Source organism: Streptomyces otsuchiensis (genome assembly GCF_004305975.1).
Lineage (GTDB): Bacteria > Actinomycetota > Actinomycetes > Streptomycetales > Streptomycetaceae > Streptomyces > Streptomyces otsuchiensis.
Map to the genome: position 1 here is coordinate 1 of NZ_BHZI01000014.1, position 42,829 is coordinate 42,829.

At 74.1% G+C, this 42,829-nt stretch carries 30 protein-coding genes and 1 pseudogene; 21 read left to right on the forward strand and 10 right to left on the reverse strand.

Annotated elements, in window-relative coordinates:
• Positions 1–186 precede the first annotated feature (186 nt).
• The 9 genes from E0D90_RS02780 (at position 187) to E0D90_RS02820 (ending at position 13,105) form a co-directional block, all read left to right on the forward strand.
• Positions 187–741: an MSMEG_1061 family FMN-dependent PPOX-type flavoprotein gene (locus E0D90_RS02780; protein ID WP_103502293.1), complete on the forward strand. Its 555-nt coding sequence runs from the start codon at positions 187–189 to the stop codon at positions 739–741.
• 669 nt (positions 742–1,410) lie between these two features.
• Positions 1,411–2,541 (forward strand): multiple monosaccharide ABC transporter substrate-binding protein, encoded by a 1,131-nt coding sequence (chvE, locus tag E0D90_RS27450; protein WP_130796460.1) that lies wholly within the window; start codon positions 1,411–1,413, stop codon positions 2,539–2,541.
• A gap of 8 nt (positions 2,542–2,549) precedes the next feature.
• The gene (gene mmsA, locus E0D90_RS27455; protein ID WP_438827363.1) at positions 2,550–4,094 is read left to right on the forward strand and encodes a multiple monosaccharide ABC transporter ATP-binding protein; all 1,545 of its coding nucleotides are present in this window, start codon (positions 2,550–2,552) and stop codon (positions 4,092–4,094) included.
• A gap of 8 nt (positions 4,095–4,102) precedes the next feature.
• Positions 4,103–5,326 (forward strand): multiple monosaccharide ABC transporter permease, encoded by a 1,224-nt coding sequence (gene mmsB / locus E0D90_RS02795; protein ID WP_227869947.1) that lies wholly within the window; start codon positions 4,103–4,105, stop codon positions 5,324–5,326.
• A 213-nt stretch (positions 5,327–5,539) separates the two neighbouring features.
• A complete protein-coding gene (locus tag E0D90_RS02800) occupies positions 5,540–6,526 on the forward strand; it encodes a LacI family DNA-binding transcriptional regulator (protein WP_130796479.1) in 987 nt (328 codons plus the stop codon).
• A 177-nt stretch (positions 6,527–6,703) separates the two neighbouring features.
• Entirely contained in the window at positions 6,704–8,380 is a 1,677-nt protein-coding gene (gene araB, locus E0D90_RS02805) for a ribulokinase (RefSeq protein ID WP_130796461.1), read from the forward strand.
• Complete coding sequence (locus tag E0D90_RS02810; RefSeq protein ID WP_103502276.1) at positions 8,381–9,043, forward strand: L-ribulose-5-phosphate 4-epimerase; 663 nt, start codon at positions 8,381–8,383, stop codon at positions 9,041–9,043.
• Between the two features lie 17 nt (positions 9,044–9,060).
• Positions 9,061–10,554: an L-arabinose isomerase gene (gene araA, locus E0D90_RS02815; protein WP_130796462.1), complete on the forward strand. Its 1,494-nt coding sequence runs from the start codon at positions 9,061–9,063 to the stop codon at positions 10,552–10,554.
• Between the two features lie 208 nt (positions 10,555–10,762).
• On the forward strand, positions 10,763–13,105 hold the full coding sequence (locus E0D90_RS02820) for an ATP-binding protein (protein ID WP_130796463.1): 2,343 nt from the start codon (positions 10,763–10,765) through the stop codon (positions 13,103–13,105).
• On the opposite strand, the gene E0D90_RS02825 is transcribed toward E0D90_RS02820, so the two are convergent.
• Together E0D90_RS02825 and E0D90_RS02830 are read right to left on the reverse strand one after the other, a co-directional pair.
• On the reverse strand, positions 13,075–13,527 hold the full coding sequence (locus E0D90_RS02825) for a response regulator (RefSeq protein WP_130796480.1): 453 nt from the start codon (positions 13,525–13,527) through the stop codon (positions 13,075–13,077). The two genes, E0D90_RS02820 and E0D90_RS02825, sit on opposite strands and share 31 nt — an antisense overlap.
• A gap of 47 nt (positions 13,528–13,574) precedes the next feature.
• Positions 13,575–15,362: a PP2C family protein-serine/threonine phosphatase gene (locus E0D90_RS02830; protein ID WP_227869948.1), complete on the reverse strand. Its 1,788-nt coding sequence runs from the start codon at positions 15,360–15,362 to the stop codon at positions 13,575–13,577.
• Positions 15,363–15,697: 335 nt separating this feature from the next.
• Here E0D90_RS02830 and E0D90_RS02835 point away from each other — a divergent pair, with 335 nt between their 5' ends.
• From E0D90_RS02835 to E0D90_RS28540, 4 genes and pseudogenes are all read left to right on the forward strand, one after another.
• A complete protein-coding gene (locus E0D90_RS02835) occupies positions 15,698–16,699 on the forward strand; it encodes an NAD-dependent epimerase/dehydratase family protein (protein ID WP_130796465.1) in 1,002 nt (333 codons plus the stop codon).
• A gap of 71 nt (positions 16,700–16,770) precedes the next feature.
• The gene (locus tag E0D90_RS02840) at positions 16,771–17,499 is read left to right on the forward strand and encodes a glycosyltransferase family 2 protein (RefSeq protein ID WP_130796466.1); all 729 of its coding nucleotides are present in this window, start codon (positions 16,771–16,773) and stop codon (positions 17,497–17,499) included.
• Positions 17,496–18,119: a TIGR04282 family arsenosugar biosynthesis glycosyltransferase gene (locus E0D90_RS02845; RefSeq protein WP_130796467.1), complete on the forward strand. Its 624-nt coding sequence runs from the start codon at positions 17,496–17,498 to the stop codon at positions 18,117–18,119. Before E0D90_RS02840 ends, E0D90_RS02845 begins: the two co-directional genes overlap by 4 nt.
• 35 nt (positions 18,120–18,154) lie before the next feature.
• Positions 18,155–18,619, forward strand: a pseudogene (locus E0D90_RS28540) (class I SAM-dependent methyltransferase); the annotation flags it as partial.
• Between the two features lie 131 nt (positions 18,620–18,750).
• On the opposite strand, the gene E0D90_RS28545 reads toward E0D90_RS28540, so the two are convergent.
• Together E0D90_RS28545 and E0D90_RS02860 are read right to left on the reverse strand one after the other, a co-directional pair.
• Positions 18,751–19,224 carry a hypothetical protein gene (locus E0D90_RS28545; protein WP_374754108.1) on the reverse strand — a complete coding sequence of 158 codons (474 nt, stop codon included), beginning with the start codon at positions 19,222–19,224 and terminating at the stop codon, positions 18,751–18,753.
• The gene (locus tag E0D90_RS02860) at positions 19,221–20,489 is read right to left on the reverse strand and encodes a molybdopterin-dependent oxidoreductase (RefSeq protein ID WP_103501237.1); all 1,269 of its coding nucleotides are present in this window, start codon (positions 20,487–20,489) and stop codon (positions 19,221–19,223) included. Before E0D90_RS02860 ends, E0D90_RS28545 begins: the two co-directional genes overlap by 4 nt.
• 103 nt (positions 20,490–20,592) lie before the next feature.
• On the opposite strand from E0D90_RS02860, the gene E0D90_RS02865 reads away from it, so the two are divergent.
• Complete coding sequence (locus E0D90_RS02865; RefSeq protein WP_130796468.1) at positions 20,593–21,954, forward strand: hypothetical protein; 1,362 nt, start codon at positions 20,593–20,595, stop codon at positions 21,952–21,954.
• 51 nt (positions 21,955–22,005) lie between these two features.
• On the opposite strand, the gene E0D90_RS02870 is transcribed toward E0D90_RS02865, so the two are convergent.
• The gene (locus E0D90_RS02870; protein WP_130796469.1) at positions 22,006–23,565 is read right to left on the reverse strand and encodes a PepSY-associated TM helix domain-containing protein; all 1,560 of its coding nucleotides are present in this window, start codon (positions 23,563–23,565) and stop codon (positions 22,006–22,008) included.
• Between the two features lie 637 nt (positions 23,566–24,202).
• Here E0D90_RS02870 and lanKC point away from each other — a divergent pair.
• From lanKC to E0D90_RS02890, 4 genes are all read left to right on the forward strand, one after another.
• A complete protein-coding gene (gene lanKC, locus E0D90_RS02875) occupies positions 24,203–26,842 on the forward strand; it encodes a class III lanthionine synthetase LanKC (protein WP_130796470.1) in 2,640 nt (879 codons plus the stop codon).
• Between the two features lie 12 nt (positions 26,843–26,854).
• A complete protein-coding gene (locus E0D90_RS02880; RefSeq protein WP_103501241.1) occupies positions 26,855–26,992 on the forward strand; it encodes a SapB/AmfS family lanthipeptide in 138 nt (45 codons plus the stop codon).
• 349 nt (positions 26,993–27,341) lie between these two features.
• Entirely contained in the window at positions 27,342–29,066 is a 1,725-nt protein-coding gene (locus E0D90_RS02885) for an ABC transporter ATP-binding protein (protein ID WP_130796481.1), read from the forward strand.
• On the forward strand, positions 29,063–30,952 hold the full coding sequence (locus E0D90_RS02890) for an ATP-binding cassette domain-containing protein (RefSeq protein WP_130796471.1): 1,890 nt from the start codon (positions 29,063–29,065) through the stop codon (positions 30,950–30,952). Before E0D90_RS02885 ends, E0D90_RS02890 begins: the two co-directional genes overlap by 4 nt.
• Before the next feature lie 43 nt (positions 30,953–30,995).
• On the opposite strand, the gene E0D90_RS02895 is transcribed toward E0D90_RS02890, so the two are convergent.
• The gene (locus tag E0D90_RS02895) at positions 30,996–31,604 is read right to left on the reverse strand and encodes a response regulator transcription factor (RefSeq protein WP_174856133.1); all 609 of its coding nucleotides are present in this window, start codon (positions 31,602–31,604) and stop codon (positions 30,996–30,998) included.
• Positions 31,605–31,953: 349 nt separating this feature from the next.
• On the opposite strand from E0D90_RS02895, the gene E0D90_RS02900 reads away from it, so the two are divergent.
• The 3 genes from E0D90_RS02900 to helR all read left to right on the forward strand — a co-directional run bounded on the left by E0D90_RS02900 (position 31,954) and on the right by helR (position 37,446).
• Entirely contained in the window at positions 31,954–33,687 is a 1,734-nt protein-coding gene (locus E0D90_RS02900; protein WP_130796472.1) for a cellulase family glycosylhydrolase, read from the forward strand.
• A gap of 290 nt (positions 33,688–33,977) precedes the next feature.
• Entirely contained in the window at positions 33,978–34,859 is an 882-nt protein-coding gene (locus tag E0D90_RS02905) for a glycoside hydrolase family 19 protein (RefSeq protein ID WP_174856135.1), read from the forward strand.
• Between the two features lie 436 nt (positions 34,860–35,295).
• Positions 35,296–37,446, forward strand: coding sequence for an RNA polymerase recycling motor ATPase HelR (gene helR / locus E0D90_RS02910; protein ID WP_130796473.1), 2,151 nt, complete (start codon positions 35,296–35,298; stop codon positions 37,444–37,446).
• A gap of 59 nt (positions 37,447–37,505) precedes the next feature.
• Here the strand turns inward: helR and E0D90_RS02915 are convergent, their stop codons facing one another.
• The 4 genes from E0D90_RS02915 to E0D90_RS02930 form a co-directional block, all read right to left on the reverse strand.
• Positions 37,506–38,852 (reverse strand): lysine N(6)-hydroxylase/L-ornithine N(5)-oxygenase family protein, encoded by a 1,347-nt coding sequence (locus E0D90_RS02915; RefSeq protein ID WP_130796474.1) that lies wholly within the window; start codon positions 38,850–38,852, stop codon positions 37,506–37,508.
• Complete coding sequence (locus E0D90_RS02920) at positions 38,849–39,445, reverse strand: GNAT family N-acetyltransferase (RefSeq protein WP_130796475.1); 597 nt, start codon at positions 39,443–39,445, stop codon at positions 38,849–38,851. The genes E0D90_RS02915 and E0D90_RS02920 overlap by 4 nt, the downstream gene beginning before the upstream one ends.
• A complete protein-coding gene (locus E0D90_RS02925; protein ID WP_130796476.1) occupies positions 39,442–41,283 on the reverse strand; it encodes an IucA/IucC family protein in 1,842 nt (613 codons plus the stop codon). The genes E0D90_RS02920 and E0D90_RS02925 overlap by 4 nt, the downstream gene beginning before the upstream one ends.
• Positions 41,280–42,829 (reverse strand): pyridoxal phosphate-dependent decarboxylase family protein (locus E0D90_RS02930; protein WP_130796477.1); only part of this gene is annotated, 1,550 nt, incomplete at its 5' end. The genes E0D90_RS02930 and E0D90_RS02925, both read right to left, overlap by 4 nt.

Below are 42,829 nucleotides of genomic sequence, written 5' to 3' on the forward strand. Positions count from 1 at the left end.
GGGTGGGGCCGGCGGGGCGACCCCGGTGCTCTCCGCATTCACCAGATGTCCGTACAATGGGTGCCGCGTCGACCCGGAAAGGCCCAGGTGGACACGGGTACGCGCAGCGATCAACCTGACTTGGGCTAGCCTGACCACTGCCTGGCGCCGGGCGAACCGCGGGATGAGGAGTACGACGTGCACGACGTGACCGAAGCCCCCGGAACCGCCGAGCCGACGGCGGCGGAGCAGGGCCTGGTGTCGCTGCGTGACTCCGCTCAGCTGGACGAGATCCTCGGCGAGCCGCACCCGATCGTGATCGAGAAGGTGCACCGCGAACTGGTCGGCGACGACCTCAAGATCCTCGCCCGGTCCCCGTTCTGCGTCATCTCCACCGCCGACGCCCTCGGCAACTGCGACGCCTCGCCGCGGGGCGACGCCCCCGGCTTCGTCCACGTGGTCGACGCCAACACCATCGCCATCCCCGACCGGCCGGGCAACCGGCGGGGCGACAGCTTCCGCAACATGCTGGAGAACCCGCGGGTCGGCACACTGCACCTGGTGCCGGGCAGCAGCGACGTGCTGCGGATCAACGGGCGGGTCACCATCCTCACCGACGCGCCGTTCTTCGAGGCGATGGCGGCTCGGGGCCGCAAGCCCAAGTTGGCACTGCTGGTGCGGATCGACGAGATCTACCGGCACTGCCCCCAGTCGCTGCGACGCGCCGGGCTCTGGGAGACCGCCGACTGGCCGTACGACTGACGGTCCGCCCGCGGCACGACCGACGGCCACCGCCACACCAACGGCCACCGCCACACCGGCGGCGGGCCGCTCGGCGCTGAGCGACCCCCGCAGGACCCGGCCCGCGATACGCGCCCGCGCTCTCCGCGCACGCGCCCCACGCGCCACCGCTCGCCCTTCGGCGACGACCGGCCGCGAGCCGTCGCTCCGCCAGAACGCCTCGCGCGTCCCGGAGTTGCGTCATCACCGAACCGGATCAGGATTACCCGCTCCTCGGCATTGAGCCTCACCACAGTCGCTGTTAGCGTTCACATCCGATCGGAGTGACCGAGGTCACTCCGTCGAGCGTCGCCGCGGCGTCCCGTCCGGTGGCGAGCGTCCCCGCACGCACCGGGGAGGAACCGTGACCGTTGCCGCAGCACGCGCGGAACGACGCACCACCGCCGGCCCGCGCGCCCCGCCCACCGCCGACGCCCGTTCGCAGCACCCGGATCCAGCCGGGGTCCGAGCCCCAGCCTTCTCACGGCCCCAGCGCCGGACGCCGCGCGCCGAGCACCGCCCGACAGCGTCGGGCCGCGACCGAGATGCCCTCCCCCGGCCCACACCGTCCGGGAACGGCCGCGCCCCGCACCGCCGTCGTGGCCGGAGGCCGGGCGCCGCGCCTGCCGCTGCCGGAAAGGAACGGAACAGATGCGCACCCGCACCCACCTCACACCGGCGGTAGCCGCCGTCACCGCCACGCTGCTCGTCGGGTTACTGACGGCCTGCGGGCAGGAGGCACGCGGCGGCAGCCGCTACCAGCCCGACGCCGGGAAGGGCTCGACCGTCGGCATCGCGATGCCGACCAAGTCCTCCGAGCGGTGGATCACCGACGGCCAGAACATGGCCGAGCAGTTCGAGGCGGCCGGTTACCGGACCGACCTCCAGTACGGCGACAACAAGGTGGAGAACCAGGTCGCCCAGATCGAGAACATGATCACCAAGGGCCACCGGCTCCTGGTGGTCGCGCCGATCGACGGCTCCGCGCTCACGGACGTGCTGCGCCGGGCCCACGAGTCGGGCGCCAAGGTCATCTCCTACGACCGTCTCGTGCTCGGCACCGAACACGTCGACGCCTACGCCTCCTTCGACAACGAGCGCGTGGGGGAGCTCCAGGGCGGCTACCTGGTGGAGGCGCTCGGCCTCGACGAGGAGAGCGGGGAGAGCGGGGAGAGCGGGGAGACCTACTCCGTGGAGCTGTTCGCCGGCTCCCCCGACGACAACAACACCCGCTACTTCTGGGACGGCGCCATGAACGTCCTGGAGCCCCACATCGAGGCCGGGCACCTGGTCGTCGGCAGCGGCCAGACACGGATGAGCCAGGCCACCACCCTGCGCTGGGACGGCGGTACCGCGCAGAAGCGGATGGACGACCTGATCAGCCGCCACTACGGCTCCACCACCGTGGACGGGGTCCTCTCCCCCTACGACGGGATCTCCATCGGCGTCATCTCGGCTCTGCGCAGCGCCGGTTACGGCACCGAGGCCCGGCCCTACCCGGTGGTGACGGGGCAGGACGCGGAGCTCGCCTCCATCAAGTCGATCCTCGCCGAGGGCCAGACCCAGACCGTCTTCAAGGACACCCGCAAACTCGCCGAGCAGGCCGTCCTCATGGGCGACGCCCTGCTGAACGACGAGGAGCCGGAGTTCAACAACACCACCGACTACGACAACGGCGAGAAGGTGGTCCCCGCCTACCTGCTGGAGCCGGTGAGTGTCGACGCCTCCAACGTGGACCTTCTGGTCGAGGAGGGCTACTACAGCGCGGAGCAGCTCTCGTGACCCGCCCGGTGCTGGAGATGCGGGGCATCACCAAGTCCTTCGCCGGGGTCAGGGCACTGGACGGTGTGGACCTGACGGTGCGGCCGGGCGAGATCCACGCCGTCTGCGGGGAGAACGGCGCCGGCAAGTCGACGCTGATGAAGATCCTCAGCGGCGTTCACCCGCACGGCGGTTACGAGGGCAGCATCCTGCTGGACGGCGAGGAGGTCGCCTTCCGCGACATCCGGGCCAGCGAGCGGCGCGGCATCGTGATCATCCATCAGGAACTCGCGCTGGTGCCGCACCTGTCGATCGCGGAGAACATCTTCCTCGGCAACGAGCACGCCACCCGCGGCATCATCGACTGGGACCGGACGATGCGCGAGGCGGCCCGGCTCCTGAAGCGGGTGGGGCTGCCGGACCGCCCGCAGACGCGCGTCGCCGACATCGGGGTCGGCCGGCAGCAGCTGGTGGAGATCGCCAAGGCCCTGTCGAAGGAGGTCCGCCTCCTGATCCTGGACGAGCCGACGGCAGCGCTCAACGACGAGGACAGCGGCCACCTCCTGGAACTGATCCTGGAGCTGCGGCGGCAGGGCATCTCCTGCATCGTGATCTCCCACAAGCTCGACGAGATCCGCCGCGTCGCGGACACCGTGACGATCCTGCGCGACGGCCGCAGCGTGGAGACCCTGCCGTTGCGGACATCGCCCGACGCCGCCCCCGACCTGCCGGAGGACCGGATCATCCGGGCCATGGTCGGCCGCGCCCTGGACAGCCGCTTCCCCGAACGGACGCCCTACACGGGCCCGGACGCCGGGCGTACCGCGCTGGAGATCTCGGGCTGGACGGTGCGCCATCCCATCGACCACCAGCGCAAGGTCGTGGACGACGTCTCGCTGGAGGTGCGCCACGGCGAGATCGTCGGTATCGCCGGCCTGATGGGCGCCGGCCGCACCGAGCTGGCGATGAGCGTGTTCGGGCGCAGCTACGGCGTCCACGACGGTGGCAGCGTGCGGGTCAACGGCCGGGAGGTGCGGACCAGGACGGTGCCGGAGGCCGTCGCGCACGGCATCGCCTATGTCACCGAGGACCGCAAGACCTACGGGCTCAACCTGATCGACACAGTGCACCGCAACATCTCGCTGACCTCGCTGCGTTCCCTCGCCCGGCACGGGGTGGTGGACGAGCACCAGGAGCGGCGGGTGGCCGAGGGCTACCGGAGGTCGATGGGGATCAAGACGCCCACCGTGCACGAGCCGGTGGAGCGGCTGAGCGGCGGCAACCAGCAGAAGGTCGTGCTCGCCAAGTGGATCGAGGCCGATCCACAGGTGCTGATCCTCGACGAGCCCACCCGCGGTGTGGATGTCGGGGCGAAGTTCGAGATCTACACCGTGGTGGAGCGGCTGGCCGCTCAGGGCCGGGCCGTCCTGCTGATCTCCTCCGAGCTGCCCGAACTGCTCGGCATGTGCGACCGCGTCTACACGATGGCGGCGGGACGGCTGACCGGTGAGGTGCGCCGCGAGGACGCCACGCAGGAAGTGCTCATGCGCCACATGACCCAGGACAGGAACTGAGGCACGCGATGACCACACCCGCCCCCACGAAACCGTCCCCCGCGGCGGCCGGCCGCCGCTCCTCGCTGGAGATCCTCCGGGACGCCGCCCGCAACAACATGCGCCAGTACGGGATGCTGATCGCCCTGGCGCTGATCGTGCTGCTGTTCCAGGTCTGGACGGGCGGCACCCTGCTGCTGCCGAACAACGTCTCCAACCTGATCCAGCAGAACGGCTACATCCTCATCCTGGCCATCGGCATGATGATGGTGATCATCGCCGGTCACATCGACCTCTCGGTCGGCTCGCTCGCGGCCTTCGTCGGGGCGATGACGGCGGTGATGATGGTCCGGCACGACATGCCCTGGGTGCTCGCCCTGGTCCTGGGGCTGCTGATCGGCGCTGCCGCCGGCGCCTGGCAGGGCTTCTGGATCGCCTATGTCGGCATCCCGTCCTTCATCGTCACCCTGGCGGGAATGCTGCTCTTCCGCGGCGCGACCCAGATCGTGCTGGAGGGGCAGTCGGTGAGCCCGTTCCCGCAGGGCTACCAGCAGCTGGCGCAGGGGTTCATCCCGGAGATGGGCCCGTACACGCAGTACCACAACCCGACGCTGGTGCTGGGCGCGGTGGTCCTCGTGGTGGTGCTGCTCCAGCAGTGGCGGGACCGGCGGCGTCAGCTGGCGTACGAGCTGGAGCCGCTGCCGTTCAACCTGTGGGTGCTGAAGTGCGCGGCGTTCGCGGTGGCGATCGTCGCGGTCACCATGACCCTGGCCAGCTACCGGGGTGTGCCGCTGGTGCTGCTGATCCTGTGCGCGTTGCTGCTGACGCTGGGCTACATCATGCGCAACGCGGTCTTCGGCCGGCATGTCTACGCCCTCGGCGGCAACAAGGCGGCGGCGAAGCTCTCCGGCGTGCGTGACCGGCGGGTCACCTTCCTGGTGTTCGTCAACATGGGTGTGCTGGCGGCGCTGGCAGGCTGCCTCTACGCGGCGCGTCTGAACGCGGCGACCCCGCAGGCGGGGCTGATGTTCGAGCTGGAGGCCATCGCGGCGGCGTTCATCGGCGGGGCGTCCATGAGCGGTGGCGTCGGCCGGGTGCTGGGTGCCGTCATCGGCGGCCTGGTGCTCGGGGTGCTCAACAACGGCATGTCGCTGGTCGGCATCGGTACCGACTACCAGCAGGTCATCAAGGGGCTGGTGCTGCTGGCCGCCGTCGGCTTCGACGTCTGGAACAAGCGACGAGCGGGCTCCTGAGACCGGCAGGCGGCGGGAGGGCGGACCGGGACGGCCCGGGTCGCGCCCTCCCGCCGGGGCCGCCGTGGGCGGGCGACCGAGTAGCCTGGTGGCCGCCCGGCGGGCCGTGTGGACCCGCGGCGGTCACAGGTGACGGTCGCCGGGTACGGGGACGGCAGGGAGAGCACGGTGGAGGAGAGCTCGGCGACGGTGCGGCCGGGACGCGAGCCCGCGATGAACGACGTGGCCCGGCTCGCCGGGGTGTCGCACCAGACGGTCTCCCGCGTCCTCAACGGTCACCCCAACGTCCGTCACCAGACGCGGCTGCGGGTGCGCGCCGCCATCGAGGAACTGGGTTACCGCCCGAACCGGGCGGCGCGCGCGCTGGTGACCGGCCGGTCCCAGCTGATCGGGGTGGTGGCGCAGAACTCGACGCTGTACGGCCCGTCCTCCCTGCTGGGGGCGTTCGAACTCGCCGCGACCGCGCGGGGGTTCGTGGTCAGCGTGCGGCGGGTGCGGGAGCTGGACGGCGCCTCGATCGCCGCCGCCGTGGAGCACCACCGCGACCAGCGGGTGGACGGGATCGTCGCCATCACCCCGACCGCCGCGGCCGACGCGGCGCTGGCGCGCGTACCGGCGGGTGTCCCGCTGGTCACGGTCGACGGCGATCCGTCCCGGGACGCCGCCCTGGTCACCGTCGACCAGGAGGCGGGCGCCCGTGCCGCGACCCGGCACCTGCTGGACGCCGGCCACCGGACGGTGTGGCACGTGTCCGGCCCCCCGGACTGGTTCGACGCGGCGGGCCGGGTCCGGGGGTGGCGGCGCGCGCTGGAGGAGGCGGGCGCGGAGGTGCCGCCGGTGAGCCCCGGGGACTGGAGCGCGGAGGCGGGTTACCGGGCCGGGCAGCTGCTGGCGCGGATGCCCGAGGTGACGGCCGTGTTCGCCGCCAACGACCACCAGGCGCTGGGCATCCTGCGCGCCATGGCCGAACGGGGGCGTTCGGTACCAGGAGAGGTGAGCATCGTCGGGTTCGACGACGTGCCGGAGGCGGCGTTCTTCACCCCGCCGCTCACCACCGTGCGGCCCGACTTCGACGCGGTGGCCGCGCGGACGCTGGAGCTGCTGCTGGACCGGATCTCCGGGGAGCCGGCCGGGCCGGCCACCCGCACGGTCACTCCGCTGCTGGTGCCGCGCGCCAGCGTGGCGGCGCCGCACGCCTGATCCACCCGGCGCACGGTGAACTGACGCGCCGTCGTACGTACCGGTGCTCACCTCACGCACGCGTCCACGCTCACACCCGCGCTACGGCGCGAGTTGACGCGCGCCGTCTTGACGCACCGATTGTTAGCGCTAACAATCGCCGGAACGCTCGATCCGCGTCATCACGGAGGTGGGCTCATGACCGACACATCGGACGCGCTCGTGGTGGGCGTCGACTTCGGGACACTCTCCGGACGGGCCGTGGTGGTGCGGGTGCGTGACGGCGCCGAACTGGGCTCCGGCGTGCACGACTACCGGCACGGTGTCCTCGACACGGAGCTGCCGGGCGGCGGAGCCGCACTGCCGCCCGACTGGGCGCTGCAGGTGCCCTCCGACTACCTGGACGTCCTGCGCACCGCCGTACCCGCCGCACTGGCGGACGCCGGGGCCGATCCGCGGCAGGTGGTCGGCCTGGGCACCGACTTCACCGCCTGCACCATGGTGCCGACCACGGCGGACGGCACCCCGCTGTGCGACCTGCCCGCCTTCACCGGCGAACCGCACGCCTACGTCAAGCTCTGGAAACACCACGCGGCTCAGCCCCAGGCCGACCGGATCAACGAACTGGCGCGGCGGCGGGGCGAGGAGTGGCTCGCCCGGTACGGCGGGCTGATCTCCTGCGAGTGGGAGTTCGCCAAGGCGCTGCAACTGCTGGAGGAGGCCCCCGAGCTCTACGCGGCGACCGAACGCTGGGTGGAGGCGGCGGACTGGATCGTCTGGCGGCTCACCGGCAACTACGTCCGCAACACCTGCAGCGCGGGTTACAAGGGCATCCGGCAGGAGGGCGGTTACCCCTCGCCGGAGTTCCTGGAGCAGCTGCACCCGGACTTCGCCGGTTTCGTGGCGGAGAAGCTGGACCAGCCGGTGGGCGCGCTGGGAGAGCGGGCCGGAGGGCTGACCGCCGAGGCGGCGGCCTGGACCGGGTTGCCGGCGGGGATCGCGGTGGCCGTCGGCAACGTCGACGCCCATGTGACGGCGCCCGCGGCGGGCGCGGTGGAGCCGGGCCGGCTGGTGGCGATCATGGGCACCTCCACCTGCCATGTCCTCAGCAGCGACGTGCTGCGCGAGGTCCCCGGCATGTGCGGGGTCGTCGACGGCGGGATCGTCCCCGGGCTGTGGGGCTACGAGGCCGGACAGAGCGGCGTCGGCGACATCTTCGCCTGGTACGTCGAGAACCAGGTGCCCGAGCGCTACCACCGGCTGGCCGACGAACGGGGTGTGTCCGTGCACGAGGTGCTCTCGGAGCTGGCGGCCGGGCAGCGCGTCGGCGAGCACGGGCTTCTGGCGCTCGACTGGCACAGCGGGAACCGCTCGGTGCTGGTGGACCACGAGCTGTCCGGCCTGATCGTGGGCCAGACGCTCTCCACCCGTGCCGAGGACGGCTACCGGGCGCTGCTGGAGGCGACCGCGTTCGGGACCCGGATGATCGTCGAGGCGTTCGCGGCGGCCGGTGTTCCGGTGACCGAGGTGATCGTCGCCGGGGGCCTGGTCCGCAATCCGCTGCTGATGCGGATCTACAGCGACGTGCTCAACCTGCCGCTGTCGGTGGTCGGTTCCGCGCAGGGCCCGGCGCTCGGCGCGGCGCTGCACGCGGCGGTGGCCGCCGGGGCGCACCCCGACATCCGCGCGGCCGCGGCCGCGATGGCCTCGGTGGAACGGGCGGTCCACCGGCCGGACCCCGGGAACGCCGCCGCCTACGACGTGCTGTTCGCCCAGTACGCGGCGCTGCACGACGCGTTCGGGCGGGGCGGCGACGGCGTGATGCACACCCTGCGCGCGATCCGGCGCGCCGCGGTCGAGGCGAGGGAGAGGTAGATGACGCACACCGAGGCGGTGGCCGCCCTGCGCAGCACGGTGGCCGGTCTCCACCGTGAGCTGACCCGGTACGAGCTGGTGATCTGGACCGCCGGCAATGTCTCGGCGCGGGTCCCGGGCGCCGACCTGATGGTGATCAAGCCCTCGGGAGTCTCCTACGACGAGCTGTCGCCGGAGACGATGGTGGTGACGGATCTGCACGGGGAGCTGGTCGAGGGGGACTTCACGCCCTCCTCGGACACCGCCGCGCACGCCCATGTCTACCGGAACATGCCGGAGGTCGGCGGTGTGGTGCACACGCACTCGCCGTACGCGACGGCCTGGGCGGCGCGCGGCGAGCCGATCCCGTGTGTGCTGACGATGATCGCCGACGAGTTCGGCGGCGACATCCCGGTCGGCCCCTTCGCGATGATCGGTGACGACTCGATCGGGCGGGGGATCGTGGAGACGCTGCGCGGCAGCCGCTCCCCCGCCGTCCTGATGCGCGGCCACGGCCCGTTCACCGTGGGCCGGGACGCCCGCGCCGCGGTGAAGGCGGCGGTGATGCTGGAGGACGTCGCCCGCACGGTGCACTTCGCCCGTCAGCTGGGCACCCCGGACCCCATCGAGGCGTCCGCGGTCGACCGGCTGTACGCGCGCTACCAGAACGTCTACGGGCAGTGAGCCCACGAGGGAGACGCATGAGCCCGGAGACCGCGGCACGGATCTGGTTCCTGACCGGCAGCCAGCACCTCTACGGCGCCGAGCTGCTGGAGCAGGTGGCGGAGCAGTCCCGTGCGATACCCGGGATGCTGGCCGCCTCCGGCCGGATCGGCACCGAGATCCTCTGGCGGCCGGTGCTGACCGACAGCGTGGCTATCCGGCGGGAGCTGGAGGCGGCCAACGCCGATCCCACGTGCGTGGGGGTGATCGCGTGGATGCACACCTTCTCCCCCGCGAAGATGTGGATCTCCGGTCTGGACGTGCTGCGCAAGCCGCTGCTCCATCTGCACACCCAGCTCAACCGGGAACTGCCGTGGGCGACGATCGACATGGACTTCATGAACCTCAACCAGGCCGCCCACGGCGACCGGGAGTTCGGACATGTCCAGACCCGGGTCGGGGTCGCCCGCAAGACGGTGGCGGGCCACGCCTCCGATCCACGGGTCGCGGAGCGGGTCGGCGACTGGGCGCGGGCGGCGCTCGGTCACCAGCGGCTGAACGGGCTGCGGCTGGCGCGGTTCGGCGACAACATGCGGGATGTCGCCGTGACCGAGGGCGACAAGGTCGAGGCCGAACTGCGGTTCGGTGTCAGCGTGAACACCTATCCGGTCACGGAGCTGGCCGAGCTGGTGGACGCGGCCTCCGACGCCGAGGTGGACCGTCTGGTCGGCGAGTACGCCGACGGCTACCGGCTGGCACCGGAGCTGGCGCCCGGCGGCGAGCGCCACGCCTCGCTCCGCTACGCCGCGCGGATCGAGGCGGGGCTGCGGCTGTTCCTGACCGACGGCGGTTTCGGCGCCTTCACCACCAACTTCGAGGATCTGGGCGCGCTGCGTCAGCTCCCCGGGCTGGCGGTCCAGCGGCTGATGACCGACGGCTACGGCTTCGGCGGGGAGGGCGACTGGAAGACGGCGGCGCTGCTCGCGGCGGCGAAGGCGATGGGCCCGCGCGCGTCGTTCATGGAGGACTACACCTACCACTTCGGCCCGGGCGAGCCGAAGGTGCTGGGCGCGCACATGCTGGAGGTGTGTCCTTCGATCGCGGCGGGTGTGCCCCGCTGTGAGGTCCATCCGCTTTCCATCGGCGGCCGGGAGGACCCGGTGCGGCTGGTCTTCGACGCGGCGCCCGGCCCGGCCACCGTCGTCGGGCTGACCGACCTGGGCGACCGCTTCCGGCTGGTCGCCAACGAGATCGAGGTCGTCGAGCCGGACGCGCCGCTGCCGTGCCTCCCGGTCGCGCGCGCGGTGTGGCAGCCGCGTCCGTCGCTTCCGGTGTCGGCGGAGTGCTGGCTGATGGCGGGCGGCCCCCACCACACGGTGCTCACCACGGCCGGGGCCGGGGCGCTGCGGGACTTCGCCGGGATCAGCGGCACCGAGTTCGTACTGATCGACGACCGGACGGTGAGCGACGACTTCGCCGACCGCCTGCGCTGGAACGGCGCCTACCACCGGCTGGCGCGCGGTCTCGTCTGAACGCGGCGCGCCGGTGCGCGCGGGAGGCACGGTTCCCTCCGGTCACGGGCGCTGTCGGTGCCTGGGGCGCGAACCGGGCGGAATGTGCCAGACGGGCGCGGGAGCGCACCGGCGTGCGCGCCGTCTGGTGGGGCGCGCGGATGGAAGGATGGCGCCCGTACCGGCGAGGCTCGGAGTTTCCGGCAGGCCCGGTGGAGGCTGGGAGGCGATGGTGGACCGATGGCTGTCGGAACGGGCGCGGGCCGCCGAGGCGGTGGTCGAGGGCGGCTTCGACCTCACCGAGTGTGTGCGTGAGCCGATCCACCTGCTGGGCGGCGTCCAGTCCCACGGGGCGCTGGTCGCTGTCGACCCGGCGTCCGGGCTGGTCGTCGTGGCCGCGGAGAACACCGGCGAGATCCTCGGCGTGGAGGCGGCGGAGCTGGTCGGCGCACCGGTGACCCGGGTCCTGCCCGAGGAGGACTACGCCGAGGCGGTGACGGGCACAGCGGGCACCGACGCGGTCCCGGTGACGCTCCCGGTCCTCGTCGACTTCGGTGGGGCGGGCCGCTCGGTCGATGTCTCGGCCCACCGCCGCGACGGCCTGCTGATCCTGGAGTTCGAGCCGCGCGAGTCGGACGCCCTCGCCTTCGGCACCTTCTACACCGGCATCCGCCGGGCGCTCGCCCGGCTGCGGGCCGCCGGCAGCGTCGCGGACTGCTGCGGGATCGCGGTGCGCGAGATGCGGTCCCTGACCGGCTTCGACCGGGTGGTGGCCTACCGGTTCGACGGGGAGGACGGCCCCGGCGAGGTGGTGGGCGAGGACGTCGCTCCGGGCTGGGAGCCGTGGCTGGGGCTGTGGTTCCCCGCCACCGACATCCCGCCGCAGGCCAGGCGTCTGTACCGCGAGAACTGGATCCGGGTGATCGGCGACGTCGACGACGTCACGGTCGGCCTGCGTCCCTCCCGGCGCCCGGACACCGGTGAGCCGCTGGACCTCTCGCTGGCCGCGCTGCGGACCGTGTCCGGCTTCCATCTGGAGTATCTGCGCAACATCGGGGTGCGCTCCTCGATGTCGGTGTCGGTGATGCGGGAGGGGAAGCTGTGGGGGCTGATCGCCTGCCACGGGGCGCTGCCGCTGCGCCCGGCGCCCGAGGTGCGGTCGGCCTGCGAGATGTTCGGGGTGGCGTTCTCGCTCCAGCTCTCCGCGATCGAGGAGCGTGAACGCGCCGACGCCCTGACGGACTCCGGGCAGCGCGCGGCGTCGGTCGCCCGGCTGCTGGAGGACGGGCTGGAACGGCGTTTCGCGGAGCGCGGCGGTGAGGTGACCGAACTGCTGGACGCCGACGGCGTGCTGCTCAGCCGCGGCGGGCGGACGGTCGGCAGTGGGGATGCCCTGCCCGCGGAGCTGGTCCGGGAACTGGGCCGGCGGGCCGCGGCGCTGGCGCCCGGAGAGGTGTGGGACACCGACCGGCTCTCCGAACTCCCCGAGGACGAGCTGCCGTACACACCGGCGAGCCCGGAGGAGGGTCCGGCCGGGATCCTGATGGTGCCGCTCAGCCGGTCGGGCGACTTCCTCGCCTGGGCCCGGCGTGAACGTCCCGCGCCCAGACGCTGGGCCGCCGACCCGTGGGCCCCGGTGCGGGTGGGGCCGCGCGGCGAGCGGCTCACCCCGCGCGGGTCCGGCGAGGTGTTCCGCGCGACGATGCGCGGCCGGAGCCTGCCGTGGACGACTCGCGACCGGACGGCGGCCCGCGAACTGTGGCGGCTGCTCACCGAACTGGTGCTCCGCCACGCGGACGCGGTCGAGACGCTCAACGACGAGCTGCGGATGACCAATCTCGACCTCGACGGCTTCGCCCACGCCGCCGCGCACGACCTCAAGGAACCGCTGCGCGGCATCTCCAACGCGGCGACCTTCGCGATCGAGGACGCCCCGGCCGGTCTGGACGGCACGACGGTCCGGCGGCTGCTCACCATGCAGCGGCTCGCGGGGCGGATGGACGAGCTCCTCAACTCACTGCTCCACTACGCCCGGTTGGGACGCTCGGGGCTGCGGCTGCGCGAACTGGAGCTGTCCCACGTCCTGGACACCGCGCTGGAGGTGGCCGGGCCCCGGCTGGCCGAGGAGGGGGTCCGCCTGGTCCGCGGGGAGCTTCCACCGGTCAGGGCCGATGCCGACCGGTTGTACGAGATCCTCGTCAACCTGCTGGTCAACGCCGCCAAGTACGCCCGCGAGGGGGACGCCGACCGCTGGGTGGAGGTGTCCGCGCGGGTGGCGCCCGCCGAGGACGCGGCGGGCCAGCCGGACGGTGCCGGGCAGGTGGTGGTCGTGGTGCGGGACAACGGGATCGGTATCGCGCCGGAGCGGCAGCACGAGGTCTTCGACCTCTTCCGACGGCTCCACGGGCCCACCGAACGCGGCGGGGGAACCGGGGTCGGACTGGCCGTGGTCAAGCGGATCGTGGAGCGGCACGGCGGCCGGCTGTGGGTGGAGAGCGTCCCGGGCCGGGGCAGCGCCTTCTGCTTCACCCTGGAGGGGAGTCAGCCCTCCGCCTCACCCGCGGACGGCTGAGAGCCGGAGGGACCGGACGAGCCGGTGTGGGACTCCTGCCAGTAGTCGACCGCGCCCTTGAGGACGGTCCGGAACAGCGTGAAGTTGACCGGCTTGTAGACGTAGCTGTCCGCCCCCGCGGCGTAGCAGGCGTCGACCTCGGCGGGCGCGGTGGAGGAGGTGAAGACCACCACGGCGACGCCGGCGAGCTCCGGCCGGGCGCGGATCGCGGCCAGGACGGCGTGGCCGCTCAGCCCGGGCATGTTCAGGTCCAGCAGGATCAGGCCGGGAAGTTCCTCACGGGTGAGGAGCATGTCCACCACACCGGTGCCCCGCGTGGTGAACTCCGTCCGGACCTCGGGGTGGGTGTGCCGCAGGGCCCGTTCGATGGCCTCGGCGTCCTCGAGGTTGTCCTCCACGACCAGGATGCTGGAGCGGTCGATCCGGCGGGCGCCGGGCTCCGTGTCGGCCTCGGGATTCACCGTGGATCTCACCGCGTTCCTTTCACATGTGCGATCAGCACGGCGGTGTCGTCGCTGCCGGTCGCACGGAACTCCGACATCCGGGCCACCAGGTCCGCGGCCGGCCCGCCGGGGTCCGCCGCGTAGTCGCGGACCGCGTCCCGCAGCAGTTCCTCGAAGAACACGCCGCTGGCGGAGCGGGCCTCGGTCAGGCCGTCGGTGAACATCACCAGCGAGTCGCCCGGCGCCAGGACCAGCGAGGTGGGCTCCAGTTCGTTCTCGGCGACCACACCGAGGAAGAGCCCGGCCACCTGGACCTCCTCCACCCGTCCGTCGGCCCGCCGGACCAGTGGGGGCGGATGGCCGGCGGCGGAGACCTGGACGGCGCATCCGCCGCCGGTCTCGGGGGCGAGGACGGCGGCGATCGCGGTGACGAACCGGGACGTCGACTGGCCGATGAGGATGGTGTTCAGCCGCTCAAGGGCCCGGGCGGGCGGAGTCCCGTCCTCCAGCAGGGTGCGCAGGGTGTGACGGGCCAGCCCGGTGACGGCGGCCGCTTCGGCGCCGCGGCCGCACACGTCGCCGATCACCACGGCGAGGCGGCCGTCGTGGTCGATGACGGCGTCGTAGAAGTCGCCGCCGACCTCCAGCGAGGAGTCGGCCACCTCGTAGGCGGCGCAGAGTTCGGCGGCCGGCCACTCGGGCAGCGCGGTGGGCAGCAGATGGCGCTGCAGCTGCTCGACGTGGCGGCGCCGCTGTTCGTAGGAGGTGGTGGTGTCGATCGCCAGGGCCGCCCGGCGGGCGAGGTCGTCGAGGAGGCGCGGGCTGGCGACCGCCTCCTCGCCCCGGTGGTAGACGAAGGTCAGGGTGCCGAGCGCGCGGCCGCGCGCCCGCAGGGGGCTGACGCTGACGGCCAGGACGGCGCGGCCCAGGCCCTCGGTGCCCGGCCCGAACGGGGAGCCGGCGAGGTCCTCACCGGTGAGGACCGTTCCCTCCCGCCCGCGGACCACCTCGTGGAGGCGTTCGGCGAACCAGAGGTCGTCGCGGGCGAGGCCGGCGAGCCAGGGCTGCGCGGCGGCGGCGACATGGGCGGAGGCGACGGGCGTGAGCGCGCCGTCGTCCCCGAAGAGGTGCACGGCGCAGCCCTCCGCGACGGCCGGTACGGCCAGCCGGGCCACCCGGGCGAGAGTCTCCTGTGCGTCGAGGCTGGCGTCCATCTGCAGGGACGCCTCGGCGAGGAAGGCGTCCTCGACCTGGCGCTGTTCGTGTGCGCGGGACTCGGTGATGCGCCGGTTGCTGGCGACGAGAACCTCGGAGAGCTGGGTCAGCCGGGCGGCCAGATCCTCGGCTCCGTCGGGCCGGCGGGCCAGTCCGACGGAGAAGGCGCCCCAGTCGCTCTCCCCCAGCCGGAACCGGGACTCCATCGCGTACCGGGCGCCCGCCTCTCGCAGCACCGCGGCCTCGGGCTCGAACTCGGGGGTGGGTTCGGCCAGGTCGTGCACATGGACGACCGGCCGTCCGCCCGCTCGCCCCCGGTCGGCGGCCGGCGGCTCGCGGCGCGTGGCGGCGGCGCGCTGCGAGGCGGTGGTCGTGACGCTCTGGCTCTCGCGCGTCGCCCGGCGCAGGTAGCGCAGTTCCCTGCCGTTCCAGCGGGTCCCGGTGACGGCCGTGACGCCGTCCTCGCCGAGCATCGCGCCGTACACGTGCAGCGCCATGTCCTCGACGTTCCGCACGTCCTGGGCGGCCAGCCACAGGCTGTGCAGCCGGGCGGGCCAGGAGGCGCCCGCCTCGTCGCGGTGGTCATCGGTGTCTGTCACTGCGCTCCCGTCCCTCCGAGCCGGCCCGTCGCCCTCCGTGGGCGAGAAGCCGCGGCACCTCGGACAGGTCGTGGACACGCGGCGGGACCCAGCGTACGCGTACCGCCCAGCAAGGGACGAGTGGCACATCGTCTCCCGCACTTCCGCACGCCGGTGGTCGCGCGCCACGGTGCCCGGGGCCGCCGTGCGCACCGGCCGCCGGGGGCGCCCGGATCGGCGTGCGCACGCTCCCGCGCGCCGTCGCGCTGCTGCGGCCGGGCGACGGCGCCCGCCGGAGCGGTGGCGCCCGGCGCGGCCCGGTCCGCCGGCCGGGGCCCGGCCCTAGCGTGACGGGCATGCGAGTTCTGGTCACCGGCGGTGCCGGGTTCATCGGGTCCCATGTCGTCGAGGCGCTGGCGGAGCGCGGGCACGATCCCGTCGTCTTCGACCTGCGCGAGGACCCCGGGTCGGATGTGCGGGATTCCGGCGCCGTCGTCCGGGCGCTGGCCGGGGTGGAGGCCGTCTGTCACCAGGCGGCGATGGTCGGGCTCAGCACGCGCTTCGCCGACGCGCCCGCCTACGTGTCCCACAACGACCTGGGGACGGCGGTGCTGCTGGCCGCGATGGAGCAGGCGGGGGTCGGCCGGCTCGTCCTGGCCGGGTCGATGGTGGTCTACGGCGAGGGGCGGTACCTGTGCCCGGCGCACGGGGTCGTGCGGCCGGGCCCTCGTGAGGTCGCCGCCCTGGAGGACGGGCGTTTCGAGCCCCCGTGCCCGGAGTGCGGCACGGAGCTGTCCCCGGGGCTGGTCGGGGAGGACGCGCCCGCCGATCCCCGGAACGTGTACGCGGCGACGAAGCTCGCGCAGGAGCAGCTGAGCGCCTCCTGGGCGCGGGCCACCGGCGGTTCGGCCGTCTCGCTGCGGTACCACAACGTGTACGGCCCCGGGATGCCGCGCGACACGCCGTACGCGGGCGTGGCCTCCTTCTTCCGCTCGGCGCTGGAACGCGGCGAGCCACCACGGGTGTTCGAGGACGGCGGCCAGCGCCGGGACTTCGTGCACGTGCGGGACGTGGCCGGCGCCAACGTGGCGGCGCTGGAGGCGGACCCGGTGGCGGGGCGGCTGCGGGTGTACAACGCGGGCAGCGGCGAGCCGCACACCATCGGCGAGATGGCGGGGGTCCTCGCCTCCGCCTACGGCGGCCCTGACCCGGTGGTCACCGGCGAGTTCCGGCTCGGCGACGTGCGGCACATCACCGCCGACTCCTCCCGGCTGCGCGAGGAATTGGGCTGGCGGCCGCAGGTCGAGTACGAGGCCGGGGTCAAGGAGTTCGCCGCCTCCCCGCTGCGCGGCGGCTGACAGCGCGTCGGAGAGGCGCGTGACGCCGCCACAGCGTGCCCACGCCGAACCATTGCCCGTAATGTCACGATATGCACCGTAGGGTGAGCTGCGTGACCAGTCATCCCACACCTCCGCCGGCCGATGTCGTACTCCCGTGCCTCAACGAGGCGGGCGCCCTGCCCTGGGTCATGGCCCGCATCCCGACCGGGTGGCGCGCGATCGTCGTGGACAACGGCTCCAGCGACGGCTCCGCCGACCTCGCCCGCGACCTCGGCGCGACCGTGGTGCACGAGTCGCGACGAGGCTTCGGCGCCGCCTGTCACGCGGGACTGCTGGCGGCCACCGCCGACATCGTGTGTTTCTGCGACTGCGACGCCTCCCTCGACCCCGGCCTCCTCGTCCCCTTCGCCCGCGAAGTGCGTGACGGGGAGGCCGACCTCGTTCTCGGCCGCCGGCTCCCGCAGTCCCGCGGCGCCTGGCCGGCCCACGCCAGAGCGGGCAACGCGGCCCTCGCCAGAATGCTGCGCCGCCGCACCGGCCTGCGGCTGCGCGATCTGGGACCGCTGCGCGCCGCGCGCCGGGAACCGCTGCTGGACCTGGGACTCACCGACCGCCGCAGCGGCTACCCGCTCCAGATGGTCGTGCGCGCCGCCGACGCCGGCTGGCGGGTCCGCGAGCACGCGGTCCCCTATCTGCCGCGCACCGGCGCCTCGAAGGTGACCGGCACCTGGCGCGGCACCTGGCAGGCGGTCCGGGACATGCGACGCGTCCTGGCCGAACCACCGGCGCCGAGCACGGAAGGACGACTGCGCCTGTGACCACACTGCTCGTCATCGCCAAGGAGCCGCGCCCGGGCCGGGTGAAGACCCGGCTGACGCCTCCCTTCACCCCCGCCGAGGCGGCGCTGCTCGCCGAGGCCGCCCTCGCCGACACACTGGAGGCCGTGGCCGCGACCCCCGCCGAACGGCGGGTGCTGGTCCTGGACGGCGCACCCGGCCCCTGGCTGCCCCCCGGGTTCGAGGTCGTCCCGCAGCGCGCGGGCGGCCTGGACGAACGGCTGGCCGGCGCCTTCGCCGCCTGCGAAGGCCCCGCGCTGCTGGTCGGGATGGACACGCCGCAGATCACCCCCGAGCTGCTGACCGTGAGCTTCGACCACTGCGACGCCTGGATCGGCCCGGCGCTGGACGGCGGGTTCTGGGCTCTCGGCCTCACCCGGCCCGACCCCGAACTGCTGCGCGGGGTACCCATGTCGACACCCCGTACCGGCGCCGCCCAGCGCGCCCGGCTGCGCGACGCCGGCCTGCGGGTGCGCGAACTGCCCGCGCTGCGTGACGTCGACACCGCGGACGACGCCGAGGAGGTCGCGGCGGCCTGCGCGGGACGGTTCGCGGCCGAACTGGACCGGCTGAACCGCCTGAAGGAGACGACCCCGCGATGAACGCCTTCTCCGGCCCGGCCGCCCGCACGGCCGAGATGCGACCGTGGGCCTGTGAGCCCTACGCCGACGCGCTGCGCAGCGGTCGCGGACCGCTCTTCCTGCGCCGGGGCGACGGCTGGCTGCTCCACCTGGACGTGGAGCGGTGGTGCGCGCGCCCCGACAGCGCCGACCTCGCGGTACTGGAGCGGTGCGAGGGGCCCGTGCTCGACGTCGGCTGCGGCCCGGGCCGGCTGATCGCCGAGCTGGCCGCCCGCGGCCGGCGTGCGCTGGGCATCGACATCAGCGAGGCGGCCGTCGCCCACGCGACGGAGCTGGGCGGCTGGGCCATGCGCCGTTCGGTCTTCGAACCGCTGCCGTCGGAGGGCGAGTGGGGCACCGCCCTGGTGGTGGACGGCAATCTGGGGATCGGCGGCGACCCGGAGGCGCTGCTCTCCCGGATGTCCCGTCTGCTGGTGCCCGGCGGGCTGCTGATCGCGGAGACGGCACCCGTGGACGTCGACGAGCGGGCCGACGTGCACCTGGTCAGCGACCCCGACGCCCGGCCGGGGGCGGGCTCGGCCTTCCCGTGGGCACGGCTCGGCATGCCCGCGCTGCTGCGCCTCGCCACGCCCCTGGGCTGGCACCCGCTCGATCAGTGGTCGGCCGGTGGGCGGTCCTTCGCCGCCCTGCGCAACCGCACCACGAACACCAGCGCCGAACCGGCGAAGAGCACCGCCGTGATGAGGAGCCACCGGGCCGCGAAGCCGTCCCCCGGCAGTCCGGTGGCCGCCTCGTAGCGGTCGGCCACCCGTCCGCTGATGAGCGGGAACCACACCAGGAGCAACAGCCCGGAGAAGGCGGCCGGAACCCGCACGTACAGGACGGCCTCCCGGTGGCCGAGCGCCCCCAGCGCGCGGGTCAGCGCCCGGTCCGCCACCGTGTACAGCGGAAGCAGCACCAGGTCGTGGACGAGGGCGGCGCCCACGAACCACACCGCGATCAGCAGGGTCCTGCCTTCCAGGAGGCGGACCCCGGCGTACCCGGCCAGGGCGAAGGAGGCGGCGAGCAGCACCAGGACCAGCGGGCTGCCCGCCGCCTCCCGCAGCCGGGCCGGGCGCGACGTCATGAATCCCCCCGGCCGGTACGGGAGAGGTCGCCGAAGGTCATTCGCTCCACCCACTTGGTGTTGAGCACGCCGGGCGCGGCGGGCACGATGACGCGTGCGGGGTAGCCGTGGTCGGCGGTCAGCGGCGCCCCGTTGACCGCGAGGGCGAGCAGTGAACGGTGGTCGGCCACCTGGTTGCCGCGCAGCGCGGCGCTGCGGAACGCGCCACCGCGCTGCAGCGACTCCACGAGCACGTCGGGCGGCGGGCCCGTCGTGTGGCCCGCCAGCGCCGCCAGGTCGCGCAGCCGCACCCCCCGCCAGCGCTGGTTCGAGGTGGACCAGCCCTCCACGCAGGCGATCGGCAGCTCCGCGGTGTGCTGCTCCATGGCGAGCAGCTCCGCGCGGGTGAGGCGGCGGGTGCCCGCCGGGCCGGTGAGGGTCAGCCGCCACACCTCGTCCCGGGTCTCGGCGGGACGGATGCCGACTTCGGCGGCGGTCTTGTTGATCTGGAAGCCACCCGGTCCGTCACCGGGTTCGGCGTGACCGTGGGGGGCGAGCAGCGCCGTGGGGCGCAGGCTGTCGAAGTTCCGTCCCACGGTGGTCAGGAACAGCAGCAGGGAGCCGCCTCCGACGAACCACAGCGCGCCGCGGCGCGAGGCCGTGGGCGGGTCCGGCGAGGGGGCGACGGTGTCGCCCTCCTCCGGCTCGTCCGGTCGGTCGCGTCGCCGGCGCAGCGCACGCACCGCGGCGGGGGCCCGCAGGACGACGTGCAGGACGAACGCGCTCATGAACACCCAGGCGCCGTAGAAGTGGAGCCGGTAGAAGTCGCCGGGGAAGAGGTAGTCGAGCTGGATGTTCAGGATGCCGGTGAGGAAGACGAACAGCGCGCCGCCCACCAGCAGGAGCACGGACAACCGCTCCAGCGCGCGGCTGAGGGTGCGCGCGGGCGGTGTCTCGAACAGCTTCGGGACGACCGACCACAGCTTGGCGAGGAGGACGGGGACGAGCACGATGCCGAGCGTGACGTGGACGCCCTGGGTGAGCCGGTACAGCCACGGCGGGTCGGTCGGCCAGGAGAACAGGTAGAAGCCGAGCAGTCCCTTGTCCGGCGTCTGGTCGTTCACCGGGGCCAGGTCCGGGTTGTAGGCGGCGTAGGAGAGCAGCCCCGTCACGAACATCACGGTGATCCCGACGAGCAGCACCGTGCCCAGCACCGAGGTCAGCCAGGGCCCGCGCAGCGGACTGCGCCAGAAGGCCGGCGTGGTGGGGAGCCTGTGGTCGCGCATGGCACGAACCGTAGGGGGGAGGGACCACGCACACCGGCGCGCAACCCGCCACAGAAGGGCGATATCAACCACATGAGGGCATGTCGGGCCTAGCGTTCCGTGGGTGACCCGTTCCTGCAAGCGCGACCTGGCCGCCGCCGGGGTCGCCGTCCTCCTCGTCGCCGCGGCCGTTCTGGTCGGTCACCACATCCAGCGCACCGCCGGGACGCTCTTCGTCGACTGGCCGCCGCTGATGGCCGACTGGGACCCGCACTGGGGGCCGGGCACCCCCGCCGCCGCCCTCGTGGCCGCGGCGGTCGTCGGCTACGGGCCGGTCCTGGCCGCCCGCCTGTCCTGGCGGGCGCTGCTGCCCGCCGCCTGGCTCGCCGCCATGGCGTGGACCTGGTCACTGGCCCTGATCGACGGGTGGCGGGACGGGGTGGTGGCACGCCTGGACAACCGCCACGAGTACCTGGCCGCCATCGACCGCTTCGACGACATCCCGGCCGCTCTCAGCGGATTCACCGGCCACATCCTGATCGACTCCCCGGACAACTGGCCCACGCACGTGGCCGGGCACCCGCCGGGGGCGACGCTGACCTTCGTGCTGCTGGACCGGATCGGGCTGAGCGGCGCCGGCTGGGCCGGTGCCTTCTGCATCACGGTGGGCGCGTCGGCGTGTGTCGCGGTGCTGGTGGCGGTGCGCGCGCTCTGCGGCGGGACGCAGGCCCGGCGGGCGGCGCCGTTCCTCGTCCTGGCTCCGGCCGCGGTGTGGATGGGCACCTCGGCGGACGCCTACTTCGCGGCGGTGGCGGCCTGGGCGGTGGCGCTGTTCGCCCTGGCGGTCGTCGGCCGCTCACGGTGGTGGGCGGCGGCCGGTGGCGTGCTGTTCGGTCTGGCGGTCAACCTCTCCTACGGGCTCACCCTGCTGGCGGTGATCGGCGCCGGTGTGCTGCTGCTCGGCCGCCGTGGCGTCCTGCGCCGGCCGTCGCTGCTGCTGTTCCTGCTCGCCGGGATCGCGGTGGTCCCCCTGGTCTTCACGCTGGCCGGGTTCCACTGGTGGGAGGCGTACCACCTGCTGGTCGACCGCTACCACCAGGGAGCGGGCGGTGTCCGGCCCTACGGGTACTGGGTGTGGGCCAACCTCGCCTGCGCGGTGCTGGCCGTCGGCCTCGCGACCGTGGCGGGGCTGCGCCGGGCCGGTGCCGCCCTGATCGAGCGGCCCCGGAACGCTCTCGGCGAGCCGGAGCCCGGCGGCGCGTCCGGACGCTGGGCGCGGCTGGCCGTCCTCGTCGGCTTCGCCCTGCTGGCGATCCTGATCGCCGACCTGTCGGGGATGAGCAAGGCCGAGACCGAGCGGATCTGGCTGCCGTTCCTGCTGTGGCTGCTGCCCGCGTGCGCGTTCCTGCCCCGTGCCCGCGCGTGGCTCACTGCGCAGGCGGTACTGGCCCTGCTGGTCAACCATCTGCTGCTGACCAGCTGGTGAGCGTTCCGGGCGTTCCTGGGTGTTCCGCGTGGCCGGGGAACGCCGTGCGGTTCAGCGGCCCGGCGGCGCGCCCCGCTGTCGCGCGTTCTCGCGGTCCGGCACGTGGTCGTGGTCGTGGTCGATGGCCGCCGGCCGGCGTCGTCGGGCGACCGCTCCGAGAACGGCGTCCACGGCGAGGAAGGCCAGCAGGGAGATGCCGAGCAGCGGGACGAAGTACCCCACCAGGACGGCGAGGGCCACCAGCGGCAGCACCACCGCCCACGGCGCGCGCCGCCAGGCCCCGCGCCGGGGCGGCCGCCCCCAGGCGAGGGCGCTTGCTCGGCCCCGCGTGGGCCGGCGCTGCCACCACATGCGGTAGCCCAGCACGATGACCGCCATCAGCGCGCCGGCCAGCGCGATCAGGGCGAGCTGGTTGGGCAGTCCGAAGAGCAGGCCCATGTGCCCGTCCACACCCCAGCGGGCGAGCTTGGCCGCCACCGGCCAGTCCTCGAAGCGGACGGTGTCGGTGACGACGGCGGTCGCCGGGTCCACCGCGACCGCGTCGTGCCGCGTCGGCCAGTCGGCCTTGATCTCCTTGACGACGTACTGGCCGTCGGGGCCGGACGGGAAACCGATCTCCACCGGGCCGCGGAGCCCCTGCCCCTGGGCGGCCAGCAGCGCGAGTTCGGGGCCGATGTCCGCGGCCTCGCCGCCCGCGTCGCCTTCGTGGCCTTCGTGCTCGGCGTGGCCTTCGTGCTCGCCGTGGCCGCCGTGGTCCGCGTGTTCGTCGACGGTTCCGCCGCCGGAGCTGACGACGGTCGGCGTCTGCCAGGACATCGACGCGCGCAGTTCGGTGATGTTGGACCCGGCGTGCTGCGACCACGTCAGCCCGGTGGCCGCCAGGAACGCCAGCCCCAGCGCGATCCACACACCCAGTGCGCCGTGCCACGACAGCGACGAACGACGCCCGCCGAGCCCGCGTTCGGGAAGCAGCGTGCGGCTCACCCGGCGTTGGCCACGGCGGCGCCCGACCCACAGCGCCACGCCCGCGACCGCCACCACCGCCAGCCAGCTCGCCGCCAGTTCGCTGTAGTGGCGTCCGAAGTCCCCCAGATGCAGGTTGCGGTGGAGTTCGTCGATCCACCAGCGGGCCGGCAGCGCCCCGGAACTGCCGTACGCCTCCAGCGCTCCCCGTACCTCGGCGGTGTAGGGGTCGACGAAGACCGCGAGCCGGTGACTGGGCCCGAGTTCCGGGAGGTCCAGCAGCACCCGGGTGGTGGCACCCGGCTCGGCACCGGGCCGGACCGCGCTGATGGCGCCGTCCGGGTACTCGGCCCTGGCCGCCGCCACCTGCTCGTCCACCGGGAGCACCTGCTCGCCCACCGGCACCCGCAACTCGTCCGCGTAGACGGCCTTCTCCGCCTGTACGGAGGCCGCGTACAGCAGCCCGGAGAACGCCGCCACGAAGATGAACGGGGCGATGAGCACCCCCGCGTAGAAGTGCAGACGCAGTACCAGCGCCTTCGCCCCCGCTCGTGACCGGGGCGCGGAGCCCGGCGGCCCGCCGGTGCCGGAGGGCGATGGCTCGGGATCGGTGCCGGCGTCCGAAGGCGCCGTCGGAGTAGCCGTCATGGTGTCTCCTCCGCCTCGGGCGCGCCGCGTGGGCGTCGTCCCGACGGCCGGTCGTGGGGGCCGCCGTCCTCCCTCGCGTCGTGCGGGCCGGCCGGCCTCCGGAGGAGGCGGCGTCGCGGCGGGTGGGGCGCCGACCGGGCACGCGGACGGCGTCATTGCCGCCCACGAGGGGGCGCACGCCGTGGTGGAGAGCGTACGCCGGGCGTGACGATGATCCGCGTGCGACGGCCGGGAGCACAAGAGGGCGTCACGCATGACCTGCCGGGATCGTGACGGGTGAGGCTCGGGCCACGACTTGGCGCGGTGCCGCGCCGGGCGCCGCATCCAGCGTCCGTGCGTTACGCACCGCCGGTTGTACCTGCCGACCCGACCGGGCGAACGCCGGGCGCACGGTGTCTTCCTGCGGCGACAGGCGCGGCTCGGACCGGCGTTCGAGCACCCGGAACCCACCGTCCGTCCGCGCTCCGCGGACCGCATCGCACCCCCGGGCCGTACCGCTGGGCCGTCGAACCACACCTGCGGAAGGCAGGCCGCACTGATGACATCCGCGACTGTCGCCGCCCGTTACCGGAATGACACCGTTCGGGCTGCCGCCCCACCAGGGGTGAACCGTCGAACGACCGAGCGGGGAGGGTGTGTGAACCCGGAGTACGGCGCCTACTGCGGCAGCGATCCGCACTTCTACGACGTGCCCCACCGCCGTCCGGCGACCGCCCCGGCCACCGAGCAGGCCACCGACTGGTACGCCACCGCCCGCGGCACGGTGCCACCCGGGTGGGAGCGGCACCGGCACGGCGACTGGCTCTCCTGGAGTCCGCTCGGGCTCAGCCTCCCTCCGCAGGGCTGGAAGATCCATGTCTCGGCGGCGCTCGGCAACGCCGAGCGGGTGCTGGCGGAGGTCGCCCGGATCTGCCTGGCACGCCGCGTGCCCTTCAAGTGCGTCCCCTCTCCGGCACTGCTGCTGCGCCGCAACGCCAAGTACGCCGACCGGGCGGGCAGTGGCAAGTTCGTCACCGTCTACCCGCCGAGCGCGGACCGGCTGCGGCCGCTGTGCGAGGAGCTGGCCCGCACCCTGGACGGGGAGGACGGACCGGATGTGCTCAGCGACCTGCGGGTCGGCTCCGCGCCCGTCCATGTGCGCTACGGCGCCTTCGCGGGCCGCTACTGCGCCGCGCCCGACGGCCGCCTGGTGCCGGCGATCGCCGACCCGGACGGCCGGCTCGTGCCCGACCCGCGCGGTCCCGCACTGAGGATCCCGGAGTGGGTCACGGTTCCCGGCTTCCTCCGCCCGCACCTGGAGGCGCGCGGGGCGGTCGGGCTGGGTGACCTGCCGTACACCGTCGAAGGAGCGCTGCACTTCTCCAACGGCGGCGGGGTCTACGCCGCCCGCGACACCCGCACCGGTGAGCGGGTGGTGCTCAAGGAGGCCCGGCCGAACGCGGGGCTGGCCGCCGACGGCGCAGACGCGGTCGAGCGGCTGCGGCGCGAACGGGAGGCGCTGGAGCGGCTCGACGGCCTCGCCTGCGTTCCCGCCGTCCGCGACGCCTTCACGGTCGGCTCCCACCACTTCCTGGTGCTGGACTTCGTGCCGGGCACCCCGCTGAACACCGCCTTCGCACGGCGCTTCCCGCTGACCTCGCCCGCCCCCGGCGAGCGCGCCCTGGCGGAGCACACGGAGTGGGCCAACCGCGTGTACGCCCTGGTGGCGGAGGCGGTGGCCGCCGTCCACGCACGCGGCACCGCGATCGGCGACCTCCACATGGCGAACGTCATGGTGGAACACGCGCAGGACGCCGACGGCGCCGCCGTCCCGGCCCGGGTGGTGCTGCTGGACTTCGAGGCCGCCTCACCCGCCGCGGAGCGACGCCGACAGGTGGTGGCCAACCCCGCCTTCGTCGCTCCCGCCGACCGCCGGGGCACGGCGGTCGACCGTTACGCGCTGGCCTGCCTGCGGCTGGCGCTCTTCCTGCCGCTCACCACCCTGTTCACCCTCCAGCGCCGCACGGCGGGCCACCTGGCGAGCGCGATCACCGAGCGCTTCCCTGTCCCGGCCGACGAACTGGCCGACGCGGTAAGGGAGATCGAGGACGGCGCACCGGCCGTGGAGTCCGGGCAGCCCGCCGTGGCCGCCTGGCCACAGAGCCGGGAGTCGCTGATCAGCGGGATACTGGCCGCACGTTCCGCCGACCGTGACGACCGGTGTTTCCCCGGCGACATCGCCCAGTTCGCCACCCCGGTCGGCGGGCAGTGCTTCGCGTACGGCGCGGCCGGAGTGCTGTACGCGCTGCGTGCCGTCGGCGCGCGGCGCTGCCCCGAGGCGGAGGAGTGGCTGCTGCGCCGCGCCAAGGAACCGGCGTCCGGCAGCCCGTCGGGATTCCATGACGGCCTCGCGGGCATCGCGTGGACCGTGGACCGGCTCGGACACCCCTCGCAGGGACGCGCGCTGGCGCTGCGGGTGGCGGAGGAGCCGCTGTCGGCCATGGCGCCCGGCCTGTTCGGCGGTCAGGCCGGCGTCGCGCTCGCGCTCGACGACCTGGCGGCCGTCGCCGACGGGGCGGACGCCCGGCGCCTGTCCACCGCGGCGGACAGCTGTGTGCGCGGGGTGCTGGGCGCGGTGCGCGAGGACGCCCCGCTGCCGCGTGCGGGTCTGCTCCACGGCGGCGCCGGGCTGGCCCTCGCACTGATCCGGCGCTACGAGCGCGACGGCGGGGAGGAGCTGCTGGACGCGGCGGCCACCGCGCTGCGGCGCGACCTGGCTCGCTGCCGTCCCGGCGGCGACGGTGGAACGGCGCTGATGGTCCAGGAGGGCAAGCGGGCCATGCCCTACCTCGGGGCGGGCAGCGCCGGAGTGGCGATGGTGCTGGACGACTACGTCCGCCACCGTCCGGACGAGGCACTGGCCACCGCCCGCGACGCGCTGCTGCGCGCCACCCTGTCCTCCTTCTACATCCAGCCGGGCCTGGACCGGGGCGTCGCGGGCCTGCTGCTGTTCCTGGCCCGCACCACCGCGGGTGACCCGGCCGAACGACGGGCGGTGATCGAACGCCATGTAGAGCTGCTGGAACTCCAGTCGGTGCCCTGGCGCGGCGATCTCGCCTTCCCCGGCGAGCAGTTGATGCGGCTCTCGGTGGACCTTTCCACCGGCTCCGCGGGCTGCCTGCTCGCACTCGGCGCTGCGCTGGGCGGTCTGCCCACCGCGCACCTGCCGTTCCTGCCGCCGCTGGGCGGCCCACAGACCGGCCCCGGACCAGGGGTCGAAACCGAACAACAAGAGTGAGAGGAAACAGCCATGGCGCTGCTCGACCTTCAGATGATGGAGACCCCCGCTGCCGAGGAGGAGGCTTTCGGTGAGCTCGCGACCGGCAGCCAGGTCAGCCTCCTGATCTGCGAGCACAGCTCGCTCAGCGTCACCCTCTGCACCCCGTGACGCGGGCGCACCACCGCGGTGCGCCGACCCACCGGGTGCGGCGGCCCGGCCGCTGTGCGGCCTCGGCCGACCGTCCGCGCGGGCCCGGGACTCCCCGGGCCCGCGCCCCGGAACCACCGCTCCCGGGCGGGCGCTCCCCTGTCGGAGCGTCCCGCCCGGGAGCGCCCGCGTTGCCGCCTCCGGGCGGGCGCGGCACGGCCCGTTCCGCCGTCGGGCGGCCCGAAGGAGAGGCAGGCGAGTGAGCGGCGAACCACGTCGCAAAGACCGGCGGGCCGAGCAGGAGGAGCGGGCCGCGCAGGAACGGCGGGCCGAGGGCGGAGACGGCGCCCCGCCCGACGAGCGGCGGGGTCTGCTGGCGGCGCTGCTCCGCCGGCGCCCGTGGCCCGCCGCCGGTGTGCTGCTCTGCGGCGCCGGGGCCGCGCTGGCCGCGCTGGCGCTGCCGGCCGCGCTGGGAGTGACCGTCGACCGGCTGCTGAGCGGCGGCGCGGTGCCGTGGCAGTGGATCGCGCTGTGCGCCGCGCTCACGCTCACGGAAGTGGCGCTGGACGCAGCGGTGGCGCTGCTCGGCGGGGTGAACTCCGCCCGCCTCACGCGCTGGCTGCGGGAACGCGCCCTCGCCGGGGTCCTGCGCACGGAACCTCACCGCGCGGCCGCGTTCACCCCCGGGGATCTGACCACCCGGCTGACGGCCACCACGACCGCCGCGGCGGACGCGCCCGTCGCGGCGGCGAGCACGGTCTGCGCCGTGCTGCTGCCGGTCGGCGGGCTGGTCGGCATCCTGCTCACCGATGTCTGGACCGCTCTCGCGCTGCTGGCCGGGATCCCGCCGCTGATCCTGCTGCTGCGGGTCTTCACCCGCGACACCACGGCCGCGACGGCCGACTACCAGCGCGCCCAGGCCACGGTCGCCACCCGGCTCAGCGAGGCGGTCGACGGCGCGGCGACGGTCCGGGCCGCGGGCACGGCCCGGTACGAACACGCCCGCGTGACAGCGCCGTTGGCGGAGCTGGATGTCCACGGCCGCCGCACCTGGCGGGTGTACGGGCACGCGGTGGGTCTCAGCTCGGTGCTGCTGCCGGTGCTGACGGCGCTGGTGCTGGCGGTCGGCGGGCTGCGGCTGGCGGCGGGCGCGCTCAGCGTCGGCGAGCTGGTCGCCGTCAGCCGGTACGCGACGCTGGCGGTCGGCGTCGGGGCGGTGACCGGCGCGCTCGGTTCGCTGGCTCGCAGCCGTGCGGCCGGCGCGCGGCTGGGCCCGGTGCTGACGCTGCCGCCGTTCACCCACCGGGGGGCCGCGCCGCCCCCGGGGGGCCCGGGCACGCTGGAGCTGCGCGGTGTCGCGGTCGTGCGCGAGGGTGTGCACGTCCTGCGGGACGTCCGGCTGACGGTGCCCGCGGGCAGCTCGCTGGCGGTGGTGGGCCGCTCGGGGGCCGGCAAGTCCACGCTGGCGGCGGTGGCCGGCAGGCTCCTGGATCCGGACGCGGGCGACGTGCGGCTGGACGGCGTCCGGCTCGCCGATGTCGATCCGGTCGTGCTGCGTTCCGAGATCGGCTACGCCTTCGGCCGCCCGGCGCTCTTCGGCCCGACGGTCGCGGACGCGATCGCCTTCGGCACGCGGCGGCCGGACCCCGGCGAGGTGAGGGACGCGGCGCACGCCGCGGCGGCCGACCCGTTCGTGCGGCTGCTGCCGCACGGTTACGACACCCCGCTGGAGGACGCGCCGATGTCCGGGGGCGAGCGTCAACGGCTGGGCCTGGCTCGGGCGTTCGCCCATCCGGGCCGGCTCCTGATCCTGGACGACGCCACCTCCGGCCTGGACACCGCGACCGAGCGGAGGGTCCAGCGGGCGCTGGACCGGCACTCGACCCGGCGCACCCGGCTGATCGTCGCGCACCGGGTCGCCACGGCGGCGCGCGCCGACCGCGTCGCGTGGCTGGAGGACGGCGCCGTGCGTGCGGTCGGTCCGCACACCCGGCTGTGGCGCGACCCGGAGTACCGCGCCGTGTTCCACGGTGAGAGCGTCCCGGAGCAGAGCGGCGTGCCGGCCGTCGAAGACCGGACGGAGGCCGCGCGATGACGGCGGACACCGTCACGGAGACGACCGCTTCCGGCGGCGGCACGCTCCGGCCCGGCTCCCGGCGCGGCGCGTTCGGCCGGGTGTGGCGGGAGGGCCGGCCCTTCCTGTGGCGGCGCCGGGGGGCCGTGGCGCGGCTCGGCGCCTGGTCGCTGGTGGAGTTCACGCAGACGTTCCTCACCGGCTTCGGCGTCGCGCAGGCCCTCGACCGGGGCTTCCTCGCGGGTCGCCCGGGGGTGGGCCTGGCGTGGCTGGCGCTGGCGGCCGTCGCGGCCCTGCCCGCGGCGGTCACCTCTCGGGCGCTGTTCTCCCGGCTCGCCGACCTGGTCGAGCCGCTGCGGGACGGGCTGGTGCGGCGGGCCTCGGCAGGAGCGCTGCACGAGGCGCTGACCCGCCCGGAGCGGGCGCACACCGGCGCCGTCTCGCGGACCTCGCACCAGAGCGAGATCGCCCGCGACGGCTGGGCGGGGCTGGTGATGGCGCTGCGCTCCTGTGTCTTCGCCGGCGCCGGGGCACTGGTGGGACTGGCGGTCCTCGCCCCGCCGTTGCTGCTGGTGGTGCTTCCTCCGCTGGTGGCGGGCTGGGTTCTGTTCGCGGCCACGCTGGCGCCGATGGCCGCCCGCCAGCACGCCTACCTGGAGGCGGACGAGCGTCTCGCGGCCTACGCGGGGGCGCTGGCCGGTGGCCTGCGGGACGTGGCGGCGACGGGCGGCGGGGAGCGGCTGGCCGGGGAGTACACGGCGCTCACCCGCGCGCAGTGCGACGCGGCGCGGGCCCTCGCCCGCTGGTCGGCCGTGCGGGTACTGGCCCTGGCGCTGTGCGGCCGCGTTCCGCCGCTGGCGTTGCTCGCCGCGACGCCCTGGCTGCTGGGTACCGGGATGACGCCGGGCGCGCTGGTCGGCGCGCTGACCTACCTGACCGTCTCGCTCGCCCCGGCGGTGCAGGCGCTGATGACCGCGCTGGGGACGGCGGGCGGGCGGCTGCTGGTGGTCCTCGACCGTTTCACCGGCCGGGTGCCCGAACTGCCCCCCGCACGGGCCGCTTCGGCGGACGCGGGTGCCGACCCGGCGGAGCCCGGAGCCACTTCGGCGGATGCCGGGGCGACCTCGGTGGCCGCCGTGCCTCGGCGTCCCGGGGCCGGCGTCCGCGCGGAGGGCGCACCCGGGCACGCTCCCTGCGGTGTGGAGCTGACGGGGGTGAGCTTCGCCTACGGTCCCGGCGCCCGCCCGGTTCTGGACGGGCTGGACCTGACCGTGCGGCCGGGGGAACATCTGGCGGTCCTCGGCCCCAGCGGCACGGGGAAGTCCACCCTCGCCACGCTGCTCGCCGGTGACCTCTCCCCCGGCGGCGGGCTCGTCCGCTGGCGGCCGGGCGAGGCGGGGGCGGGGGCGAGGCCCGGCCCGCCGGCCGGTACGGTCCTGCTGCCGCAGCATCCGTACGTGTTCACCGGGCCGCTGCGCGACAACCTCCGGTATCTGCGTCCCTCCGCTCCCGACGCCGAATTGGCCCGCGCGCTCGCGGTACTCGGCCTGGAACCGCTGCTGCGGCGGCTGGGCGGACTGGACTCCCTGGTGGAGCCGGCACGGCTGTCGATGGGCGAGCGGCAGCTGCTGGTGGCGGCCCGGGCGCTGGTGACGCCCTCGCCCCTGCTGGTGATGGACGAGGCGACCAGCCACGTGGATCCGGTCGCCGAGCACCGGGTGGAGACCGCGCTGGCGGCTCACGCGGGGACCCTGGTCGTGGTGGCGCACCGGCCGTCCTCGGCGCGGCGCGCCGACCGGGTGCTGCTGCTCGACGGCCCCCGGGTGGAGTGCGGGCCGCCGTCGCTGCTGGCCCGGACGTCCTCCCTGTACCGCGAGTTGACGGGCGCTCCCCCGCCCGCCGTGTGATGAGCGCGTGCCGCGCCGGCCGGGCGGGCTCCGCTCCCGGGCGTCAGATCCACCCGGACTCGTGGGCGAGCCGGATCGCGTGGGAGCGGTTGCGGCCTCCGGACTTGCGGACGGCGGCGGCCAGGTAGTTGCGCACCGTCCCGTTGGTGAGGTTGAGCCGGCGGGCGATGCACGCGACGGAGTCGCCCTGGGCGGCGAGGGAGAGCACGGCTAACTCCCGTCCGGAGAGGGGTATCTCGGCCGCCTGCAGCAGCCCGAAGGCCAGTGACTCGTCGATGTACCGGCCGCCCTCGGCGACCTTCCGCACCACCGTCGGCAGTTCCTCGGTGCCTCCGTACTTGTCGACGTAGCCGCGCGCCCCGGCGGTCGCCGCCGTCCGCAGCGCGCCCGGACGGTCGCCTCGGCCCAGGACCACCAGGTGCCCGCTTTCGGGATCCTCCCGCCGCACGGTGCCCACCTCCTCCAGCAGGCTCAGTGAGCCCGGACAGTCCAGGTCCAGCACATAGACCTCGGGCCGTTCCGCGCTGGCGGCGTGGCGTACCTCCTCACGGCCGCAGCTGAGCACCCGGAGCGGGTGGTCCGCGTGAAGCAGCAGACAGCGGAGCGCCTGTCGCCACAGGGCGACCTCGTGAACGACGAGCACAGTGGTCACGGCCGATCTCAACTCTCTCTCCGGGGCCGGTGCGTCTTCCCGGAAGCGATTGTGCGCGACCATCGCGGTCCGTGAGAGGTGTTACACGAATCGTCACGGCCGGACGGGGGCGGACGATGCGGTGGTGCGCGCCCTTCGCGCCCGCGCACGCGCCGCATGTGCGGGCTGAGCACCGGTCGCGACGCCCCTGTCCGTGCGGGCCCGGCCCGGCCCCGCACGCCCCCTTCTGCCCGCGCGGATTCGCGGCTACGGTCCGTGGGAGCGCTCCCGCGCAGCTGCCCCAAGGGGTGTCGCGGGAGCCGGTACCGCTCTCCCCCACACCTCGATCACCGGAAGAGGCGCCACCGTGATGAGCCGCTCACGCGCGTTACTTACCGCCGTCGCCGCCCTGTTCGCCCTGCTGGGCCTGGCGGCACTCCCCCACAGTTCACTCGCCGCGGAGGCGGGCGGTGCCACGACCGGCCCCCGGCCGGGCGCGGCGCCGGTGTCGGCTTCGGCGCAGGAGACCGTCGCCGCCATGCAGCCCGGCTGGAACCTGGGCAACACCCTCGACGCCACCGGCCCGGACGAGACCTCCTGGGGCAATCCGCGGGTCACCCGGGAACTGCTGCGCCAGATCCGGTCGGAGGGCTTCCGCAGTGTCCGGATCCCGGTGACCTGGACCCAGCACCAGGGGCCGGGCCCGGACCACACCATCGACGCGGCGCACCTGGCGCGCGTCCAGGAGGTCGTGGAGTGGGCCGTCCAGGAGGACCTGTATGTGCTGCTCAACGTGCACCACGACTCCTGGCAGTGGGTCATGGACCTTCCCACCCGGCACGAGACGGTGCTGAACCGCTTCACCGCCACCTGGGAGCAGATCGCGGAGGCGTTCCGGGACGCACCGCCCGAGGTGCTGTTCGAGAGCATCAACGAACCGTTCTTCGAGGGCAGTTCCGGTGACCAGCACAACGCGGAGCTGCTGCACGAACTCAACAGCGTCTTCCACGGGCTGGTCCGAGGCTCGGGCGGTACCAACGCCGAGCGCCTGCTGGTCCTGCCGACGCTGCACACCTCGCCCGAGCAGGAACGCCTGGACGAACTCGTCGAGACCTTCGACGCGCTGGACGACCCGGGGCTGGTCGCCACCGTCCACTACTACGGCTTCTGGCCGTTCAGCGTGAACATCGCCGGCCACACCCGCTTCGACGCCACCGCCGAGCAGGACGTGGTGGACACCTTCCAGCGGCTGCGGACCACCTTCGTGGACCGGGGAATCCCGGTGATCCTCGGCGAGTACGGGCTGCTCGGGTTCGACCGGGACACGGGCGTGGTGCAGCAGGGCGAGAAGCTGAAGTTCTTCGAGAGCTTCGGTGCCCACGCCCGCGCCGGTGACATCACCACCATGCTCTGGGACAACGGCCAGCACCTGGACCGGACGGCCCTCGCCTGGAACGACCCGGCGCTGTTCCGGCAGATCGAGTCCAGCTGGACGGTGAACTCGGCGACCGGCTCCACCGATCAGATCTTCATCCGGGCCGGCGGCACGCCGCAGGACACCACCGTGACGCTGCGGACCGAGGGGCATACCGTCACCTCCGTGACGCACGACGGCCGGGAGCTGGCGGCGGGCGAGGAGTACACCGTGGACGGTGACGACCTCGTCCTCAACGGGGAGGCCCTGGCCCGCCTCGCCGACTCCGGCGAGTACGGCGTCAACGCGACGCTCTCCGTCACCTTCTCCGGCGGCACCCCGTGGGAGGTACGGATCCTGCGCTACGACCCGCCGGTGCTGGGCGCGGCCGGCGGCACGACCGGGGGGCTCGACATCCCGACGGAGTTCCGGGGCGACCAGCTCGCGACCATGGAGGCGGTCTACGCGGACGGTTCCAATGCCGGCCCCCAGGACTGGACCTCCTACAAGGAGTTCGGCGCCGCCTTCTCCCCGGACGCCGCGGCCGGGACCATCACGCTCACCGCGGACTTCTTCGCCGAGATCCGGGACGGAGCCGCGGTCACCCTGACCTTCCACTTCTGGAGCGGCACCACCGCCTCGTACGAGGTCACGCGCACGGGAACCACGGTCGTCGGCACGCCCGGCTGACCTTCCCACCGGCACGCCCGCCCCGCACCGCGCCGGGCGGGCGCGCCGGTGGACCCGCATCCCGGCCGCGCGGCCCCGGCACGCCCGGCGCACTCGGGAGAGTGTCCGTCCGGAGCCCGAGAGGATCCGAGCATCCGGAAACTTGGTCTAGACCTTGACGGCGGCGTTCCGGCGCGCTTCAGTGTCCGCATCACCCCCACCTCGTGGCGCCGCCCCGCAGTCCCGAACGGCGCCCCGTCGCACTCCCAAGGAGTGACCGCGTGCTGAGAAAACGCATCGTGACCCTGCTGATGACCCTCCTGCTCGCGACCGGCCTCAGCGCCGCGCTCGTGCCGGCGGTCAACGCGGCCCCCGCCCCGGCCGTGAGCGCCGCATCCTGCGCCACCGCGACGAACTGGCAGGCCGGCACCTGGTATCCGGCCGGCAGCATCGTCCGCTACAACGGCAGCTACTACCGCGCCGAACACGCCAACCCCGGCTACGACCCGGTGATCAGCCACTGGTACTGGCACCCCCACAGCTGCGACGGCGGCGGGCAGAACCCCTCCCCCAGCGGATTCGTCGTGAGCGAGGCCCAGTTCAACCAGATGTTCCCGAACCGGAACTCCTTCTACACCTACAGCGGGTTGGTCGCGGCGCTCAGCTCCTACCCCGGCTTCACCAACACCGGCAGCCTGGAGGTGCAGCGCCGAGAGGCCGCCGCCTTCCTCGCCAACGTCAGCCACGAGACCGGCGGCCTGGTCCACATCGTGGAGCAGAACACCGGCAACTACTCGCACTACTGCGACTGGAGCCAGCCCTACGGCTGTCCCGCCGGCCAGTCCGCCTACTACGGCAAGGGCCCGATCCAGCTGAGCTGGAACTTCAACTACAAGGCCGCGGGCGACGCGCTGGGCATCGACCTCCTCAACAACCCCTGGCTGGTGCAGAACGACTCCGCCGTCGCGTGGCGCACCGCCCTGTGGTTCTGGAACACCCAGTCCGGCGCCGGCAACATGAGCGGCCACCAGGCCATCGTCAGCGGCGCGGGCTTCGGTGAGTCGATCCGGAGCATCAACGGAAGCATCGAGTGCAACGGGGGCAACCCCGGGCAGGTGCAGAGCCGGATCAACACCTTCCAGAGCTTCACCCAGCTCCTCGGAACCACCCCGGGCGGCAACCTCTACTGCTGACCCGGCTGACCCACGACCGCTCGGCTCACCCCCGAGGGGTGACGCGCGCGAAGGACACGCTGCCCCGGCGGGCCGTCACGGCCCGCCGGGGCAGCGCTGTGATCTCCCGGCGGCCGCGCCCGTCCCGCACCCCGCCACCCCGGCGCATCGCCCGCAACGAGGCCGGAAGCAGGCAAAAAGAAAGACAAGGAGGACGCATCGCTCCTTGCCACTCTCAACATATAGCGCACCGGGGGGCTTGCCGCAAGGCCCCCGTGGTGGGGCAAGATCGCATGCCGAAGCTAGAACCTACGGAAATGCGAGATCTGACTGATGTGTGCGCTTTCGCCGGACCATGCCGCGTGCGGTGACGCCGCCGGCCCGCTGGTGGGACCGGCGCCGCCACGGTGCGCGGCACCGGACCCGACGGGCGCGCCCGCGGATCGGAGCCGATGAGATGAACCCTCTGACCACCAGTGCGTTCGACCTTCCCGACCGCCTCGCAGCCAAGGCCGACCCGGCGCTGGTCGCGGGTGACGAGCGCCACTTCGCGGCGATCGCGGAGAGCCTGGAGGCGACGATCGCCGAGCTGTCCGACAGCCTCGCCGCCACGCTCAGGGCTCCCGGCGGCGCGGGCCGGGAGGCGATGGACCGCGACGCGGAGATCCACCGGATCTCGGCCCGGCTGCGGACCCTGCGCCGCTTCGGCCTCGACCTGTGCCTGGGGCACATGGTCAGCGCGGACCACCCCGAACCGGTGTACATCGGCAGGCTCGGCCTCAGCGACAGCACGGGACGCCGCCTGCTGTTCGACTGGCGCTCACCGGCGGCCGAACCGTTCTTCGCGGCGACCCACGCCAACCCGATGGGTCTGGCGAGCCGGCGCCGGTACCGCTGGGCGCGCGGCCGGATCAGCGACTACTGGGACGAGGTGTTCACCGACGACGGCCGGGAGGGGCACGCCGCTCTCGACGACCAGTCCGCGTTCATCGCCACTCTGGGCGCGGACCGCTCGGACCGGATGCGCGATGTGCTCGCCACCATCCAGGCGGACCAGGACGCCGTCATCCGGGCGGGGTCCCGGGGCGCGCTGGTCGTCGACGGCGGGCCCGGCACGGGCAAGACGGTCGTCGCGCTGCACCGCGCGGCCCACCTGCTCTACTCCGACCCGCGCCTCGGTCACCGCCGGGGCGGCGTGCTGTTCGTCGGGCCGCACCAGCCGTACCTGGCCTATGTCGCCGATGTCCTGCCGAGCCTCGGAGAGGAGGGGGTGCGGACCTGCACCCTCCGGGATCTCGTCGTCGAGGGCGCCGGGGCGGCGGTCGAGACCGACCCCGAGGTGGCCCGGCTCAAGGCGTCGGCCGCCCTGGTGAAGGCCGTCGAGCCGGCCGTCGCGATCTACGAGGAGCCGCCCACCGAGGGGATGACGGTCTCGACCCACTGGGCGGAGCTCCGGCTGAGCGCCGGCGACTGGGCCGCGGCGTTCGACGCGGTGGAGCCCGGCACCCCGCACAACGAGGCCCGTGACCAGATCCGGGAGGAACTGGTCACGATCCTGATGGACCAGGTCGACACCGAGGAGATCCCGCCCGAGCTGTTCCGGAGGTCGGTGCTGGGCAACAGGAAACTGATCGGGACGCTGAACCGTGCGTGGCCCATGCTCGACCCGGCCGAGCTGGTCGGGGACCTGTGGACGGTCCCCGCCTATCTACGCGCCTGCGCACCCTGGCTCCGGCCCGAGGAGGTGCGGCGGCTGCGGCGCGCCGACGCGCAGGCGTGGACCGTGTCCGACCTGCCGCTGCTGGACGCGGCACGGCAGCGCCTCGGGGACCCGGAGGTCTCCGTCCGGCGCCGGCGCCAGGAGGCGGCCGTCGCCGCCGAACGCGCGCGCCGGGCCGATGTCATCGACGGTCTGCTGGCAGCCGACGCCGACGGCGAGGGCGCGGTCACGATGCTGCGTGGGCAGGATCTCCAGGACAGCCTGATCGACGAGGACGCGCTCGCCGGCGCCGCCCCGGAACCACTCGCCGGCCCGTTCGCGCACGTCGTCGTGGACGAGGCGCAGGAACTCACCGACGCGGAGTGGCAGATGCTGCTGCTGCGCTGCCCGTCCCGGAGCTTCACCGTCGTCGGTGACCGCGCCCAGGCCCGGCACGGGTTCACCGAGTCGTGGCAGGAGCGGCTCCGCCGGGTCGGGCTCGACCGGAACACGGTCGCCTCGCTGAGCGTCAACTACCGCACGCCGGAGGAGATCATGGCGGAGGCCGAGCCGGTGATCCGCGCCGCGCTGCCCGACGCCAACGTGCCGACCTCCATCCGCCGCGGCGGGATTCCCGTCGTTCACGGATCCGTCGCGGACCGGGACCGGTTCCTCGACGCCTGGCTCGCCGGTCACCCGGACGGCATCGCCTGCGTCATCGGCGATCCCTCGTTCCGGTCGACCTCCCGCGTACGGTCGCTGACGCCGGAGCTGTCGAAGGGCCTTGAGTTCGACCTCGTCGTCCTCGTCGACCCGGAGGCGTTCGGCACGGGCATCGAGGGGGCGGTGGACCGCTATGTCGCGATGACGCGGGCGACCAGACAGCTCGTCGTCCTGACACGCGCCTGAGGCCGCCCGCCCGGCCCGGCGGTCGCACCGGCCCGGGACGGGCGGACGGGCGGACGGCGTCACACCACGCCGGTGCCGGCGGTGTCCGGCGGCGGCGCGAACGCGGTGAACGCGGTGTTCTTGGGCAGCCGGTACAGCTCCCGTCCCGTGACGGCGTTGAGGATGGCGGCGTTGCGGACGGCACCGATGTCCAGGTTGGGGGCGGAGGCACCGTGGCTGTGCAGTTCGGCGTTGGCGACGAAGAGCTTGCCGGTGACGGCCGCGGCGAGTTCGACGGAGTGGTCGAGGGCGACGCGGTAGCGGCCGGCGGCGTCCCGTGCGATCAGTCCCTCCAGGGGTGCGATGAGGTCGTGGGCCCGCTGCCGGTAGCCGGTGGCCGCCACGACGAGGTCGGTGACATGCTCGAACCGCCGCCCGGTGTCGCGGTGTTCACAGGTCAGGCGCACCCGGCCGCCGCCGTCGGCCTCGGCGGCGCGCACCGCGATCCCCGGGCGCAGCTCCACATCGGCCGGTCCGTGGCACAGCTGGCGGCGGTAGAGCAGTTCGTGGATCTCGGCGAGGGTGTCGGTGGAGACGCCCTTGTAGAACTGCCACTGCTCGCCCACCAGTCGGTCCCTGGTGCCCTCCGGGAGGGCGTGGAAGTACCGCATGTAGTCGGGGGTGGTCATCTCCAGCACCAGCTTGGTGTAGTCCAGCGGCGCGAAGGTGGGGGTGCGGCTGAGCCAGCTGACGGCCGGGCCGCCGCGCAGGTTGCGGTCGAGCAGATCGAGGACGACCTCCGCGCCGGACTGCCCGGAGCCGACGACGGTGACCCTGCCGGCAGCCGTGACGTCCGCCTCGCGGTGCAGGTAGTCGGCGGTGTGCAGCAGCAGTTCGGGCGGGATGCCGGCGAGTTCCTCGGGCAGATGGGGTGCGGTGCCCACGCCGAGGACCAGGTGACGTGCCGCCAGTGTCGCCCGCGTGCCGTCGCCCCTGGCCACCCGGACGGTGAAGCGCCCGCTGGAGGCGTCCCAGCGCGCCTCCTCGACCCGGTGGGAGAACCGCACCGAGGGCAGGCGCGCCGCCGCCCACCGCAGGTAGTCCTCGTACTCGATCCGGCTGGGGAAGAAGTTCTCCCGGACGGTGAAGGTGTAGAGGCGGTCGCGGTCGTGCAGGTAGGCGAGGAAGGACAGCGGGTGGGTGGGGGCGACCAGGGTGACGAGGTCGGCGAGGAAGTTCACCTGCATCGACGCCTGGTCGAACATCATCCCGCGGTGCCAGTGGAGTTCGGCGCTCTCCTCCAGCACGAGCAGGTCCAGTTCGTCCACGGTGGAGGCGAGGGCGGCCAGCCCGAGGTTGAACGGTCCGCAGCCGACGGCGATCACGTCGTGCTCGGACTCCGGCGGGTGGGCGGCGGTTCGGTTCATCGGGGCAGGTCCTTGTCGCTACGCGGGCGGACGAGCAGGGCGGCGGTCTTGTCCGGCAGGGTGATCTCCCCGCTGTGCCGGAAGCCGGCGGCGGCGAAGGCCCGCAGCGACGGCTCGTTGCGGATGTCGGGCTCGGCCACCACCCGGGTGCAGGCCGGGTCGGCGGCCAGCAGCCCGTCGGCGAGCGCGGCGATCAGCCGCCGGCCGAGGCCGCGCCCGGTGTCGGACCGGCCGCCGACGGCGATGTGCACGCCGAGATCGGTCTCCCGGTGCGGGTAGGCGGCGGCCAGCCGGTCCAGACGCACCCGGTAGATCTCGACGTAGGCGATCTCGCGCGTTCCCTCGGTGACCAGGCACGGCAGGCTGTGGTGGCCGGCCAGCTGGGTCTCGATCTCCTCGGCCCACCGCCGGCGCGGCCACGCCTGCTGCCAGAACCGTTCCACATGCGGTTCGGCCATCCAGCCGGCCAGCAACTGCGCGTCGTGCGCGTCCGGCCGGGCGGCGCGCACGCTCCACGGCGCGGTGAGCCGGGGCAGCGGCGGTGGGCCGGAGGGCGGGGCGGTCGAGGCGGTGGCGCGGCGGGCGGCCGTCACGACCGGCCCGTGCCGGGCCGGCCGGCGCTCGTACCGCTGAGGTGCCGCAGCGGGTTGGGCGCCTCCAGGTAGACCGACTGGGAGTCCAGCGGGGCCAGTACCTCGTCGATGCCGTGGAGCCGGGTCAGCAGGTTGGCCTTCAGCGGCAGGGTGGGCGCGCTCAGCCAGCGGGAGGCGAGCCGGTCGCCGTCGGGCCCGGCGTCGGCGAGCGCGGGGAGCGCGGCCCGCAGCCGCTCCGCCATGGCGGCCAGCAGGGTCTCCTCGTGGGCGAGACCGTCCACGGCCAGGCAGCCGATGACGGCGAGCGCCTGGTTGCGCAGCAGGTAGTAGGAGAGCCGGTCGTCGGCGAGGGCGTCGTCGACGAGGGCCAGGGTGGAACGGTCGCTCCCCAGGTGGCGCAGCAGCCGCGGCAGATGGGAGGCTGCGAGGTAGTAGCCCTGGTTGTCCCGGAAGGAGGCGCCGGTGACCTCACCGCGTGCGTCGAGCCGGACCAGGGTGTTCTGCTGGTGGGCCTCCAGGCCGATGCCGGTGGCCGCGTACAGGTGGAGCATCGGGACCAGGACCCGGTCGGTGTAGTCGGCGACCCACCGTTCGGCGGCGCCGGGGCCCAGCCCGGCGACCGCCTCGCCCAGCCGGCTGGGGCCCACGCCGGGGCGGGGTGCGACCAGGCCGGCCAGGCAGCGCAGGCCGCCGATGTCCGTGGGCACCTCCCGCACGGCGACGTCCAGTCCGGTGACCTCCGCCCCGCCGGTGCGTCCCGGTTCGTCGACGGCGAGCCAGGCGGGGTCCCGGGTGATGCCGAAGCCGGGGTGGGCGCGGAAGGTCGTGTCGGCGTAGCCGCGGTCCAGGAGGCGGTTGATCTCCAGGCCGCGCATCAGCTCGGTGCGGGTGGACTCCCGGCGTGAGTTGGTCAGCCGCAGGCCGAGCGAGAGCTTGAGCATCACCGGCGCGCCGGGGAGGTAGAGCGTGCGGACGCTGGAGGTGGGCCACCAGCGCGGGCCGGCCGCCCCCAGCGGTTCCAGTGCCCCGGACTCGATCAGTGCCGCGACGCGTGGCCGGGCCAGGGCGTCGGCCGCCTGCCAGGGATGGGCGGGGACGAGGACGCGTCCGCCGCCGGGGCTGAATCCGGCGAGGTCCTCCAGCAGGGCCACGGTGTCACGGCCCGCGAGTGAGGGGGCCCCTGCGACCGCGTCGTGGGAGACGACGCCGGGGTCGGCGGCGAACCAGTGCAGCGGGAAGGAGCCGCGGGCCTCGGGCGAGTAGCGGGCGCTGTCGTGGTCGGAGATGCCGTCGCGGCTCTTGGGGGCGGGGTGGCGCAGATGGCCCAGCAGCAGGGCCTGTTCGGCGTCGAGGAAACCGTCCACGCCGTCGGGCGGGGCGGGTTCGGCCGTCCGGCCGGCGACGAAGGAGGTGACCCGCCGCACGGATTCGGCGGTCCGCTCGATCAGGTCGGCGTTCTCCGCGGCGGCCGGGCTGCCGCGTTCGCCGCCGAGGAGCGCCGCCTCGGCGGCCACCAGCGCGACTGCGGTGACGGGGTCGGCCGTGGCGCCGAGCGGACCGGCCGGGCCGTGCAGGCGGACCGGGCCGAAGCGGTGCCAGCCGGTGGCGGAGGCGTGGGTGACCTCGGTGACCAGCGCGGTGCCGGTGGCGTCCAGCGGGACGCGCAGCGGTCCGGCGCTCACGTCCACGCCGGTCTCCGCCAGCCAGCAGCGCAACAGGGCTTCCAGGTGGGCGTGTTCGGCGACGGCGCGGGGGTCGGCGCCGTGCAGCGGGTCGTCGGTGTCGGCCCGCGCCCGGGCGGCGAGGGGGCTGGTGGCGGTGGTGGTGGCGGCGGTCATGCGGTGCGCTCCCGGACTTCGTGGTCGCAGAGACGCCCGGCGGCGAGGACCGCGTCGATGAGGGCGTCGATGTCGTCGTAGGTGGCGGCGGGGTTGAGCAGGGTGAACTTCAGGCAGACGCGTTCGGCGCCCGGCTCCTCGGGCGCCTGCCGCGTACCGGCCGCCTGTCGCGTACCGGCCGCCCGCTCCTGCGCGGGATCGGCCAGCCGGACGCCGGTGCGGCCGATCAGCGCGGTGCCGCTCTCCAGCAGGGTTCGGCGCAGTTCGCCGTTGAGCGCGTCGTCGGCGTGCGGGTCGGCGCCCCGGTAGCGGAAGACGACCGTGGTGAGTTCGGCGGGAGCGACCAGGTCGAGGGCGGGTTCGGCCTCGATGCGGGCCTGGGCGTGGCGCGCGAGGTCGTGACAGGTGTCGATCATCGCGCCCAGGCCCGTACGCCCGTGGGAGAGGAAGGTGGCGGCGGCCTTCACCGCGTCGGGGCGCCGGGTGGTCTGGAGGCTGCGGCCGAGCAGTCCGTCGTACCCGGCGTCGGCGTCGTCGGCCGGGTTGAGGTAGGCGACCTCGCGGTCCAGGGCGGTGAACGCCGCCGGGTCGGCGACCAGCAGCACGCTGGTGGCGGCGGGCTGCCAGCCGATCTTGTGCAGGTCGAGCGTGATCGAGTCGGCGAGTTCGATGCCGTCCAGGAGCCCGGCGAGCCGGTCGGAGAAGAGGGTGCCGAAGCCGTAGGCGGCGTCCACATGCAGCCAGACCCCGTACTCGGCGACGATCTCGGCGATGGCCGGCAGGGGGTCGACGGTGCCGAAGTCGGTGGTGCCGGCGGTGGCGACGACCGCGACCGGCGTGTCAGAGGGGCCGAGGGCGGCGAGACGCCGAGCGAGGTCGTCCGGCAGCATCCGGTGGTGCCGGTCGGTGCGGACCGGGACGACGGCCTCCTCCCCCATCCCGAGGGCCGCGCAGGCGCGGTGGACGGAGAAGTGCGCCAGCTCCGAGCACAGCACACGGGGCCCGGGGAGCGCGGCGACCCCCTGGCGGCGGGTGTCGACCCCGCGGCGCAGGGCGGCGGCGTCCCGGGCGAGGTGGATGCCCATCAGGTTGGACAGGGAACCACCGGGGGTGAGCACTCCGTCGGCTCGCTCGCCCAGCCGGGCGAGGGAGGTCAGCGCGCGTATCAGCCAGCGTTCGACGGCGATGCCGGAGGGCCCGGAGTCGTAGGTGTCCAGGGAGGCGTTGCCCGCGGCGGCGAGCACGTCCGCGGCGACGGCCACCGCCAGCGGCGGCGGCTGGAGGTGGGCGGCGGCGCGCGGATGGGCGAGGTCGACGCCGAACTCCCCCATCACACGCGCCATCTTCTGGAGGGCGCGCAGATCCCCGAGGCCGGCCTCGGGGATGACGGCGGGGCCCAGGGCCCGGGCGGCGGCGGCCAGCACCTCCGCCGGGGCTCCGGCCGGCAGCGGTCCGGGCGTGCGGTGGGCGAGGGAGGTGCCGACGGTGCCCGCCAGCAGGGAGGAGATCTCGGCCAGTCCGGCGGGCGCCCCGGCGAAGCGGGAGG

Coding starts and splice junctions, on each gene's coding strand:
- chvE (WP_130796460.1), top strand. CDS start 1,411: ATGCGCACCCGCACCCACCTCACACCGGCGGTAGCCGCCGTCACCGCC.
- mmsB (WP_227869947.1), top strand. CDS start 4,103: ATGACCACACCCGCCCCCACGAAACCGTCCCCCGCGGCGGCCGGCCGC.
- E0D90_RS02800 (WP_130796479.1), top strand. CDS start 5,540: ATGAACGACGTGGCCCGGCTCGCCGGGGTGTCGCACCAGACGGTCTCC.
- araB (WP_130796461.1), top strand. CDS start 6,704: ATGACCGACACATCGGACGCGCTCGTGGTGGGCGTCGACTTCGGGACA.
- E0D90_RS02810 (WP_103502276.1), top strand. CDS start 8,381: ATGACGCACACCGAGGCGGTGGCCGCCCTGCGCAGCACGGTGGCCGGT.
- araA (WP_130796462.1), top strand. CDS start 9,061: ATGAGCCCGGAGACCGCGGCACGGATCTGGTTCCTGACCGGCAGCCAG.
- E0D90_RS02820 (WP_130796463.1), top strand. CDS start 10,763: ATGGTGGACCGATGGCTGTCGGAACGGGCGCGGGCCGCCGAGGCGGTG.
- E0D90_RS02835 (WP_130796465.1), top strand. CDS start 15,698: ATGCGAGTTCTGGTCACCGGCGGTGCCGGGTTCATCGGGTCCCATGTC.
- E0D90_RS02840 (WP_130796466.1), top strand. CDS start 16,771: ATGCACCGTAGGGTGAGCTGCGTGACCAGTCATCCCACACCTCCGCCG.
- E0D90_RS28545 (WP_374754108.1), bottom strand. CDS start 19,224: ATGACGTCGCGCCCGGCCCGGCTGCGGGAGGCGGCGGGCAGCCCGCTG.
- E0D90_RS02860 (WP_103501237.1), bottom strand. CDS start 20,489: ATGCGCGACCACAGGCTCCCCACCACGCCGGCCTTCTGGCGCAGTCCG.
- E0D90_RS02870 (WP_130796469.1), bottom strand. CDS start 23,565: ATGACGGCTACTCCGACGGCGCCTTCGGACGCCGGCACCGATCCCGAG.
- E0D90_RS02880 (WP_103501241.1), top strand. CDS start 26,855: ATGGCGCTGCTCGACCTTCAGATGATGGAGACCCCCGCTGCCGAGGAG.
- E0D90_RS02890 (WP_130796471.1), top strand. CDS start 29,063: ATGACGGCGGACACCGTCACGGAGACGACCGCTTCCGGCGGCGGCACG.
- E0D90_RS02900 (WP_130796472.1), top strand. CDS start 31,954: ATGAGCCGCTCACGCGCGTTACTTACCGCCGTCGCCGCCCTGTTCGCC.
- E0D90_RS02905 (WP_174856135.1), top strand. CDS start 33,978: ATGACCCTCCTGCTCGCGACCGGCCTCAGCGCCGCGCTCGTGCCGGCG.
- helR (WP_130796473.1), top strand. CDS start 35,296: ATGAACCCTCTGACCACCAGTGCGTTCGACCTTCCCGACCGCCTCGCA.
- E0D90_RS02915 (WP_130796474.1), bottom strand. CDS start 38,852: ATGAACCGAACCGCCGCCCACCCGCCGGAGTCCGAGCACGACGTGATC.
- E0D90_RS02925 (WP_130796476.1), bottom strand. CDS start 41,283: ATGACCGCCGCCACCACCACCGCCACCAGCCCCCTCGCCGCCCGGGCG.